The organism is Mangrovihabitans endophyticus (genome assembly GCF_014646155.1).
In the GTDB taxonomy this organism is placed as follows: domain Bacteria; phylum Actinomycetota; class Actinomycetes; order Mycobacteriales; family Micromonosporaceae; genus Actinoplanes; species Actinoplanes endophyticus.
Window position 1 is genome coordinate 1 of the sequence record NZ_BMMX01000003.1, and the last position, 57,671, is coordinate 57,671.

A 57,671-nucleotide genomic window follows, 5' to 3' on the forward strand; every position below is an offset into this window, starting at 1 on the left:
GTGGGCGCGTGGGCGCGGGGGCGCGTGGGCGCGCGGGCGGCGCGGGTCACCGGAGCGCGGGGGCGGGCGGGTGGGGCGGCGGCGGGGTGTGTGGCGGGCTTGGGGGCTGCCTGTCAGGACGCCGGTTCGCCCCGGGTGAACTGGAAGTAGTTGACGTTCACGAAGTCGTCCGGCTTGTCGTTGCCGAACGTCAAGAAGACCGTGTGCACGCCCGTCACCGCCGTCATCGGGGTCACGTCCGTGCGCCAGTTCTGCCAGCCGCCCGTGTTCGTCGTGTTCAGGGTTGCCAGCGGTGCGGCATCCAGCGCGTCCATCCGCACCTCGATCCGGCCCGGCGCCTGCGCCGCCACCGCCACCCGGGCGACGAACTGCACCGGCGGCTGATCGCCGAAGTTGATCTGGTCGTAGCGTAGCCAGTCGCCGTTGTTGATCCAACCCACGTTCTGGCCGCCGCCCGCGTCCTCGGTGTCCTGCACGTCGATGCCGTTCTTGTCGGCGAACGCCTCGGCCTGGATCGGCTGGTAGGCGTCCGTGCCCACCGGTGCCGCCGGCGGCGGGGGCGCGGACGGTGCCGCCGATGCGGACGGGGCCGCCACCGACGGCGGCGCGGACGCCGGGCCCGCCGAGACCGAGGTCTCCGGGGTCGCCGCCGCGGAGGACGGCTCGGACGCCATCCGGCCCACCACGAAGCCCGCCAACATCAACACGACCACGGCGCCGCCGATGAGCAGGCGCCGGCGCGTGGTGCGGGACCGGGATTGGTAGACCGTGGGCGGCATCAGCGCATCATGCTGCCAGACTCGTCATCGGCTCGGCGAAGTGGCAGGCGGCAACCTGGCCGGGAGCCTTCTCCTCCAGCGGCGGCGTCTTCTGTGCGCACACGTCCTGAGCCTTCCAGCATCGGGTGCGGAACCGGCAACCGGACGGCGGGTCGACCGGGCTCGGCACATCGCCCTCCAGGCGGATCCGGGACTTGGGCGGCATGCCACGGGCGACCGCGATGTCCGGCACCGCCGACAACAGCGCCTGAGTGTACGGGTGCTGCGGAGCGCCGTACAGCTCGTCCCGTGGTCCCTGCTCGACCACCCGGCCCAGATACATCACCGCGACACGGTCGCAGAAGTGCCGCACCACGCCCAGGTCGTGCGCGATGAACACGAACGCGATGCCCAGTTCCCGGCGCAGTTCTTCGAGCAGGTTCATCACCTGCGCCTGAATCGACACGTCCAGCGCGGAGACCGGCTCGTCCGCCACGATGATCTTCGGGCGGGCGGCCAGCGCGCGGGCGATGCCGATGCGCTGGCGCTGGCCGCCGGAGAACTCATGCGGATAGCGGTTGTCGTGCTCGGGGTTCAGCCCGACCATCTCCAACAGCTCCTGCACCCGGGCCGTCTCCCCACCGCGGGACACCATGCCGTGCGTGCGGAGCGCGGTGCCGACGATGGTGCCGACCGTGTGCCGAGGATTCAGCGACGAGTACGGGTCCTGGAAGATCAGTTGGATCTCCCTGCGGTACGGGCGGAGCTGCCGCTCGGACAGATGCGCGATGTCGTGCCCCTGATAGCGGATCTCGCCGTGGGTGGGCTCCAGCAGGCGGGTGATCAGCCGCGCGGTGGTCGACTTGCCGCAGCCCGACTCGCCGACCAGGCCGAGCGTCTCGCCCGCCCGCACGGTCAGGTCGACGCCGTCCACCGCCTGCACGCGCTTGTTCTTGCGCCCCAGCAGGCCGTCGCCGCGCACCTTGAAGTGCATGGCCAGGTCGTCGAGTTCGAGCAGGGGCGCGCCGTCCTTGATGGGTACGCCCGACGCGGACGTCGCGGTCGCTGTGGTCATCGTCGTCGTCCTTACGGCAGCCGGGGCGAGATGTCGGTCTGGAACACCTGGTCGGGCTCGTGCAGATGGCAGCGGGAGGTGTGTCCCGGGTCGGCGGTGCGCGCCAGCAGATCCGGCTTCAGCGTGCGGCACCGGTCCTGCGGCACCCGATCGCGGAACTCGCACCTCGGGTGGAAGGCGCAGCCGCTCGGCACGGCCAGGAGGCTGGGCGGCGTACCGGGAATGGGGTGCAGCGGCGCCGGTTCGCCGGTCAGCGCCGGCACGCTCTCCAGCAACCCCCAGCTATACGGGTGCAGCGGCGTACCCAGCACCTTCTCCACCGGGCCCTGCTCGATGGCGCTGCCCGCGTACATCACCAGGATGTCGTCCGCGATCTCCGCCACCACGCCCAGGTCATGGGTGATGAAGACGACCGCCGAACCGAAGTCGCGCTGCAGGTCGGTGATCAGGTCGAGGATCTGCGCCTGCACCGTGACGTCCAGGGCGGTGGTGGGCTCGTCGGCGATCAGCAACTTGGGGTCGTTGACCAGGGCCATCGCGATCATGGCGCGCTGGCGCATGCCGCCGGAGAATTCGTGCGGATAGTTGTCCACCCGCCGCCGCGGGTTCGGGATGCCGACCCGGTCCAGCATTTCGACCGCGCGCGCCTTCGCCGCGCGCTTGGAGACCCGGCGATGCGTCCGGTACGCCTCCATGATCTGGTCGCCCACGGTGAAGTACGGGTGCAGCGACGACTGCGGATCCTGGAAGATCATCGCCGCGTCCACCCCGCGGTAGCTCTCCAGGGCTCGTTCGCTCAGCCCGGTGATCTCCCGTCCGCCGACCTTGATCGAGCCGGAGATGCGGGCCGTCTTGGCGTCGTGCAGACCCAGCACCGCCATGCTGGACACGCTCTTGCCGGAGCCGGACTCGCCGACGATCGCCAGCGTGCGGCCCAGCGGCAGGGAATAGCTCAGGCCCTGCACCGCGCGCACCAGGCCGTCCGCGGTCGGGAACTGCACATGCAGGTCGCTGACCTCAAGGTACGGCTCCTCGTTCGCCCGCTTGGCCCGGGCGGCTCGGGCCACGGTCTGCGGCGCCCTGGTCGTCTGGTCGGTCATGCGGCAGCCTTCTTGGAGAGTCGACGGTGGTTCATCCGAGCCGGACCCGCGGGTCGAGGAACGTGTACGCGATGTCCACCAGCAGGTTCATCAGGACCAGCGCCACCGAGCCGACGAAGACGCTGCCCAGCAGGGTCGGCAGGTCGTACTGGGCGAAGGCGCGCAGGGTGAGCATCCCCAGGCCGGGCAGGCCGAAGATGCTCTCGGTGAAGATCGCGTTGGTGAGCTGGAACGCCAGGTCGATGCCGAAGATGGTGGCCACCGGGGTGAGCGCCGCGCGCAGGCCGTGGCGGTAGACGACGCGGCGGTGGGGGACCCCCTTGGAGCGGGCCGTCCGCACGAAGTCCTGGCCCAGCGACTCGATCATGGAGGCCCGGGAGTATCGGGTGTACGCCGCGGCGTTCGCCAGACCCAGGGTGAGCCATGCGGCGACCAGACCGGACGCCCACAACAGCGGATTGTCCAGGAACGAGTGGTACCCGGTCTGCGGCAGGAACGTGGCGTACAACGCGACAAGCAGCGCCAGCACGAAGTAGGGGAACGAGTTCACCACCAGCGTGGTGCCGACGGTCACCTTGTCCAGGGTGGTGCCGCGTCGCTGGGCGGCGATGGTGCCGGCCAGGATGCCCACCGACAGATACACCACGGCGCCGCCGAGGACGATCGACAGGGTCACCGGGAACGCCTGTTTGAGCAGCTTGGTGACCGGCTGGCCGAGGGTGTACGAGTAACCCATGCACGGCGCGTCGCAATGCTGCGTGACCCCGCCGCTGGTGAAGTCCCGGCCGACCACCAGACCCTTCATGTAGGAGCCGATCTGCTCCAACGGCGGCTCGTCGAGGTTGAGGCTCTGCTCGATGTCGGCCAGCCGCGTCGGCGTGCAGCGCGGACCGCAGATGACGCCGGCCGGGTCGGTCGGGGCGAGGAAGAACAGCGCGAAGCTGGCCACCAGGGTCACGATGACGACGGAGATCGCGCTCACGATGCGTTTCAGGATGTACAGCAGCACCGTTCGGCTCCTCGGTACAGACAGGGTGTGTGCGTGTGTACGTGCGACGACGGGTACGCCTGCGGTGGCCCGCCCGGCCGGATCAGGCCGGCCGAACGGACCACCGCGGGTGCGTCTGCGCGCTAGCTCTTCAGATACATGCTGGTCATCAGCGGCATGCCGACGGTCGGGTCACCGACGGTCTTGCCGATGTTGGTGCCCTGCACGTTCGCGAGCTTGTCGTAGTACCGGGGGAGGGCGATGTACATGCCCATGATCTTCTGGTCCAGCGCGGCCCACTTGCTGGTCGCCTCCTCTGCGGGGAGGTTGGCGACCGCGTCGATCTCCTTGTCCAGGGCCGGGTCGCTGAGCATGCCCCAGCTCTGACCGTCGGCGATCGAGTGGGTCTGGAACAGCACCGGAATCCACGAACCGCCGGTCGGCCAGTCCGAGCACCAGCCGGCCGGGCTCTGACCCATGTTCACCGGGGCGTCGTAGTCACCGGTCTTGGCCCGCAGGTCGGCGGTGGACACACCGATCGGCTTGACGGTGAAGCCCGCCTTGCGCAGCGCGTCCGCCCGTACCTGGCTCACCTGCTGGGTCTTCGGTTTGGTGTTGTCGAAGTACCAGCTCACTTCGAAGCCCAGCTTGCCCGCGTCCTGCAACATCTTCTTGGCGCCGGCCGGGTCGCCGTTGCCGGTGTCCGTCAGGTCGGTGATCGGCGGGTACTTCTGGTAGCCCTGCACGCTCGGCGGCATGACCGTGGTGGCCCGCTGGGCGACGTAGTCGTTGAGGCCCTCGGTCTTCCAGTTCGCGTCGTACGGCCATGCCTTGGCGATCGCCTTGCGGATCTCCAGCGGAATCTTGCGGGAGTCCATCTGCACGACGATCGTGCAGGTGCTCTCGCCCGTGACCAGTTGGTCCTGCTTGCCGTTCTGGATGGTCGGGATCACCGAGGCGTCGAGCACGTCGTAGTTGAGCGTGTTGGCGTCGTTGCCGTTGCTCTGCAGCACCGCGGCCTGGCTCTTGACCGCGTCCACACCCCACTGGAAGTTCCACGCGTCCGGGTAGTCGTGCCGCGCCGCGTCGGTGTTCGGGTCCCAGTTCGGGTTCCGCTTGAGCTTCAGCGACGTACCCGCCTGGTAGGAGTCGAACATGTACGGCCCGGTGGCCAGCGGGTGGTTCTTGTAATCCTGCTTGGTGTCCTTCGCCTTCGGGATCGGCGTGAACATCGGGAAGGTCATGAAGAACGGCAGGTCGGAGAACGGCTTCGCGAGGTGGATGATCAGAGTGTCGGTGCCCTGGGTCTGCACACCCGAGTAGGTGTCGCCGCTCTTGTAGGGGCCCTTGTACTTGTCGCCGTCTGTGAAGAACTGCGTCTGATACGCCGGGCCGTTGACGTAGATGTCGCGGGCGAACGAGCGCTTGATCGCGTACGCGAGATCCTCGACCTTGACCGGCGATCCGTCCTCGTACTTGATGCCCTGCTGCATCTTGAAGGTCCACGTCAGCTTGTCCGCCGACACGGTGCCCAGGTCGGTCAGGTCCGGCACCAGGGTGGGCTTGCCGTTGCGGATGTCGAACTGCGTCGGCGTACGGAACAGCAGCTTCCCGATCTCGTTCGCGTCGACGTAGTAGATGTCCGTCGGGTCGAAGGTGTTCGGCGTTACCTGCGCCTGGATGGTGATCGTGCCGCCCGGCTTAGCCCCGGCGACCGGCGTCGCCGGGCCCTTGGCGTTCGGGTCCAGCGCGTTCGACTGGGTCGAGATCTCCCCGGTGTCCGCGTCCGAGTTGCTGCCGTTGTTGGACGACGGGCTGCTGCAGCCGGTCACCCCCAGGGCCAGGGCGGCGGCTGCCGCGATGGCCACATTCAATCGCCGTGCCATGTCTCCTCTTCTCATCTCCGTGACGGACCGTCGTCCCCGGGGGCGGGGCGAGCGGCACGTCACCGCCGGGTGCGGGGATCGAAGGCGTCCCGGACCGAGTCGCCGAGCAGGCTCAGCGACAGCACCAGGACCGTGATCGCGCCGACGGGCAGCCACAAATACAGCGGGTCGGCCCGGTAGTAGTTCTGCGCGGAGGCGATGGTGACGCCCCATGACGGCGTCGGCTCGGTCAGGCCGACGCCGAGGAAGGTCAGCCCGGCCTCGGTCACGATGTACTGCGGGAGCGCCAGCGAGACCGAGATGACGATGGGCGCCACCAGGTTCGGCAGCAGCTCCTTGAACAGCACCCGGTGCGTCGGCACCCCCAGCACCTTCGCGGCGGCCACGAATTCGCGCTCGCGCAGCGAGAGCACCTCACCGCGGATGAGGCGGGCCAGGTTGGCCCAGCCGAAGAAGGACAGCACGATGATCAGCGAGAAGAACCGGGCTCGGGCCACGTCGTCCGGCGGCGCGCCCTCGGCCGACCCGACGAAGATGGACAGCAGCACGGCCGGAACCGCGATCGCGAACAGCAGGTACGGCAGGCTCAGCACGAAGTCGATGCACCAGGACAGCACGCGGTCGACCCAGCCGCCGGCGAACCCGGCGACCAGACCCACCACGACGCCGATGACAGTGGTCAGCGCGGTGACGGAACCGGCCACGATGAGCGACGGCCGGGCGCCGTAGACGAAGCGCGCGAACAAATCCCGGCCTAGCCGGGGCTCGATGCCCAGCCAGTGCTCGCCGTTCGGCGCGATGGTCGGGAAGCCGTAGTCGTCGAGCAGATCCTGGTGGTACGTGGTCGGATCCTGACCCTCCAACGTGGTCAGCAGCGGCGCGAAGATCGCGATCAGGATGAAGAGGCCGAAGATGGTCGCGCACACCATGGCCACCTTGTCGCGGCGCAGCCGCTCCAGCGCGATGGCGGTCGGCGACTTGCTCCGGGTACGTGCGTTCTGCCGGCCGGCCGGTGTGCGCTCGGTGGTCTCGGTGCGAGACTCCGCGCTCTCGGCCACGCCCGAGTCCTCGATCATGGGCTCCACGGGTAGTCACCTCCAACGGACACGCACCCCACAGGCGTCGTGCGTGAGAGGTATTCGGATGCTGCGAGTCGCAACGTAGCCCGGAAAACGTCCGTAGGAAATGAGTTGACGCATCGAATAAATAACACCTACCGATGTGTGTCGTATGACATGCGTCATATGCACGCGGCATTATGTCCACTTTGATGGTCTAAAGGGGATCTCCGCGACGGACCTATGTCCGAATAGCGGGATGCCTTGTGACTTCAGGGAATCGTTCCAATGCGCACAGTCGCCGCCCGGTCGGCACGGGCACGGTTTCCCGCGCGTTTCGACGGCGTGTCCACAGCCGAACGTGGCCCTCAAGGGGCATTTGTTTGGCCGAAATTTTTCAGTATTCGCTCAGCGGTCACCGTCCTCAGTGCCCAGGCGTCGGTCCGCCAGATGATCCTTTTCGGTCAGGAGCACCTGCGCCAGGCCATGGCCGCCGGCGCCTCCGGATTCGTCGTCAAGGACACCCCCGCCCGTGCGGCGTGGCGGGCTGGTGGGACTGGCGGGCTGTGGGTGTTGCCGGGTGCCGGCCGCCGCCGGTGAGGGTTATGTCCGAATAGCACCAAAGGGCAATGGCGTGGGGAACTACGGGCATTGGTCGGCGCGGTCGCCTGGGATGACGTTCCGTGTTCGCCGCGGGCCGTTGACATTTCGTGATCGTCTCGTGATCCTCCTGAGAGCGCTCTCATCGACGAGGCGGGCCGGGTATCCGGCCGTTGCGGCCGACGATGCCGCCGCCGAGTGTCGTCGTTGCGGAGCGTGACGACCAGGGCGCATCCCCCAACATCCCCTGTCCGCGCCCCCGATGCTCTGGTCGTACGACGTCGCCGCTCGGGCGACGCGGCGTCGTGGGGGCCGATTCTGGAGTGTTCATGCGTTTAAAACGGAAGGTCCTCACCGGTCTGGCCGTTGCCGCCGTCGCGGTGCCAGCGGCCGCCGCCGTCATCCCCAATGCGATGGCCGCCTCCGGACCCGACCTGCTCCCGCTGACCGTGACAAATGATTCCGGCCGGTCCGACGCCCTGCACCTGTACGTGCTCGGTGTCTCCGGCGACCAGCTCGGTTATGTGGACGAGGCCGGCGCGTTCACCCCGTGGACCGGGGGCGCCAACCCGCCGGTACCGGCCCCCGACGTCTCGATCGACGGGCCCGCGCAGGGTGCCAGCAAGACCATCTCGGTGCCCAAGGGCCTGTCCGGCCGGATGTACATGTCGTTCGGCGACAAGCTCGACTTCAAGCTCAGCCAGGACGGCCTGGTCCAGCCGGCGCCGTGGGCCGGCGGTGACGCCAACACGAACATTCTGTTCGACTGGAGCGAGTTCACCTACAACGATGCGGGCGTATGGCTGAACAGCTCGCAGGTGGACATGTTTGCGGTGCCGCACGCGGTGAGCGTCACCGGCTCCGACGGCGGCACGCTGACCACCGGCGAGCTCAAGCCGGGCGGCCGGCAGGCGGTCATCGACGGCATCGCGGCCGATCCGGCGTGGGCTGGCCTGGTGCAGCGCCGCGACGACGGCACGGTGCTGCGGGTTCTCGCCCCGGGCAAGGGCGCCGACGTGGGCAACTTCCCGAGCGACTACCTGGACGGTTTCATCGACTCGGCGTGGGCGGCGTACGCCAACGCCGACCTCACCGTGAAGCCGTTCGCCGAGCAGCCCGACACGGTCTTCACCGGCCGCACCTCGGGTGACGTGATGACCTTCACCGACGCCACCGGCGCGCAGGTGGCCACCTTCGACAAGCCGGCCACCGCCGACGTGTGGGGCTGCGACGGCGCTCTCGGCGCCCCGAACGACGCCGTGGTCGGGCCGATCGCGCGCAGCCTGTGCGCCGCCCTGCAACGCGGCACCCTGGGCAGCCAGCCGGTCGAGCCGAGCAGCGATCCGTCCACGTTCTACCAGAACGAACGGGTGAACCTGTACAACAAGCTCGTCCACGAGAACATGGTCGACGGCAAGGCGTACGCGTTCGCCTTCGACGACGTGGCCAACCAGGAGTCGCTGGTGCACAGCGGCGACCCGACGGCCATCGGCATCACCATCGGCGCGCTCTGAGTCGTCGGCTTGCTCTGAGCCGTTGGCTTGCTCTGAGCCGTCGGTGAGCGCCGAGCCATGATGGGGGCGGTCGCGGGGCCATGTCCCGCGACCGCCGCTTCAGCCCTTCGGGGCGAGCTCGGCGAGGATCTCCTCGGCCCGGTCGCGCGCCGCCAGCGGGTCCGCGTCCGGCGAGCCGACCTGGGGATCCCAGTTCAGGTCGTAGAACAACTCGGTCACCCCCGCCTCGGCGAGCCGATCGGCGCCGTCGCGGATCTGCGCCCAGCTCCCGGACAGCGGCATCGCTTCGTCGCGCCGGCCCGCCTGCACCACGCCCCGCACCACGATCCGCATCGCCGCCGGGTCGCGGCCCGCGTCCGCGGCGGCCTGCCGCACGATCTGCGCGCCGCGGGCGATGTCGGCGGCGGTGGCGCGGCTGCTGCTCACCCACCCGTCCGCCAGCCGTCCGGCGCGCCGCAGCGCCACGTCCGCGCTGCCGCCCAGCAGGATCGGCGGCCCGCCGGGCTGCACCGGCGCGGGCGCCATCACGCTCGGCGGCACGGTGTAGAACTCGCCGTCGAACGAGGCCGTTTCGCCGCTCCACAGCGTGCGCAGCACCGACAGGTACTCCTCGGTGCGCCGGCCGCGCGGCTTCGGGTCCGAGTTCGTGGCCGCGAACTCCACCTCCGACCACCCGGTGCCGAGGCCCAGGTCGGCCCGCCCGCCGGAGAGCACGTCCAGGGTGCCCGCCTGCTTGGCCAGGTACGCCGGGGACACGTACGGCAGATTGATCACCGCCACGCCGAGCCGGATCGTGGCGGTGTGCGCGGCCGCGTACGCGAGGGTGAGCAGCGGGTCGAGGACGCTGCGGTAGACCGGCGCCAGATCCTGGTCCGTGCCCACCATCAGGCGCTGGAACGACCACAGCGAGTGATATCCGAGCTGTTCGGCACGGGTGGCGACGCGGGTCACCGACGATGGTTCGGCCCACGCGCCGGAGACCGGGCACCCGAAACTGATTCTCATGACCGCACGGTACTGCCCGCAGCGGTGCGTGGCTCTAGGACGGCAGGTTGCGTTGCAGCTCGCCGATGCCGGCCGCCAGCACGGTCAGCAGCCGTCCCTCCGCGGACGCGGCGGGGGAGTGCGAACGCAGCCGGTAGATGCGCGAGGCCAGCGCCGACACGGAGGATCGCAGGTTGTCGTGGTTGAGCAGCGGGCTGTGCCGATTCGCGTGGTAGTGCTGCACGAAGGCCTCGTAGTCGACGAGGCACGCGCACGCCGCCGCCATCCGGGCGGTCGAGGAGCGCCGCGACATCAGCCGGGAGAGCTGGTTCTCGATCATCTCGCCCAGTACGCCGCTCTGGTCCCGCAGCCCCGGATCGGCGCCCGCCCGCGCGATGAGCGACACCGCCCGCCGCAGGTAGCGCTCGGCGCGTTGCAGGCTCCCGGTGTCCTCCGCCGGGGCGTGCAGACGGCGGTGCTCCGGTCCGGACGCGGTCCGGGCGGCGACCGCCTCACCTCGGCTGATGGTGCGCAGGGCGACCCGTTGCAACGCCTGGGCGTGCAGCAACGCCGCGCGGGTGCCGCGCGGATCGATGGTGTCCGCCGCGGCGAAGCATCGGGCGGCGGTCACCGGCCGTCCCTCGTCCAGCGCGCGCCGGCCGGCCGCCAGCTCTTCGCGGGTCACCCACCCGATGACCCGTTGCAGCACCTCGGGTTTCAGGCTGGTGGGGCCGTTGCCGGTGGTGCGGTCGTGCGCGTACGCGAGGCGTTCGGCCAGCTCCGCGTCGTCGATCTGATACTGCCGCAGCACACGCACGCACCGGTCGAGGAGCTCCGCGGCCTCCAGCCGTTCGCCGCGGCGCAACCGGTGCCGCGCGATCTCGACCGCGGTGCGCACCGACTCACGTCGGCGCTCGCTGAGGGACCGTTCGTCGGGGACCTGTGGCACCCCGGACGACGACGGCGCCAGCCGTGGCGCGTCCGGCTGCGGTGCGGCGGGGCCGGCCGACACGGTCCGGGAGGCGCGCGGTGTGTGCTCGCGCGAAGTCTTCCGCCGGGGAGGGTCGGCCACGCCTGCTGCCGACGGATGGGCGGCCCGGTGGTCGTGGGGGCGCGGAACGCTGGGGCGCACCCGGGTCGGCCACGGGCTGTCTCGGACCGGAGAAGCGAGAGGCACCGCGACAACGTAGCACCTAAAGTCACGTCGATGATACTGATCGTGATCATTGGCTGATTTTCGGCTCGTTAGTGTTATGACCTTGAGCGGCGGCGGTCTGCCTCACCGGAGCGTTGTCGTCGAGACGAACGGTGTGATCCGGCTGTGTATGTGAGTCAGATGCCGCGAGCCGAAGTGGTGGAGGCCGCGCGATCGGGAAACCGGGACGCGTTGGACGCCGTGGTGGCCGCCTATCTCCCGCTGGTCTACAACGTGCTGCGCCGCGCCGCGGAGCCCGACCTGGACGTGGACGACATCGTGCAGGAGACGATGATCCGGGTGATCGGAGGGCTGAGCGGCGTGCGCGACGGCGAACGACTGCGTTCATGGATGATCACCATCGCGTTGCGCCAACTGGCCGACGCCCGTCGGCGGGCCGGCCGGGAACGGATGCTGCGCGAGCCTCAGGTCCCGGACCGCCGGGACGACGCGGTGGACGTCGAGGAGGCGGTGACCACCCGGCAGCTCGTGGAGACCGAGCAGCGGGAGATGACACGGGCGGCGGCGTGGCTCGACGACGGCCATCGCGAGGTGCTCGCCCTGTGGTGGCTGGAGGTTCGCGGTGAGTTGAGCCGGGCGCAGATCGCCGACGTGCTGGACGAGTCCGCCGCGCACGTGGCGGTCCGGGTGCAGCGCATGCGCGAGCAGGTGAACGTGGCCCGCGCTGTGGTGCGGGCACTGGCCGCCGTTCCCGGGTGCCCGGACCTCGGCGAGGCGCTGGCCGGATGGGACGGCAAGCCGTCCCCGTTGTGGCGCAAGCGGATCGCGCGGCACCTGCGCGCCTGCCCAGGGTGCGCCCCGTTCGCCCCCGGCGCCCGCGGCCTGGAGCAGGTGCTCGCCGGTCTGCCCCTGCTGGTGCCGCCGCCGGACCTGGCGGCGGGCGTTGTCGCGCGATGGCACGCGGGCATGGCCGCCGGTGGCCTCGGCCAGGCGAGCGGAACCTCCGGCACGGCCGGACACGGGAGCATCGGGCACGGCCCGGCCGGGCACGGTGGCGGTGCGGCGCATGCCGGTGGGGCGGCGCATGCCGGTGGGGCCGCGCATGCCGGTGGGGCCGCGCATGCCGGTGGGGCCGCGCATGCCGGTGGGGCCGCGGGAGCCGGCAAGGGTGCGCTGCTCGGCACGCTCGGCGGCAAGATCGCCGGGGGTGTGCTCGCCGCCGTCCTGGTGACCGGCGGAGTCGCCGCCGTCGTGGCCGCCCGCCCGCACCACCAGCCGTCGCTGCACCCGGTGCTCGGCGCGCCCGCCGCCACCACGCTCGCCTCGACCGCGCCGTCCGGCACGCCGTCGCCCAGCACGAGCGCGGCGGCGCGTCCGCCGGCGTCACCGTCGTCGGCGTCACCGTCGGCCAACCCGACGCAGGCGGCCCTGGGAACCGGCACGTTTCGCGACACCGTGCCCGCCTTCCCGGCCACCGCCTCGGTCGCCGACGTCGGAGCGATCCGGCAGAACGCCCGGGTGGACGGACGCGACAACGGCCAGAGCACCCCCTACCAGGGACGTTCCGTGTGGATCTTCGACGACACCACGCTGCAAGACCCGTGGGGCTTCCTGTCCAACACCGCGGCGATCACCGCCGACCGGGACGCGTCCGACGGGATCGACCTGCGGTCGGGCAACGGCTTCACGGTGCGTAACGGGCAGACGCCGGTGGAGCTGATCCCGCGCACCGATGCCGAGCGCGCGTTCGAGAAGGCGAACTCCGGCGCGGGCTGCACCGGCCAGTACTGCGGCGCGGTCTTCGGCTTCTGGCCGGGCGCCGTGATCGCCGACGAGGCACGGCACCGGGTGCTCGTCACGTACGGGAAACTGTGCCGCGGCGGCACGGACGGCACGCCCTGCTCCGGCCCGCTCGGCAAGGGCCTGGGCACGGGCATCGCCGCGCTGGACATGACCACCCACAAGGTCACCCGGCTCACCCCGGCGAACGGCCCGTCGGTGTCCAGTGTCGAAGGCCGCGACCGGACCATGTTCGCCGCGGACGGGCAGGGCGCGTACAGCTCGGCGGCGCTCGTCGTCGGCGGCGACGCCTACCTGTACGGCGATTGCACCTACCTGGGATGCAAGCTGGCCCGGGTGCCGCTGGGTGACATCGCGGACAAGGCGGCGTGGCGGTACTACCACCACGGGGCGTGGGAACGCTCGGACGGCCACGCCGACCGCCTCATCGACGCGGGCGCCGCCGGGCAGACCGTGTTCTACGACCCGGCCATCCGGGCGTACGTCAACGTCTACATGCCGTACGGCAGCAACACGGTGCGTTACCAGGTCGGCGGCTCGCCGTTCGGTCCCTGGTCCGCCGGCCGCGACCTGATCACCACCAAGGCCGGCGCGTCGGCGAACTACGCCCTTTTCGGGCATGCCGAGTTCGCCGAGCGCGACGGCCTGGTGCAGTACCTCAGCTACTTTCGTCCGGACTCGGGGGACCAGCGTCTGATCCGCTGGGAGATGCGGACGAAGTGACGCCCTCCGCATCCTCGTCCCACGGGTCGGGCACCGGCTCGCCGGCGTAGTCCTCCGGCCGGCCGGGATCGTGCGGTCCGGCGTACTTCTCACCTGCGGCGCGGTCCTCCGCGCTCAGCGGCACTTCGTGTGGTCCGGTCATGTGGTCTGCTCCCTTGAACGAGTGCGACGGCACCGGTATCGGCGTGCGGATTTACCCCATCGGGGCGGCGGCCACACCCCTGGCGCATGACCCGGACACCGTACGGCTACCGCGTGCGCAGCCCGGCCAGCGCCTCGGTGATCGGGCTCTGCCCGGCGAACAGCTCGAAGGTGACGCCCACGGTGGACTCGGTGGCGATCACCGCGGCGAGCGTCGCCGCCACGTCGTCGCGTGGCACCGGCCCTCGCTCGCCCAGCGTCGCGGAGGCGGTGATCAGGCCGGTGCCCGGTTCGTCGGTGAGCGATCCCGGCCGCACGATCGTCCAGTCCAGGCCGCTGGCCCGGACGTAATCGTCGGCTTCGGCCTTGGCGTGCAGATACGGGCGCATCGCCTCGGGGCCGTCGTCCGGCCGGTGCGCGCCGATCGAGGAAACCATCACGTACCGGCGTACGCCGGTGGCGCGGGCCGCGTCGGCGAGCTTGACCGCGCCACCCAGATCGACCGTCTGCTTGCGCCGCGGCCCGCTGCCCGGCCCGGCACCGGCCGCGAAGACCACCGCGTCGGCGCCTTTGACGTGCGCGTCCAGTGACGGTTCGTGCTCCAGATCCGCGAGGACCGGCACCGCACCGGCGGCGGTGAGGCCGGCGGCCTGCGCCGGGTTGCGGATCAGCCCCCGGGCGGTGTGACCGTGCTCGGCCAGGATTCTCAGCAGGCGAAGTGCGACCTGACCATGGCCGCCGGCGACGAGGATGTCCATGGCCCTGTCTCTTACCCCGTTGCGGCGCCGCTCACCTGCGGCGCGCGCCACACGATGGGGGCTATGCGCTTTCCCGGACGACCAGGGTCGGCTGGAACGTCACCGACCGCGGCAGGCGGCCCGGCGAGGTGATGTGCGCCATCAGCATCTCGGCCATCTCCGCTGCCATCTCCTCCACCGGCTGGCGGACCGTGGTCAGCAGGGGCCGGCAGTCCAGCGCCGCGCTGCTGTCGTCGAAGCCGACCACCGCGACGTCCCGGGGCACACCGCGGCCCAGATCCTGCACCGCGCGCAGGGCGCCCTCGCTCATCAGGTCGCTCGCCACGAACAGGCCGTCCACGTCCGGGTGGGCGGCGAGCAACCGGCGGGCGCATTCCTCGCCGCCCGCTCGGGTGAAGTCGCCCTCCACCGCCGGCACGTCGGGGTGGCCGCGGTCGGCCAGGTAGGAGCGGAAGGCGTCCAGCCGGTCCTGCCCGGCCGGGATGTCCAGCGGCCCGCTGATGGTGGCCAGCCGCCGGCAGCCGCGGGCGAGCAGGTGCTCCGCGGCGAGCTGAGCGCCGAACCGCTGGTCCACGTCGACGAAGCTGGCCGCCAGCGGGGACGCCGGCCGGGCCGACACGACCGCCGGGATGCCCAGGTCGTGCACCAGGCGGGGGAGCGGGTCCCGTTCGTGGCTGCTGATCAGCAGCACGCCGTCGACGTGGCCCTGACGCAGGTATCGGATCACCCGATGATGGTCGGTGGAATCGGTCGGGATGATCACCAGGTGGATGTCGTGCGGGCGCAGCGCACCGGTCGCCCCGGCGGTGATCCGGCCGAAGTACGGATCGGTGAACACCCGGTTGAGAAACGAGGAGTCGTGCGGCCGGTCGGGTTCGCTGATCACCAGGGCGACCGAGTTGGAGCGCCGGGTGACCAGGCTGCGGGCCGCCACGTTGGGCACATAGCCGGTCTCCGCGATGGCGCGCTGCACGATCTCGCGGATCTTGGAGTCGACGCTCGGCACGCCGTTGATCACCCGGGAGACGGTGGCCCGTGACACGCCGGCCGCCTCCGCGACCTGATCCATCGTCGGGTTCTGTCCCCCGCCCCGGCTGCTCATGGCGTCTGTTATAGCACCGGGGAGAGCGCTTCCAGACCCGCGGCGCAGCGACGACGACCGGTGGCCGCCGGGGCCACGACAGGCCCCGGCGGCCGGCGAACTCATGTCGGTCGCGCGCCGGTGCTACCGAACCGCCTCACTGATAGACGCGCACATAGTCGACGAGCATCTGGGAGGGGAACGGGGTGCTGGCGTCGACCGGGCCGGGCCAGTCACCGCCGACTGCGAGGTTGAGGATCAGATAGAACGGGTGGTCGTAGATCCAGGCGCCGCGGGTGTTCTCCACGGTGTCCTTGCTCGCGGCGAACACCTGCTGGTTGTCCAGGAAGAACTTCATGCCCTTGCTGTCCCACTCGACGGCCCAGGTGTGGAAGTCGTTGGACAGGTCCGCGCCGTTCGGCAGCTTGTAGGACTGGCCGTACCCGCCGCCGCCGTTGTACATCGGGGCGTGCAGCGTGGAGTAGCTGGTGAAGGTGTCCTTGCCCAGCACCTCCATGATGTCGATCTCCCCGTTGTAGGGCCACGGGCGACCCTGCAGGAAGTCCGCGCCCATCATCCAGAACGCCGGCCAGAAGCCCTGGCCCTTCGGCACCTTGATGCGGGCCTCGATGCGGCCGTACTGCACGTGGAACTTGTTGCTGGTGTTCATCCGGTGCGACGTGTAGTCCCGGCCGCCGGCGCTCTCCTTGCGGGCGGTCATCACCAGGTGCCCGCTGCCGTCCATCGCCGCGTTGTTGTTGTTCGTGTAGTACTGCTGCTCACCGTTCTGGCCGGTGCCCGGATCGATGGTCCACTTGGCCGCGTCCGGCTTGCTGCCCGCGGCGCCGTTGAACTCGTCGGAGAAGACCAGCCGGGTGGCTGGGAACGTGGGGTCGGCGGGCTGCGCCGGCGGGGCCTGCGGGTTGCCGCCGGTGCCGTAGACGCTGAACTCCCATAGCGAGTACCCGTACGGGCCGCTGCGCGCGGTGCCGTACATCCGCACGTACCGGCCGGTGCCGGAGGCGTTGATGACATCCTTGAGGCCGTCGCCGTTGCTGGTGGACCAGATGGTCGACCAGTTGGCGGCGTCCGGCGAGACCTGGATCTGGTAGGCCTTGCCGTAGGCCGGATCCCACTGCAGCACCACCTGGCTGATCTGCGCGGTGGCGCCGAGGTCGACGTAGATCCATCCGGGGTCGACCCATCCGGTGTCCGGGTTGGTCGCCCAGCGGCTGGCCGGGTCGTTGTCGAAGGCCTTGTTCGCGGTGCACGGGTTGCACTGCGGGTCGTTCTGCTCGCTCGACGCGCGGGCCGGCTTGTTGTACGACAGCAGGCGGCTGCCACCCGGGCCGGTGGTCGGGGGTGTGGTGGGCGGTGTGGTGGGCGTCGAACCGCCACCGGCGAACACCTGGAACTCCCACAGCGAGTAGCCGTAGATCTCCAGCGCGCGCTGGGTCAGCACCAGCTTGACGTACCGGGCGTTGCCGGAGACCGCGATGTTCTGCTGGCCGCCGGGGCCGGTGGTGGTGCTGTAGGCGGTGGAGTAGCTGCTGCCGTTGGTGGAGAACTGGATGCTGAACGCGCGGGCGTAAGCGGCCTCCCAGTTCAGCGCCACCCGGCTGATCGACTGAGTGGAGCCGAGGTCGACCTGGATCCACTGGTTGGCCGCGAAGGCGCTGGACCAGCGGGTCCCGGTGTCGCCGTCCACGGCGGCGGCGGCCGGGGTGCCCTCCCACTCCACCGAGGAGGCGGTCACCGGCTTGCCCTGGGACACGATCACCTCGGCGGCGTCGGCCCGGGCGACCGTGGCCACCAGATAGGTGCCGAGCAGGCCGGCGATGCCCGCGGCGAGCGCGAGCCGTCGGCGGCCTCTGGCGAGGACTGCGGAACTCATGCGGGGGACTCCTCCTTGCGGGGTCAAGGGGCTGCGGGGATGTGACAGAGCGGTTACGTACGGGGGATCGACGCGGGAAAGCGCTCTTTGTGATGGCCACTGTGAACCGCCTGTTAACGGCTGTCAATCCCAGGTAGAGGCTCGGGAAGCGCTTTCTGAAAAGAGTTACCGGCATGTGTCTCCGGGTCGGCGAGGAATCGCCGCAGGTGGGGGCACGGATGCCTGGACGGGGGCGCGCGGGAAATTTCAAGTTCCGGAACTGCGCCCTGAATATCGGTAATGTAACTACCGTACGAAATAAGCGTTTTGTGGATTGCGACGATCAGTCGCGAGGAGACACCTGATGCGCGAGCACCGAGTCCACGAAACGGGTTACCAGGCGCGTCCAGAACAACGGACGCCGCAGCAACGCGTGGGTCTCACCGCGCACGCCGACGTATGACGCGCCGGTGCGCGCCGCGTACGCCTCCGACGCGCGAGGATCGGTCACCCGGTCGCCGTCACCATGCGCGATCACCACGGCAGCGGCCGTTTCCGGGCGCGGCTCACCGACCTCCACCCACGGCGCCAGCGCGCAGACCCCCACCACGTCCGGTTCGCCCGCCAGACGCAACGCCACCCGGCCGCCCATCGAGTGCCCGACCAGAACGATGCGGGCACCCGGGTGCCGGCGCCGCGCCTCGGCAAGAGCCCATCGGGCATCCACCACCGGGTCGCGGCGCGGTTCGTTCCACCCGCGCACCCGGTTGCGCAGTAGCCAAACGGCCGTCGCGCGGCCACGGGTCGACCGGGTCAGCGCCCAGGCGAACGGGACCATCCGCAGGTAGGCCGCGCCGCGCGGGGCCGGCTGCGAGCCGTGGGCCCGACCGCCGTGCAGGAGCAGGACGACCGTACGCGCATCCGTGCGGGCGCCCCGCACGGACAGCCGCGGGCGCGGAGGGGACTGGTTCGGCGCTGACATACCGGAAATTCGGCGCCGTCGCCGCATCGGACTGTCGCGCATCACCCTCCCATCCGCGCCATGGCGGGCGCCGAATCGTCTCCTGAGATCAACACTTACTTCGTCCGCCTGGGGGATGCACATGAGATCCGTGGCCGTCATCGGCGCCGGCGTGTCCGGGCTGACCGCCGCCTATGTGCTGCGCGACACCTGCGCGGTGACCCTGTACGAGGCCGACGACCGCCTCGGTGGGCACGCGCACACCCACGATGTGGCCGACGGGCCCGCCTCGGTCGCGGTCGACTCCGGGTTCATCGTGCACAACGACCGGACCTATCCGTTGCTGCGCCGGCTCTTCGCCGAACTGGGCGTGCCCACCCAGGCGACCGAGATGAGCATGTCGGTGCGCTGCGACGGCTGCGGTCTGGAGTACGCCGGCGCCAAGGGGCCGCGCGGTCTGTTCGCCGGGCCGCCCACGCCGCGCTACCTCGCCACCCTCGCGCAGGTGCCGCTGTTCCACCGCCGGGCCCGCCGGCTGCTGGACGGCGACGGCACCGGCTACCGCGGCGGGGCGCAGGTGACGCTCGGCGCCTTCCTCGCCGCCGGCGGCTACACCCGGCACTTCGTCCGGCACTTCGTCATCCCGCTGGTCAGCGCGGTCTGGTCGTGCGGGCCGGAGGTGGTCGCCGACTACCCGGCGCGATACCTGTTCCGGTTCCTCGCCCACCACGGGATGCTCAGCGTCACCGGCTCGCCCACGTGGCGCACCGTGACCGGCGGCTCGCGCACCTACGTCGAGCTGCTCGCCAAGCAGCTCGCCACGGTCCGCCCGGCCACGCCGGTGCGCTCGCTCACCCGGACGTCGCGCGGTGTGTCGGTGCGTGACGACGCCGACGGCGTCCGCGACTTCGACGCGGTCGTCGTCGCCACCCACGCCGACCAGGCGCTGCGCCTGCTCACCGACCCCACCGAGCGGGAGCGCCGGGTGCTCGGGGCGTTCGGCTATTCGCGCAACGACACCGTGCTGCACACCGATGACGCGGTCCTGCCGACGCGCGCCGGGGCGCATGCGAGCTGGAACTACCGGCTCCCCGGGTGCGCGCCCAGCTCCGGGCCGCCTTTGGTCAGCTACGACATGAACCGGTTGCAGCGGCTGCAGGCTCGCGGCCGGTACCTGGTCACCTTGAACGCCGGCGACCGTGTCCCGGCCGATCGGGTGATCGCCCGGATGCGCTACGACCACCCCGTCTACACCCCGGAATCGGTGGCCGCCCAGGACGACCTGCCGGGACTCAACGACGGGCGCACCGCGTTCGCCGGCGCGTACCACGGCTGGGGGTTCCACGAGGACGGCTGCCGCTCCGGCGTGGCCGCCGCCCGCTCGCTGGGGGTGGCATGGTGACCCCGCAGATCTTCGACTGCGAGGTGCGGCATGTGCGCACCGCGCCGCTGCGGCACGCCTTCGCCTATCGCACCTATCAGTGGCTCGTCGACCTGGACCATCTGCCGCGGCGCCGGTGGCTGGCCTCCTTCCAGGCCCGCGATCATCTCGGCGACCCGCGCCGGTCGATCCGGGCGAACGTGGAGGCGTACCTGGCCGGGCACGGCATCGATCTGGATGGCGGCCCGATCCGCATGCTCACCAACGCCCGCGTGCTCGGCCACGTGTTCAACCCGCTGAGCGTCTTCTGGTGCCACCACGCCGACGGCCGCCTGGCCGCGGTCGTCGCCGAGGTGCACAACACGTACGGCGGCCGGCACTGTTACCTGCTGCGGCCGGGCCAGGAGCGCACCGACAAGACGTTCTATGTCTCGCCCTTCTTCGCGGTCGACGGGTCGTACCGGCTCAGCCTGCCCGAACCCGGACCCGGACGGCCGCTGGCGCTCACCGTCGCGCTGGACCAGAACGGTCACCGTCCGTTCGTGGCCACGCTGCGCGGCGCGGGACGGCCGGCCACCACCCACAGCCTGCTGGCCGCCGCGGTGCGTCACCCGCTGGTGACGCTCGCGGTGTCCGCTCGCATCAAGATCCAGGGCATTCGCCTGTACGCCCGCGGGCTGCCCGTCCATCCTCGGGAGGTCCACTCGTGACTGACGTGCTCGTGCCCGCCGCCGGAATCGACCCGCAGCGCTGGCCCGGCGTCGCGGCCACCCCCGTCTACGGCATGCGTGGCCGGATCGCCGCGGCGCTGTTCCGGCGCGCCGCCGCATCGTTGCCGCTGCGCGTGGCGTACCCGGACGGCACGGTGACCGGGGAACGCGGGCCGGTGATGCGGCTGCACCGGCCGGAGGCGTTCGCCGCCCGGCTGGGCGACGCCGGACTGATCGGCTTCGGCGAGGCCTACCAGGCCGGCGACTGGGACTGCGACGACCTGGTGGCCCTGCTGACCGTGTTCGCGGGCCGGATGGCCACCCTGATCCCGCCCCGCCTGCAATGGCTGCGCCGCTTTCACGGCCTGCGCGCGCCGCGCTCCGAACGGAACACCCCGCACGGATCGCGGCGCAACATCCAGCGCCACTACGACCTGTCCAACGACCTGTTCGCGCTGTTCCTGGACGACTCGATGACGTACTCCAGCGCACTGTTCGACGATCCCGCCGAAGACCTGACCGTCGCGCAGCATCGCAAGATCGACCGGCTGCTGGACGGCGCCCGGGTGCGTGCCGGCAGCCGGGTCCTGGAGATCGGCACCGGCTGGGGAGAGCTCGCGATCCGCGCCGCCCGCCGCGGCGCCGACGTGGTCAGCGTGACCCTGTCGACCGAGCAGCGCGACCTCGCCCGGCGCCGCGCCGAGCAGGCCGGGGTGGCCGACCGGATCGAGGTGCGGCTGTGCGACTACCGGGAGATCGAACCGGTGACGCTCGGATTCGACGCCATCGTCAGCGTGGAGATGATCGAGGCGGTCGGCGAGGCGTACTGGCCCGTCTACGCCGACGTGCTGCACCGCCACCTGGCACCGGACGGCCGCGTCGCGTTGCAGATGATCACCATGGCGCACGACCGCATGCTTGCCACCCGCGACAGCTACACGTGGATTCACAAGTACGTGTTCCCCGGCGGGCTGATCCCGTCGGTGCCCGCCGTGCAGGCGGTCGCCGCGCGGGCCGGTCTGACGGTGACCGGCCGGCACGATTTCGGCGCGGACTACGCGCGGACCCTGCACCGGTGGCGTGCCGCCTTCCAGGAACGCCGCGACCAGGTCACCGCGCTCGGCTTCGATGCCACCTTCCTGCGCACCTGGAATTTCTACCTGGCGTACTGCGAGGCCGGCTTTGCCGCCGGCTACCTCGACGTGTGCCAGCTCACGATGGGACGTACCCGATGACTCTCCTGACCCGACGCCCGACCGTCGCCGACCGACTGGCCGGCCTCGCCGCCGGGGTGGCCGGCGGTTCGCTACCGGTGCGCCTGCGGGCCTGGGACGGCAGCGAAGCCGGCCCGTCCGACGGTCCCACCCTGGTGATCCGCGACCGTGCGGCGTTGCGGCGGCTGCTGTGGCACCCCGGCGAGCTGGGCCTCGCCCAGGCCTACATCGCCGGGGAGATCGACGTGGAGGGTGACCTCGCCGACGGGCTGCGCCGAGTGTGGCGGCAGGCGCGCGAGCGTGGCCTGACCGGTGCCCGGGTGTCGTGGCCGGACCGGATGCGGGCGGTGCGCACCGCCACCGGGCTGGGCGTGCTGGGCCCCCGCCCGGCAGCGCCCTCGGCCCAGGCCAGGCTGGACGGGCAGGTGCACACCAGGGAACGGGACCGGGCCGCGATCAGCTACCACTACGACCTGTCCAATGAGTTCTACCAGCTCATCCTGGACCCGGCGATGGCCTACTCGTGCGGCTACTGGACCGGTACCGGGCCGGAGTACGGGCTGGCCGAGGCGCAACGCGACAAGCTCGATCTGATCTGCCGCAAGCTAGGCCTGGCCCCGGGGATGCGGCTGCTCGACGTCGGCTGCGGCTGGGGCTCGCTGTCGCTGCACGCCGCCCGGCATTACGGGGTGACCGTCACCGGCGTGACGCTGTCCGCGCGGCAGCGCGCCTTCGCGGTCGCCCGCGCCGAGCGCGAAGGGTTGTCCGGCGCCGTCGACATCCGGCTGCAGGACTACCGCGACATCGCCGACGGCCCGTACGACGCGGTCGCCTCGGTGGAGATGGGCGAACACGTCGGCGCGGATCAGTACCCGACCTTCGCCGCGCGGCTGCACGACCTGCTCGCGCCGTGCGGCCGGTTGCTGATCCAGCAGATGTCGCGCGGCACCGATCAGCCCGGCGGCGGGGCGTTCATCGAGTCCTACGTCGCGCCGGACATGCACATGCGGCCGGTCGGCGAGACCGTGTCCCTGCTCGCCGCCGCCGGTCTGGAGATCCGCGACGTGCACGCGATGCGCGAGCACTACGTGCGTACCGTCGACGTCTGGGCCCGCACCCTGGAGGAGCGCTGGTCGTCGGTGGTGGAGCTGGTCGGCGAACCGGTCGCCCGGGTCTGGCGGCTCTACCTCGCCGGCGGCGCCCTCACCTTCGCCGAGGGCCGGATGGGCGTGGACCAGATCCTCGCCGTGCGCCGCACCGGTGACGGTGTCAGCGGCATGCCCCCGGTGCGGGTCTGACGGGTCCGGGTCTGAGGAGGGAGTCCGATGACGGTCCTGCTGATCGGCACCGCCGTGGCCGCGCTCGCGGTGATGCTCGCCGCCTTCGCGGTGGGCCGCGCCCGCGGCCGGCACGACGGTGTCGACGTGGCCTGGGGCGCCGGCTTCGCCGTGGTCGCCGCCGTCGGCGCGGTGCTGACCGCCGGGCACGGCGACCCCGGCATGCGCGTGCTGGCCACCGCGCTGACCGTGGTGTGGGGGCTGCGGCTGTCCGTGCACATCCTGCTGCGTCAGCGCGGGCACCCGGAGGACCGCCGATACGTCGACCTGCTGGCCGGCGCGCCCGGCAACCGGGACCGGTACGCGCTGCGCAAGGTGTACCTGACCCAGGCGGCGGTGCTGTGGTTCGTCTCGCTGCCGGTGCAGGCCGCCCAGTATGCGTCCGACCTGTCGCCGTGGGCTCTGGCCGGGGTCGCCGTCTGGCTGGTGGGCATGGTGTTCGAGACGGTCGGGGATGCCCAGTTGGCCCGGTTCCGCGCACGGGGCGGCGGCGGTGTGCTGCGCACCGGGCTGTGGCGGTACACCCGGCACCCGAACTACTTCGGCGACGCCTGCGTCTGGTGGGGGCTGTTCGCGCTGGCCGCGCTCGACCCGGCCGGGTGGCTCACGCTGCTCTCCCCGGTGCTGATGACCTATCTGCTCGCCCGGGGCACCGGGAAGCCGTTGATGGAGAAGCACATGGGGCAGCGGCCCGGCTACGCCGACTACGTGGCCCGGACCAGCGGGTTCGTGCCGTTGCCGCCGAAGCGCTCGCGCTGAGCGCCGGTCATCCGGTTACCGCTGGGCTGGCCGCGGCGGACTCCAGCAACAGCCGCCCGGCCTGCGCCGCGGGCAGCGGCCGGGAGAAATAGAAGCCCTGCGCCTGGTTGCATCCCATGACCCGCAGGGCGGCCAGTTGCCCGTATTCCTCGACGCCTTCGGCGACGGTGGACAGGCCCAGGCTCTGTCCGAGCTGGACGATGGTGTGCGCCAGCGCGGAGTCGTCGCCGGGCGTGCCGAGCCGCTCCACGAACGCACGGTCGATCTTGATGATGTCCACCGGGAACCGCCGCAGGTAGGCCAGCGACGAATAGCCGGTGCCGAAGTCGTCGATCGCCAGCCGCAGGCCGAGCGCCTTCAGCCGGACCAGCGCGGCCAGATTCTCCGCGCTGTCGCTCATCAGCACGCTCTCGGTCATCTCCAGGCACAGCCGGCTGGCCGGCATGCCCGTCTCGGCGAGCACCTCGCCCACCATGCCGGGCAGGTCGCCGCGGTCGAACTGGCGCACCGAGACGTTCACCGCCATGGTGAACGGCTGCTCGGCGCCCTGTGCGCGCCAGGCCATCGCCTGCCGGCACGCCTCGGTCAGCGCCCACCGGCCCAGCGGCACGATCAGGCCGCTCGCCTCGGCGATCGGGATGAAGTCCTGCGGCGGCACCACGCCGCGGGTGGGATGCCGCCACCGGATCAGCGCCTCGAACCCGGTCACCGCCGAGTCGGGCAGCGACACCGTGGGCTGGTAGTGCATCTCGAACTCGCCGCGTTCCAGCGCCAGCCGCAGGTCCGCCTCCAACTCCAGGCGGTTCACCAGGCCGGCCAGCATCTGCGGGTGGAAGTCCGTGTAACGGCCGCCGCCCGCCGCCTTGGCCCGGTACATGGCCAGGTCGGCGTTGCGCATCAACTGCTCGGCGCCCTCGGCGTCGGCGCCGGAGTCCGCGTCGGACAACCACATCGCGGCGGCGATGCCGATGCTGGCCGGTACGTGCACGTCCCGGCCGCCCAGCGGGAACGGCCGTTCCAGCGCCGTGACGATGCGCCGCGCCACGGCCTGCGGATCGACGCTGCGCAACGGCGCCGGGACCAGCACCGCGAACTCGTCCCCGCCGAACCGGGCCACCAGGTCGCCGGCCCGGACCGCCGCGCGCAGCCGGTCCGCGACCTGCACCAGCAACTGGTCGCCGGCCAGGTGACCGAGGCTGTCGTTGACCTCCTTGAAGCCGTCCAGGTCCAGGAACAACACCGTGACGTCGTCGTCCGGCCCGAGACCGTGCAGCGCCTCGGCCGTACGCTCGACGAAGCGGGCCCGGTTCGCGAGCTGCGTCAGCCCGTCGTGGTACGCCTCGTGCACCAGCCGTTCCTGCAGGGTCTTGCGCTCGCTGACGTCTCGCGTGTTGAGCACCAGACCGCCGACGTTCGGGTCGGACAACTGGTTGGTGATCGTCACCTCTGCCTGCCGCCACGAGCCGTCGCCGTGCCGCACCAGCGCCTCCACCACCGTGCTCGCATGCGGCGTGGCGGCGAGCTCGACCATCGCCCCGGAGAGCCGGTGTGCGCTGTCGGCATCCAGGAAGCCGTTCATGTGCTGCCCGACCACGTCCGGCGCGTGATATCCGAACACCCGCTTGATCGACTCGCTCTGATAGAGCACGTAGCCGTCCCGCCCGACCACCGTCACCACGTCGGTGCTCTGCTGCACCAGGGCGTGAAACCGGCGCTCGCTGGCGGACAGTTCGGCCGTGCGGTCGGCGACGCGGGCCTCCAGCCCTCGGGTGAGATCGCGGTTCTCCAGCAGGGTGAGCAGTTGGCGGCCGACGATCAGCAGGATCAGCACCGACCGGCTGGCGGTGACGAACGTGCTCGACTGCTCGTTGCGGGCCAGCCACACCATGCTGGTGCCGAGGGCGCCGACCACCGCCACGTACGGCAACAACACACCGATCGGCCGGCTCTCCGGTGCGCGCGTGCCGGACTGCCGTTCCGCCGTGCCGGTCGTGCGCGGCGACCGGGCCGCCAGCAGGATCAGTGCGAAGCCGGCGAACCAGCCGACGTCCGTCCCGCCGCCGGATTCGTATGCGCCGGTCAGCGTGAGGTACGCGTATCCCATGTCGGACAGCGCGAAGGCGATCGCGCCGGTCGCGACAAGCACCAGCGGGACGCGGGCGTGACCGTGCCGGCGATGCCGGGCCAGCATGTAGGCGACAAGGGTCAGGATCACCACGTCGCCGAGCGGGTAGGCCAGGCTGATGGCCAGGGCCAGCGAGGTGTCCGCACCCGCCTCGATCAGCGGGCCGAACACGAAGATCCACGCCACCAGCATCAGCGAGACCGCGATCATCAGGCCGTCCAGCAGGCTGCGCACCAGCACCGCCGGGCGCTGCCGGGTGCCGGAGACGATCAGTAGCCCGGTCGGCGTCAGCAGGACCATGCCGAGGTAGCCCACGTCCGCCACCGACGGGAACGGCACCTGCACGCCGCGCACCGACTCCAGGTACCACCAGCAGACGCCGCCCAGCCCCCAGGCCAGCACGCCCAGCCCGAGGAAGGTCCAGCCCAGGCCGATGCGGCCACGGATCGTGCGGGCGCGCCCGAGGCAGGCGACGGCCGCCGCCAGGGGAGCCAGTGCCAGGCCGACGTTGGACACGGTCTGCGTCACCCGGGGCCCGCCCAGGCCGAGGCTCAGGACGACCGCGAACGAGCCGGTGACCGCCGCGACGGCCAGACACCACAGCACCCACGCGCGCGGGCGGCGCGGCACTCGGCGCGATCGGGCCATCACGGTCATCCCTCGTCCGGTCGGCCGCCTCGGGTAGGGCAGCGTACGGATGTGATCGGTCGGCGGGCGGCCCGGTTGAGGATTCCCCCGGGAGCGGACGGCCGCGCGACGCATTGACTTGTGTCACTGGCATGTGACAACGTTGTCACCGATTGATGACGCCGCCGTCCGGAGGTCCCCGCCGATGCTCACCCGGCTCCTGGTGCTGTCCCTGATGACGCTTCCCGTCCCGGTCGCCGCGCTGAGCACGCAGGGCACGCCGGCGCTGGGCGCTCCCGCCCCGGACGCCGGCCCCGTCGTCGCCGGTGCCGAGGCCGTGGACCTGGTGCACCCGTTCGTCGGCACGCAGAACTTCGGCAACACCTTCCCCGGTGCCGCCGCCCCGTTCGGCATGGTCCAGGTCAGCCCGGACACCGGAGGCCAGGGCGGCTACGACTACGAGCAGCAGACGATGTACGGGTTCAGCCAGACGCACCTGTCCGGCGTCGGATGCGGGGTGGCCGGCGAACTGCCGATCATGCCGACCACCGGAGCCGTCGACAGCACCGACCCGAACACGTACCGCTCCGCCTACAGTCACGACGACGAGCAGGCCGAGCCCGGCTACTACCGCGTCGGGCTGCGCACGTACGGGATCCGGGCCGAACTGACCGCGACCGCGCGCACCGGATGGCAGCGCTACACCTTCCCGGACACCGGCGCGGCCAACGTGCTGTTCAACACCGGCAAGGCCAACCAGTCCGTGTTCGACTCCGAGATCCACGTGGTCGGCGACCGCACCGTGGAGGGCCGGGTGCACGCGGGCAACTTCTGCGCCGGGCACGACGACCACACCGTGTACTTCACCGCCTCCTTCGATCGGCCGTTCGCCGGGCACGGCATCTGGCGCGGCGCCACCATCAGCCCCGGCGGGCGGGACGCCTCCGGATCCGGCGGCAACGGCGCGTACGTCACCTTCGACGCCTCCACCGACCGTGACGTGGTGGTGAAGGTCGGCCTGTCCTACACCGGGATCGCCGGCGCCCGCGCCAACCTGGCCGCGGAGACCGGCGACGGCTTCGACTTCGACGGCGTCCGCGCCGCGCTGCACGACACCTGGGCGGACTACCTCGGCAAGATCGGCATCGGCGGCGGCACTCAGCAGCGGCGCAGCGTGTTCTACACCGCGCTCTACCACGCGCTGCTGCATCCCAACCTGGCCGGCGACGTGGACGGGAGATACGTCGGCTTCGACCGCGCCGTGCACGCCTCGCACGGATGGACGCCATATCAGAACTTCTCCCTGTGGGACACCTATCGCCCGCAGAACCAGCTCCTCGAAATGCTGGTGCCCGACGTGGCGCGGGACGTCGCGCTGTCCGTGGTCGCCATCGGGCGCGACGGCGGATGGCTGCCACGGTGGGCCCTCGCGGACAGCGAGACCAACATCATGACCGGCGACCCGGTCACCCCGTTCCTGGTCGAGGCGTGGTCCAAGGGCCTGCTCGCGGGGCACGAGGACGAGGCGTACGCGCTCCTGCGGGCCAATGCGCTCGCCTCGCCGCCGGCCGGCTCGCCGTACAACGGGCGCACCGGCCAGGACTACTACGCGCAGCGCGGATACATCCCGTCCGGCCTGGACCTGGGCACCGACTGCGTGCACAAGGGCGGCGACAACGACTGTCGGCATCCGGCCTCGGCGACGCTGGAATACGCCGCGGCGGACGCCGCGCTGGCGCTGATGGCCGACGGGCTCGGGCACACCGCCGACGCCCAGCTCTTCGCCGGGCGCGGTCAGTGGTACCGCAACCTGTGGGACTCCGGCATCAAGCAGTTCCGCCCGCGTACCACCGACGGCACGTGGCTCACCCCGTACGATCCGGTCGCCGCGGACGAGCAGTTCCACGAGGGCGGCGCGTACCAGTACCAGTGGCTGGTGCCGCAGGACCCGGCCGGGCTGGTCGACCTGATGGGCGGCCGGGGCAAGACCGAGCGGCGGCTGGACGACTTCTTCGCGTACGACAAGCTGCTCGCCGACCCGGCCGGGACCGCGCGCACCGATTGGATCGCCTCGCCGTACGACTACTACGCCAAGGCCACGTACAACCCGAACAACGAGCCGGACCTGCTCGCGCCGTACCTGTACCACTGGGCCGGCAACCCGGCCAAGACGGCCACCGTGGTGCGCGCCGCGATGACCTTGTTCACCACCGGGCCGGACGGCATGACCGGCAACGACGACCTGGGCACCATGAGCGCCTGGTACGTGTTCTCCTCGCTCGGGCTGTACCCGACCATGAGCGGCGCCAACTTCTTCGCGTTGTCCAGCCCGCAGTTCCCGTCCGCGGTGGTGGACCTCGGCGGTCGCGGTGACCTGCGCGTCGAGGCGCCCGGCGTGTCCGACGACGAGCGCTACATCCAGCGGGTCAAGCTGGACGGCGGGAACCTGACCCATAGCTGGGTGGCGTGGCGGGACATCGAGCACGGCGCCACCATCACGCAGGCCGTCGGCGGGCAGCCGTCCGGCTGGGCCCGCGGCGTGCCGGCCCAGCCGCCGTCGGTCAACCACGCGCCGCCGGACGGGCGCACCCACGTCGACGCCACCGTCCGCCCGGCCTCCGCCGCGCTGCCCACCGGCGGCGGGAAGGTGCGCTTCGACGTGGACATCGTGGCGCAGGCCCCGGGCGGGATCACGCTGACCACCACCGCGAGCGTGCCGTCCGGATGGCGGGCGTCCGCGTCCCTGCCGAAGAGCGTGGTCTCCCAGCACCTGCCGGTGTCCGCCGCCACCCGGGTCACGGTCACCGCTCCGTCCGGCGTCGCCGCGGGCACGTACCCGGTGCGGATCGCCGTCGGCGGGGTCACCCGCACGGTCACCGTGGTGGTGCGGGCGCCGCTGTCGTGCATCGGTGACTGCGCCGTCGACCTGGCGCCGGAACGCGACGTGGACGGCACCGCCACCGTCGCCGCGCCGGACTCGGGGGACTTCGACGGCGGCGGGTGGAGCTACGACGCCGACCTGATGCCCCCGGTCGGCCCGGTCACCTGGGACGGCGTCACTTACGACGCGCCCGACCCGGAGGGCTCCGCGGTCAACTTCGTGCGGGCCGCCGGACAGTCGCTGTTGCTGCCGCCCGGCGACCACGCGTCCGCGGCGCTGGTGGTCACCACCCACAACGGGCCGGTCTCCGGGGTGGTCAGCCTCGGATACACCGACGGCACCTCGGCGCGGGTGCCGCTGACGGTGGCGGACTGGTGCGGATCGCCCGCTCCGGGAACGTCCACGGTGCTCGCCATGCCGCATCGGATCAAGGCGGGGAAGGGCGTGGACGGGCCGCCGGTCAGCCTGTTCGGCGTGCGGGTGCCGCTGGCTGCGGGCAAGCAGCTCCGCTCGCTCACCCTGCCGGATGATGCGCGCCTGCACCTGTACGCGCTGACCCTGCACTGAACCTTTCACCGTGGCGGGGCCGGCCGATGCCGCCGCTGGTCGACGGCGCGCAACCGACGGGCTCGATGCCAGGGTGACAAGGGTTCACTGACCGGGCCGCCGCGGGTGGCTATCGGCGGGTGAAACTCAGGTGGGTCACGCCGCTGGGTGACGTCACCGGCTCGATCGCGAAGCGCTGCTCCAGCCCCTCCAGCCCGTCCCAGAGCCGCACGCCGCGGCCCAGGAACAGCGGTGCCACCGCGATGTGCATCCGGTCGACCAGGTCGGCAGCCAGGAACTGGCGGACCGTCGTGGGTCCGCCGCCGATCCGGACGTCCCGGCCGTCGGCCGCCTCGGTCGCCATCGCCAGCGCCCGCGCCGGACTCGCGTCGACGAAGTGGAACGTCGTGCCGCCCTTCATCTCGATCGACGGCCGCGGGTGGTGCGTCAGCACGAACACCGGCGTGTGGAACGGCGGGTTGTCGCCCCACCAGCCCTGCCACTGCTCGTCCGTCCACGGGCCGCGCTGCGGGCCGAACTTGTGCCGCCCCATGATCTCGGCGCCGACGTCGGCGTTCCAGTCGCACGCGAAGCGCTCGTCCACGCCCGTGCCGCCGCCCTCGCCGTGCATCTCGCGAAAGGTGCGCGTGCCGAAGAACCATTCCATCAGGCGGCCTCCGGCGTGCCCGAAGGGCGATTCCAGGCTCTGGCCCTCGCCGGTGGCATAGCCGTCCAGCGAGACCGTGAAATTGTGCACGCGGACCTCGGACATCGGGACTCCCCTCAGTGGTTTTAAACTGCAACTACCCTAGAGTGGGAGGGGCGCCGAGGCAACGCCGAACGAAGGGGGTGGCCGTGCGCGACCGTCCCCGCTCCGGTTGCGCGATCAACGCCGCGCTGGAGGCACTCGGCGATCCGTGGAGCCTGTTGGTGTTGCGCGACATCATCTTCGGCGGGCGACGGCACTTCCGCGAACTGCTCACCCGATCCGACGAGGGCATCGCCTCCAACATCCTGAGCAGCCGGCTCAAGGAACTCGCCGCCGCCGGACTGGTGACGCGCGGGCCGGGAACGCGCGGCCAGCGCGCGACCTACAGCCTGACCGAGGCGGGGATCCAAACCCTGCCGGTGATGGCGGCCCTGGGCACCTGGGGGCTGGCGCATCGCGGCGGCACGCGGGAGTTGCGCGTCCGTGCCGAGCTGCTGCGCGACGGCGGCCCGGCGCTGTGGGCAGACCTGATGGACGAACTGCGCGAGCAGCATCTCGGCGTGCCACGGCCGCACCCCGACCGGCCCCGGGCGTTCGAACTGCTCCAGCAGGCATATCTGGAGGCGTGCCGGGATGAGCCGGCGGGCTGACCGGATCCGGGCGAGGCGGGACGGCCGGGCACTGCGGCCCGGCCGTCCCGCCGGATCGTGGACGTCGCCGGTGGGTTATCTGCCCGCGCCCACCAACTCCGGCTCGGTCGTGGGCGCCACCGGCTCCGGCGTCAGCCGGTCGCCCTCCACGTCCACGTGCGGGAGGATGCGGTTCAGCCAGGCCGGCAGCGCCCACGCCCGGCGGCCCACCAGCGTCATGATCGCCGGCACGATGGTCATCCGTACCACGAACGCATCGAACAAGATCGCCACCGCCAGCGCGAACCCTATCGATTTGATCATCGACTCGGGGGACAGCACGAAGCCCGCGAACACGCTGATCATGATGATCGCCGCCGCGGTCACCACCCGAGCGCCGTGCCCGAATCCGTTCACCACAGCCTGGGTGGGCGCCGCGCCGTGCACGTGTTCCTCGCGCATCCGGCTGACCAGGAACACCTCGTAGTCCATCGCCAGGCCGAACACGATGCCGATGAGAATGACCGGCATCAGGCTCACCACCGGCCCGGTCTGGTCCACCCCGACCAGATCCGCCAGCCAGCCCCACTGGAAGACCGCGACCACCGCGCCGAACGTCGCCGCCACGCTCAGCAGGAACCCGCCGATCGCCTTCAACGGCACCAGAATCGACCGGAACAGCACGGTGAGCAGCAGCAACGCCAGCACCACGATCACCGCCAGGTACGGTACGAGCGCCGCGCCCAGCTTTGCCGAGATGTCGATGTTCACCGCGGTGGTTCCGGTGACCGCCAGGTCCGCCCCGGTGCGTGCCTGCACGGCGGCGCTCCGATCGCGGATGGCATGCACCAGGTCGGTGGTCTCCGGGCTGTCCGGCGCGCTCGCCGGGATCACCTGCAGGACGGCGGTGTCCCCGGCCGGATTCATCGACGGCGGGCTGACCGCCAGCACGCCGGGCAGGTCCCGCACGGTCTGGGCGGCCGTCGTGGCGGCTGCCGCCGGGTCCGCGCTGTGCGCGGCGTCCACCACCACCATCAGCGGCCCGTTGAAGCCCGGCCCGAAGCCGTCGGTGATCAGGTCGTAGGCCTTGCGTTGCGTGGTGTCCGGCGCAGCCATGTTGTCGCCCGGCAGGCCCAGCCGCAGATCCAGCGCCGGAAGCGCGATCGTCAGCAGGCCCAGGGTCGCGGCGATCAGGGTCAGCACCGGACGCCGGGTCACCAGGGTGGCCCACCGGCGGCCCATCGTCGGCCGGTCGCCCGCCTCCGGATCACGGGATCCACGCCGATGCGCGGACCGGCCGCCGCGGTGCCGGCTGCCGGCCAGCCGTGATCCGGCGAAGCCCAGCAGTGCCGGCAACAGGGTCAGCGCGATGACCACCGCGGTCGCCACCGCACCCGCCGCCGCCAGGCCCATCTGGGTCAGCACCGGAATGTCCACCACCGCCAGCGCGGCCAGCGCGATCAGCACCGTCAGCCCGGCGAACGTGACCGCCGAGCCCGCCGTTCCCACCGCCCGTCCGGCCGCTTCCGCGCCGGTCCGGCCCTGCGCCACCTCGTGCCGGTAGCGGGAGACGATGAACAGCGCGTAGTCGATGGACACGGCGATGCCCAGCATCAGCGCCAGGGTCGGGGTGTTGCTGCTCAAGTCGACGAAGCCGGAGGCTATCCGGATGCCGGACATCGCCGCCGCCACGCCCAGCAGAGCGGTGATCAATGGCAGCCCGGCGGCCACCAGCGAGCCGAAGGTGATCGTCAGCACCACCGCCGCGACGGCGAAGCCGATCACCTCGCCCGCCCCCTGCTCCATCTGCGGCTGCAACGCGTCACCGCCGGCTTCGACCGTCAGCCCGCCGCCGCGGCCCGCGTCCATGGCCGCGCGCAGCGCGTCCCGGTCCTGCTCGGTCAGCGCCACCGCCTGCACGCGGTACGTCACCTGCGCGTACGCGACGGTGCCGGCCTGGTTGATCGAGCCGGTCAGCGGATCGGTCACGGTCGTCACCCCGTCCAGTCCGCGCAGCGCGGCGACGGTGCGTGCCACCTCGGCACGGTGCGCCGGGTCGGTGAGCTTCTGGCCGTCCGGCGCAGCGAACACCACCCGTGCCTGGGCGCCGCCCGCGCCGGCCTGGGGGAAGCGCTGGGCCAGCAGGTCCTGCGCCTGCTGCGCCTCGGTGCCGGGGATGGAGAACGTGTCGGCGGTCGGCCCGGACAGCGTCGCGGCGCCCACGCCGGCCGCGGCGATCAGCGCCAGCCATATCGCCACCACGAGTCTGCGGCGCCGGAAACTGAGTTTGCCGAGCCGGTAAAGGTAGGTAGCCATCAACCACTCCCGTGAGCTTCGTTCGCAGACTCGTTCACGGTCCTGGCTGCCGCGCCGGAAATCGTCGTCCCAGCGCAGGCGGTGCCTACCATGCCCGCGGTATTTCCCGGTACGCGCGGCTACTGCGCGGAGACGACGTGCGGGCGCGCCGCACCGCGTACCGTCGGCGGGTGATGGACGCCAGACACCTCGCCCGGCTCAAGGCATGGAAGAAGGCGGCCGAGAGGCCGCTGCTGCTCGACGTGGTGCTCGCGCTGGTGCTGGCCTACGCCGTGCTGAAGGACGCGGTCGCGGACGCCGCCACGATCGGCGACGTGCTCGTCGCGCTCGTCGCCTTCGTCGCCGTGCTGATGCGCCGGCTGCGCCCGTTCGTCGCGCTCGGCATCGCCACCGCCGCCACCGCCGGTGCGGTGCTGCAGCAGGTGAGCAATCCCGGCCTGATCGTGGCGCTGGGTGTCATCACCTATTCCATCGCCGCGCACGCCGGCCGGCGTCCCGGCTGGATCTGCGCCGTCACCGCGTCCTCGCTGGTCTATCTGACCGGGCTGATCGTCGCGGTGGACGACTGGTGGCGGATCGAGACGCTGGGCATCTTCGCGTGGATCTTCATGGCCGCCGCGGCCGGAGACGCCGCCCGCTCGCACCGGGCGTACATCGCGGCGATCGAGGAACGTGCGGTGCGCGCCGAGCGGACCCGCGAGGAGGAGGCCCGGCGGCGGGTGATGGACGAACGGCTGCGCATCGCGCGTGAGCTGCACGACGTGGTGGCCCACCACATCGCGGTGATCAGCGTGCAGGCCGGCGCGGCCACGCATGTCCTGGAGCGCCGGCCGGACCAGGTCGGACCGGTGCTGGGCCGGATCCGGGAGGCCTCCGACACCGTGTTGAAGGAGATCCAGTCGGTGGTCGGGGTGTTGCGCGATCGCGACCCGGGAGCCGATCCCGGTGTGGACGGCGCGGGAGAGCGCACCACGCCCGCGCCCGGCCTGTCCGGGCTGCCGGATCTGATCGCGCGGCTGGAGGCGGCCGGTTTCCGGGTGCAGCACCGGCGCCGCGGCGAGCCTCGGGACCTGCCCGCGGTCACCGACCTGGCGGCCTACCGGATCGCCCAGGAGGCCCTGACCAACGCCCATCGCTACGGCGACGGGGTGGCCGATCTGCTGGTCGAGTACGCGCCGGGCGGCGTGGTGCTGGACGTCACCAACGCGGTGCCGACGCCGGTGACCGGCGATGCCGGGTCCGGCTACGGGCTGCTCGGCATGCGCGAACGCGCCGCCTCCGCGGGAGGCACGGTGACCGCCGGGCCGGACGGCGCGGGGCGGTTCCGGGTGCACGCGGTGCTGCCGGTCGCCGCAGCGGTGGCGGAGACGGCCGCAACCGAGCCGACCGCGGCAGACCCGTCGGCGGCAGACCCGGCGGCGGCACGCCCGGCGCCCGCGTCGCGTCCGTCGTGGGTGCGGCCGTGCGCCTCACCCGCGCCGCCCGCCGTCGCGGAGGGGGGCGCCCCGTGAGCATCCGCGTGCTGCTCGCCGACGATCAGGTGCTGATCCGGGCGGGGTTCAAGATGATCATCGATTCGGAGCCCGGATTCGAGGTCGTCGCCGAGGCGCAGGACGGCAAGGAGGCCGTCGAACTCGCCCGCGCCGCGCGCGCCGACGTGGTGCTGATGGACATCCGGATGCCGCGCATGGACGGCCTGGAGGCCACCCGGCGCATCGCCGCCGACGACGACCTCGCCGGGGTGCGCGTGCTGGTGCTGACCACGTTCGAGAACGATGACAACGTGGTGCTCGCCCTGCAGGCCGGCGCCAGTGGTTTCCTGGGCAAGAGCGTGGAGCCGAAGGACCTGCTGCACGCGATCCGGGTGGTGGCCGGGGGTGAGGCGCTGCTGTCGCCGAAGGCCACCCGCGGCCTGGTCGGCCGGTTTCTGGGCAACCTGCCCACCGAACCCGCCGGGACACCGCCCGCCCTGGACGCGCTCACCGAGCGGGAGCGGCAGATCCTGGCGCTCGTCGCGCACGGGCTGTCCAACGACGACATCGCCGAACGGCTGTTCGTGTCCCCGCTGACCGTCAAGACCCACGTGAACCGGGCGATGACCAAGCTGAACGTGCGGGACCGGGCGCAACTGGTGGTCACCGCCTATCGCAGCGGCCTGGTCCGGCCGGGTGACTCGCTCCCGACGACGTGACGGCACCGGCGCCGTGGGTGTGACGACGGCGGTGTGACGGTGCCGGCGGTGCCGGCGGTGTGACGGCGGCGGCGTGTGACGGTCCGGCGTGGACGCACATGATCGCACATTGGGCTCGGTCGGCAAACGGTCCGCGAAGGGAGCCTATGGTGCGCGTACGTCCGAGAGCAAGAGTTTCTGACATCGATGTCAACTGTGGGCGATCATGTTCGGTTCGGGTCTTGTGCATTGACGGCGGTGAGCGCGAACATGTGTCGCGAGTGTTACGCCACCCACCCGTACGTCCGCAGAGGAGCCCGCATGCATCGGCCCCGCACCGGCGCCGCCCTGGCCTGTCTGGCCGTCGCCGCCGCCATGCTGGTCGCCGGCCCGGCCCGCGCGGCGGAGGCGTCCTTCGCCTCGTCGTTCGAGCCGGATGATCCGCAGCCCACCTGGACCGACCAGGTCGACGGCGACCGCAGCAGCGGCGTCGACGGCAACGTCACCGTGGGCATGCCGGGCAGCCTGCGCGATCACGTCGTCGACATCGCCGCCAACGCCCAGCCCAACAGCAACGAGGGCGTCACCAACCTCAACGACGGCGACCCGGAGACCAAGTGGCTGGTGGACACGCCGACCAGTTGGGCGCGGTACACCCTGGACGCCCCCGCCGAGGTGGTGCGCTACTCGGTCACCTCGGCCAACGACGCGCCCGACCGGGACCCGGCGGACTGGACGGTGCAGGGCTCCACCGACGGGGAGACCTGGACCACCGTGGACACCCGCGAGGATCAGAGCTTCGACAGCCGGTTCCAGACCAAGACGTACGACGTGGCCGACCCCGGCTCGTTCCCGATCTACCGGCTGAGCATCACCGCGCACGCCGGGTCCACCAACCTCACCCAGCTCGCCGACTGGGAGCTGTCCGACGGCGACAGCACGCCGCCCGCGCAGAGCGACATGCAGAGCCACATCGGCGCCGGGCCGGCGAGCTCGCCCACCGCCAAGGCCGGCGTCGGCTACACCGGTGTGCGGGCGTTCCAGATGGCCGGCCGGCACGTCAGCGCGGGCCGGGCGTACTCGTACAACAAGGTCTTCGACGTCGACATCGCGGTCACCGATGACACCGAGCTGTCCTACCTGGTGTTCCCCGAGTTCAACCGGGACGACCTGAGCAACCCGGCGACGTACGCGGCGGTCGACCTGGCCTTCACCGACGGCACCTACCTGTCCGGCCTGCACGCGGTCGACCAGCACGGCATCCGGGTGAGCCCGAGCGCGCAGGGCGCTTCGAAGACGCTGTACACCCAGCAGTGGAACAAGCGGGTGTCCCGGATCGGCGCGGTCGCGGCGGGCAAGACCGTGGACCGCATCCTGGTCGGGTACGACAAGACCGGCGAGCCCACCGACTTCCGTGCCTGGTTCGACGACATCGCGCTGACCGACGTCGCGCCGGCGCAGCCGAAGGCCAGCCTCGCGGACTACGCCGACACCCGGCGTGGCACCCAGTCGTCCGGCTCGTTCTCCCGCGGCAACAACTACCCGGCCACCGCGGTGCCGCACGGCTTCAACTTCTGGACCCCGGTCACCGACGCCGGATCCACGAGCTGGCTGTACGAATACCATCGGGACAACAACGCGGACAACCGCCCGACCGTCGAGGCGTTCTCCGCCAGCCACGAGCCCAGCCCGTGGATGGGCGACCGGCAGACCTTCCAGGTGATGCCCTCGGGCGCGGCCGGCGTGCCGGACGCCTCCCGGTCCGCCCGGAAGCTGGCCTTCGGGCATGAGAACGAGACGGCCAAGCCGTACTACTACGGGGTCACCTTCGACAACGGGATGAAGACCGAAATCGCGCCCACCGACCACGCGGCGATGTTCCGGTTCACGTTCACCGGTGACAGCTCCAACCTGATCCTGGACAACGTGAACGCCAACGCCGGCCTCACCCTCGACGCCGACAACCGCAGCTTCTCCGGCTGGTCGGACGTGAACAGCGGCAGCCTGTCCGCGGGCTGGACCCGGATGTTCATGTACGCCACGGTGGACACGCCGGTGGCCTCCAGCGGAATGCTGACCAGCGGCAACCGGCCGTCCACCGGATACCTGAAGTTCGACACGTCGTCCCGCAAGACGGTGACGATGCGCATCGCCACCTCGCTGATCAGCGTGGCGCAGGCCAAGCACAACCTGGACTTGGAGATCGCCGCGGACGCCACGCTGGCCAGCGTGCGGGACCGGGCGCAAGCCGCGTGGGACGCCAAGATGCACGTGATCGAGGTGGAGGGCGCGTCCGAGGATCAACTGGTCACCCTGTACTCCAACCTCTACCGGCTGTTCCTCTACCCGAACTCCGGATTCGAGAACACCGGCACCGCCGCCGACCCGGTTTACCGGCACACCGTGCAGTCCGCGGTGAACAGCCCGGCCAGCAGCCCGACGCAGACCGGGGCGCCGGTCAAGGACGGCAAGGTCTACGTCAACAACGGGTTCTGGGACACCTATCGCACCACCTGGCCGGCCTACTCGCTGTTCACGCCGTCCGAGGCCGGTGAGATGGTGGACGGGTTCGTGCAGCAGTACCAAGACGGCGGGTGGATCTCCCGCTGGTCCTCGCCGGGCTACGCCAACCTGATGGTCGGCACCAGCTCCGACGTGGCGTTCGCGGACGCCTATCTGAAGGGCGTCAAGGGTTTCGACCCGGCCACCGCCTACGCCGCCGCGGTGAAGAACGCCACCGTGGCGCCGCCCAACGCCAACGTCGGGCGCAAGGGCCTGACCACGTCGATCTTCAAGGGCTATACGCCGAGCGACGCCACCGGCGAAGCCATGTCGTGGGCGATGGACGGCTACATCAACGACTTCGGCATCGCCAACATGGCCGCCGAACTGGCGAAGAAGGGCGGCGCGCAGGCGCAGCAGTACGCCGAGGAGGCGGAGTACTTCCGCAACCGGGCGCTCAACTACGTCAACATGTTCGACCCGTCGGTGGACTTCTTCCAGGGCAAGGACTCCGCGGGCAACTGGCGGCGCTCGCCCGCCGACTACGACCCGCGGGTCTGGGGCTACGACTACACCGAGACCAACGGCTGGAACATGGCCTTCCACGTGCCGCAGGACGGTCAGGGCCTGGCCAACCTGTACGGCGGGAAGGACGCCCTGGCCAAGAAGCTGGACACGTTCTTCGCCACGCCGGAGACGGCCGGATTCCCCGGATCGTACGGCGGCATCATCCACGAGATGCTGGAGGCCCGCGACGTGCGGATGGGCCAGTACGGCCACAGCAACCAGCCGTCGCACCACATCATCTACATGTACGACTACGCCGGGCAGCCGTGGAAGACCCAGGCGCTGGTGCGGGAGGCGCTGTCCCGGCTCTACCTGGGCAGCGAGATCGGCCAGGGCTACCCGGGTGACGAGGACAACGGCGAGATGAGCGCCTGGCAGGTGTTCGGCGCGCTGGGCTTCTACCCGTTGCAGATGGGCAGCCCGGCGTACGCGATCGGATCGCCGCTGTTCACCAAGGCGACGGTCAACCTGGAGAACGGCAAGACGATCGTCGTCAACGCGCCGGACAACAGCGCCACCAACGTCTACGTGCAGTCGCTGAAGGTGAACGGCAAGGCGTACGACTCGACGTCCCTGCCGCACTCGCTGCTCGCCGGCGGGGCCACGCTGGACTTCGAGATGGGCTCGCAGCCGTCGCAGTGGGGCGCCGCCGCGCCGCCGCCGTCGATCACCACCGGCTCGGCACCGGCCGATCCGCTGAGCGACCTCACCGGGCCGGGCAAGGGCACCGCGTCCGCGCCGGAGCTGGTGGACGACACCAGCGCCACCCGGGCATCCGGCGACGCCTGGCAGTACCAGTTCGCCAGCGGCGGTGAGCAGGCGACGTTCTACACCCTCACGTCCGGACCGAGCGCCGGTGCGGATCCGTCGTCGTGGCGGCTGCTCGGCTCGTACGACGGAGACAAGTGGACGACCATCGACGAGCGCAGCGCGCAGAGCTTCGCGTGGCGGTCACAGACCCGGCCGTTCAAGATCGCCAAGCCGGGGCGGTACGCGTATTACCGGTTCGAGTTCGGCGGCACCACCACGCTGTCCGAGGTGGAGCTGCTCGGACACCCGACGCCGGCGTGCACCACGACCATCGCCGACGAGGTGCGTGGCGACCTGACCGTGCGGTCCGGCGTCACCTGCCTGACCTCCGGAGCCTCGGTCGCCGGCGCGGTCACCGTGCGCAACGGTGCCTCCCTGTACGCGACGGGGGCGACGCTGCGCGCCGAACTGCTCGCCAACGGGGCCGGCACGGTGGCGCTGTTGAACACCACGGTGACCAAGTCGGTGAAGGCGGTGGACTCCGGGCCGGTGCGCCTGGAGGGCTCGGTGGTGCGCGGGCCGGTGCTGGTGCGCCGCAACGACACCGCCACGGTGATCGCGGGCAACCGGATCACCGGCTCGCTGACCTGCTCCGGCAACGATCCGGCGCCGGTGGACAACGGCCTGCGTAACCAGATCGTCGGCGAACGCAAGGGGCAGTGCTCCGGGTTCTGACGACGAAACCGGCGGCGGTGTGCGGCGAGGCTTGCGGGCCCCGTCGCACACCGCCGTCGCTAGTGTTGTCTCATGTCTGATCAACTCTGGGCGGTCATCGCCGCGGCCAACCTCGGCACCCTGGCCACCATCAAGCGGGACGGCCGGCCGCAGCTCTCCGACGTCAGCTACACCGCCGCCGGGGCGACCGTGGAGGGCGTGGCCCGGGTGCTGCGGGTCTCCACCCGCACAAGCCTCGCCAAGGTGCACAACCTGCGCCGTGACCCGCGGGCGAGCATGAAGGTGACCGCACCCGGCGGCGCGGGTTACGCGGTGGCCGAGGGTGTGGTGTCGCTGTCGGACGTCGCGGCCGACGAGCACGACGCGGTGGTCGAGGAGCTCATCGAGGTCTACCGCCTGGTGGGCGGCGAGGAACACCCCGACTGGGCGGACTATCGGCGGGCCATGGTGGCCGACCGGCGGCTGGTGCTGAGCCTGCACGTGGAGCGGGTCTACGGATGGGTCATGGGCTGAGCGCCGACTTGTCGGGCTTGCCGCTGCGCGCGACCGGCACGTCGTCGATGAATGTGACGGTCTGCGGCGCCGCGGCCGGGCCCAGTTCCGCGGCGACGTGGGCGCACAGGATTCCCGCGTCCGGGGTGCAACCGCGGGCGGGCACCACGAAGGCGTGCACGGCCTCGCCGGTGTCGTCGTCCGGACGGCCCACCACGTAGGCCTCCGCCACGTCCGGCGCGGCGGTCAGCACGCGTTCCACCGCGCCGGCGTAGACCAGTTGCGCCTGCACGATGATCACGTCGCGGGCGCGGCCGACCAGGCGCAGCCGTCCCCGCTCGTCCAGCTCGGCCAGGTCGCGGGTGCGCACCCAGCCGTCGTCCACGAAGACGTCCGCCGACTCGGCCGGGTCGTCGAGGTACAGGCTCGCCTGCGCGGGCGTGCGGACGTACAGCTCCCCGTCGCGGATCGACACGTCGACCCCGGGTGGTGGGTGTCCCACCGTGAACAGGGCGGCGGGGGAGTCCCGCATCTCCTGCGGCGTGAGCATGGCGATCATGCCGGTCTCGGTCTGGCCGTACCCGTGGAAGACCACCGGCCCGAGCACGTCGAGCGCCTCCGCCAGCCGCGCCGCAGGCAACGGCGAACCGGACACCATCAGCGCCTGCAGGCTGCTCAGGTCGGCCGGCAGCGCGCGCTGGCCGCGGACCAGCTTGTTCAGCTTGCCCACCGTGATCACGCTCGCGCTCGCCCGGTGGCGCACGATCGCGTCCGGGAATCCGGGCGGATCCGCCACCACCAGGGTGCCGCCCGCGGCCAGGCTGAGCGTCGCGTATTCCAGCATCACCTGACTGCTCAGCGACCCGAACACCAAGAACCGGTGCAGGCGAGAGGCCAGTTCCCGGATGGCCGGCGGCCACCGGTCCGGGTGCGCGGCCCAGGCCGCCGACATCGCCGCGTACGTCTGGGCGCAGCCCTTGGGCCGGCCGGTGCTGCCGCTGGTGTGAATCACCCTGGCCATGTCGTCGAGCCGGCCGGCCGCGATCAGCGGCTCGTCCGGCGGTGCGGGGGTCGCCACCAGCGCGGCCAGACGGGCCTCATCCACGACCAGTCCGCCGTGCCCGGCGAGCCCGCCGCCCCCGGACACGCACGCGCCGACCGCGAACGCGGCGACGATGACCGCGAACGCCTCCGGCGTGACACCGAGCCGCAGCTCCACGCCGTCGCCCGGCCGCACGCCCGACGCACGCAGCCCGGCCGCGCAGCGCCCGATCAGCGCCGACATCTGCGCCGCCGACAGCACCCGTGCGCCGTGTTCGAAGACCGGCCGATCACCGCCCTTGGCCAGCAGGTCCAGGACCGGTTGCGGCCACACGCCACCGGCGCCCGGCGCATCAGCGCGCATCGGCCGGGATCTCCTTCGCGTCGGCCAGGATCTCCTTGAGGAAGACCGCGAGCGGCTGCTGGTGCACGTCCGGCAGATGCCACTCGTTCTCCAGGTTCTCCGCCAGATGGTGCTCGGCGCACGGTTCGCCGTCCCGGTACGCCCGCACCACCGGATGCAGGTACTCCGCCCGGTGCGCCGCCGCGGCGTCGTTCTCCGCGACGCGGGTCACCGCGATGTCGAACGGGTCCACCGCGTCGTGGCTCGGGCCGTATTCCAGGGTCACCACCAGGGTCACCGGCGCCGGCTCGCCCAGGCCGCCGTCCGCGGCGTACGCCACCGGCACCTCCTGCGCGTACCAGGCCGTGCCGCCCCGTACGGTGATCACGTCGCCCAGCACGGAGAACTGCTGCCACAGCGCCGACGTGCGGTTGATCCGGGCGATGATCGCGTCGGTGATCGCCTCCGGGGTCGCGCTCATCGTGGTGGCCGGCCACGGGCGGTCGTGGTAACGGCTGTCCAGGATGCGGTGCAGCGCCCGGACGCCGTACCGGAAACCGTGGATGAAGCCGTTTGTCGACTTCTTGAAGTCGCGTTGCTGGGTGAGGGTGCCCGCGAAGTACAGCCCCGGCACGGTCGCCGACTCGAACGCCGGCGTCTGCTCCGGGAAACGGTCGTTGATCACCAGGCGCGGGCGGGCCGAGGCGTCGAAGGGCGCCGCGTCGAACCGGAACCCGGTGCACAGGATCACCCGGTCGTAGTGCAGGACGCGGATCGCCTCGACGGTCCGCGCGTACCGGAATTCGACCCGGTATCCGCCGTCGTCGCGCCGCTCGATGCGTTCCACGGTGCCGTCCAGGATCGCGTTCTGCGATTTCAACTGGTAGGTGTCGAGGAAGTTGTTGTTCACCGCGCGCAGGTGCCCGACGTAGTGCGACTGCCAGGCCAACCGGACCGAGTGCGGCCCGGCCACGTGGATCACCGCCGCGGTTGCGATGAGAGCGTCCGCCGTCTCGAAGGCCGAGTTGCCCTTGCCGACGATCAGCACCCGCTGGCCGGTGAAGTCGTCCGGATCGACGCTCACCGTGTCGTAGCGTTCGGCCAGATCGGCGCCCGGGATGGGCGGCACGTACGGCCGGGACACGCCGGTCGCCACCACCACGCGCCGGGCGTGCAGCACATCGTCGCCGGTCCGCACCGCGAAGGTCCCGTCCGAGCCGCGGGACACGCGGCTGACCGGGCTGTCGTATCGCACCCGCAGCCCGGCCGCGAAGTCGTCGAGGTAGCGCACGAGATCGTCGGCCGCCGGGAAGTATCGCCGGCTGTAGTTGCCGAAACGCAGCGCCGGATCGTCGCTGAGCAGCGAGTTCCAGTCGGCTCGCAGGTTGAACTCGGGATCGTCGGACCCGGTGTGCACCTTGTTGATCGAGATGAGCTGGCGGTGGCGCGGATAGGTCCGGAAGAAGGCGCCCGGCGTGGCGGCGGCCTCCAGGACCAGGTAGTCGCGGTCGTCGCGCTCCATCAGCGCGGCGAGCTGCAGCCCCGCAGGCCCGGCCCCGATGATCAAGTAGTCGTGCGTCATGCGCGCACGCTAGACAGGCGATTTCAGAGGCTTCTGAGAATCCGTCCCTAACGTCCGGGCTATGACGACACCACCGACCGTGGACCTGGCCGCCGCGCTGACCCCCGCCGACCTGGAGGCCGCCCGCGACCCGGTCGCCGTCTCGGCCGACGCCGCGGTGCGGGAACGGGTGGCCGCGTCCCGCACGCTGCTCGACGGCGTGCTCGGCGGCGGCCAGGCGGTGTACGGCAGCACCACCGGTTTCGGCGCGCTGGTCGGCTACGCCGGGCGCGCCGACCAGCGTGATCAGGCGGACAACACACTCGCGCATCTGGGCGCCGGGCACGGTCCGGACATCGACCCGCATCTGGCCCGCGCCACCATGCTGGTGCGGACGTGGTCGCTGGCCCAGGGCGTCTCGGGGGTGTCCGCACCGGTGGTGGACGCGCTGGTGGCCATGCTCGGCACGTCGTTCGCGCCCGCCATGCCCCGCCTCGGCTCGGTCGGCGCCAGCGGCGATCTCATCCCGCTCGGTGCTGCGGCGCAGGCGTTGCGCGGACGCGGTCACGCCTATGTGGACGGTGTCCGGATGCCCGCCGCCGACGCGCTGACCAAGGCCGGGCTGGATCCGCTGCGGCTGGACGGCCGGGACGCCCTGGCGCTGGTGAACGGCACCTCCCTGACCACCGCCGCGCTGGCGCTCGCCGCGCGTCGCGTCCGGACCGCGCACCGCGTCGTGCAACTGCTCACCTGCCTGCTCGCCGACCTGCTCGGCTGCGATCCGCAGTTCCTCGACGAGCGCCTGATCGCCCGGTTCCGGCACGACGGGGCGGTGCACGTGGCCGGCGTGATGCGCGCCGCGCTGTCCGGCGCGACGCCGTCCGGGACGCGGCCGTTGCAGGAGCCGTACAGCATCCGCTGCGCACCACAACTGCTCGGCGCGGCGGAGGACGCCCTGCGGCACGTGGACGGCGTGGTCGCCGCCGACCTCGGGGCGGTCAGCGACAACCCGCTGTTCTTCCCGCGTGCCGACGCCGGCGACGTGGTGCACGGCGGCAACTTCTTCGGTCAGCCCGCCGCGTTCGCCGCGGACGTGCTCACCATGGTCACCGCTCAGGTCGGCAACCTCGCCGAGCGGCAGCTCGACCTGCTCGTCGATCCCGCCCGCAACGGCGGTCTGCCGCCGATGCTCGCCGCCGGTCCCGGGCAGCAGCACGGGCTGCAGGGGGTGCAGTTGGCCGCCACCGCCCTGATCGCGGACATTCGCCGGGACGCCATGCCGGCCAGCATCCAGAGCCTGCCCACCAATCTGCACAACCAGGACGTCGTCCCGTTCGGCACTCAGGCGGCGCTGCGCGCCCTGGACCAGGCGGCCTCGTTGCGCCTGATCACCGGTTCACTCGCGCTGGGGTTGCGGCAGGCCGCGCATGTGGGGACGCGACTGCCGGGCGCGCCGGGCTGCGCCCGGATCCTCGACGCGTTGGCCGCCGCGATCGAACCGATCGATCCGGACCGGCCGCTGGAACGGGACGTGCGGGTCGCCGCGGACACTGTTGAAAATTCTCTGAATTTCGGCTTTTAACGTGCTTTCCGTGACGCTCGATTATCTGATCATCGGGGCCGGGCCGGCCGGTCTCCAGCTCGCCGCGCTGCTGGAGGCCGACGGCCAACGCGACTACCTGGTGCTGGAGGCGGCCGACCGGCCGGGCGCGTTCTTCGCCCACTACCCGCGGCATCGGCAACTGATCTCCATCAACAAGCCGCACACCGGCTCCGACGACCCGGAACTCAACCTGCGGCTGGACTGGAACTCGCTGCTCAGCGACGACCCGCGACTGCGGTTCACCGAGTACACGCAGCGGTACTTCCCGGACGCCGACGTGATGCTGCGCTATCTCGCCGACTTCGCCGAGGCCACCGGCGCGCGCGTGCGATATGGCACCCGCGTCGACCGGGTGTCGCGCCGCGGCGACGGGGTCTTCGAGATCCGGGCCGGCGCCGAGGTGTTCCGTGCCCGGCGTGTCGTGGTCGCCACCGGCGTGTCCACCACGTACCGGCCGGACATCCCGGGTTTCGAGCTCGCCGAAGGCTATGACGCCATGTCCGTCGACCCGAGCGAGTACCTCGACCAGCGGGTGCTGATCATCGGCAAGGGCAACTCGGCCTTCGAGACCGCCGACAACCTGCTGGAGACCACCGCGCTCATCCACGTCGCCGGGCGCAGCTCGGTGCGGATGGCCTGGCGGACCCATTACGTCGGGCATCTGCGGGCGGTGAACAACAACTTCCTCGACACCTACCAGTTGAAGTCCGCCAACGCGATCCTGGACGGGAACGTACGGCGCATCGAACGCGACGGCGACGGCTTCCTGGTGACGTTCTCCTTCTCCCGCGCCGACGAGGTGATCAAACAGCTACGGTACGACCGCGTGCTGGCCTGCACCGGTTTCGCCTTCGACGCGTCGCCGTTCGACGAGACGTGCCGCCCGGAACTGGCCATCGACGACCGCTTCCCGGCGCAGACCGACGCGTGGGAGTCGGTCAACGTGCCCGGCCTCTACTTCGCCGGCACGCTCTCCCAGCAGCGCGACTTCAAGAAGTCCACCTGCGGCTTCATCCACGGTTTCCGGTACGCCGTGCGCGCCCTGCACCACATCCTGGAACGGCGGCACGAGGGCGTGCCGTGGCCCACCACCGAGCTGGTGTGCACCCCGCAGGCCATCACCGACGCGATCATCGCGCGGGTGAACCGCACCTCCGCGCTGTGGCAGGTGTTCGGTTTCCTCGCCGACGTGGTCACCGTGCAGGCCGGCGTCGCGTCGTACGCGCAGGAGGTGCCGGTCGACTACTTCGCCCGCGCCGGGCTGGTCGGCGAGCAGGGTCACCACGAGCACGCGTTCGCGGTGACCCTGGAATACGGTCCCGACCACGACCAGGTGGATCCGTTCGACATCACCGTGTCCCGGATCGCCCAGGACAACGTGGGGCGTGCGCACGACGCCGCCTACCTGCATCCGGTGGTGCGCTACCACCGGGACGGCCATCCGGTCGCCGTGCACCACCTTGCGGAAAACCTGGAGAACCGGTGGGACCGCCCCGAGGTGCACGTCAAACCGTTGGCTGCATTCGTCGAGCGGTGCCTGGCCGGTGCCGAGGGCGCGCACGCTCCGGCCGTCGAGGCGCACCACGATGCCCGGGTCTGAGGAACCCGAGCGCTCCGGCGGCCTGCCGGCGCTCGCCGAGGCCGCGGCGAAGGCGCACGCCGCACTCGATCCGGCGCACTGGGACTTCTTCGCCGGCGGGGCGGGTGAGGAACGCACGCTGCGCGCCAACGAGGACGCCTTCGCCTGCCGCCGGCTCGTGCCCCGGGTGCTGCGCGAGGTGGGCGAGCCCGACCTGGCCGTCGACCTGCTCGGGGAGCCGCTGTCCATGCCGGTGCTGATCGCGCCGACCGCGTTTCACCGCCTGGCGCATCCGGGTGGTGAGGCCGCGACCGCGGTCGCCGCCGCGGCGGCGGCGACGGTGATGGTGGTCAGCATGGCCGCCACTCAGCCCGTCGAGGAGATCGCCGCCACCGGGGCCGCGCTGTGGTTCCAGCTTTATCCCCAGCCCGACCGGGAGTTCTCCGACGCCGTGGTGCGCCGGGCCGAGGCGGCCGGGTGCCGGGCGCTGGTGGTCACCGTGGACTCGCCGGTGTTCGGGCGGCGGGAACGGGACCGGCGCAACGGGTTCCTCGATCTGCCGCCCGGCCTGGCGTGCGAGAACATGCGTGACGGCACCGGCCGGGTGCGCGACGTGGTGATGGACCCGGCGCTCGGCTGGGCGCAGGTCGACCGGCTGCGCGCGGTGACCGGGCTGCCGATCCTGCTCAAGGGGGTGCTGCACCCCGCCGATGCGCGTCTCGCCGTGGAACACGGTGCCGACGCCCTGATCGTGTCCAACCACGGTGGCCGCCAGCTCGACGGGGCGGTGTCCACCCTCGACGCGTTGCCCGCCGTCGCCGCCGCGGTCGGCGGGCGCATCCCGGTGCTGGTGGACGGCGGGATCCGGCGGGGAAGCGACGTCGCGATCGCGCTCGCGCTGGGGGCGAGTGCGGTGCTGGTGGGCCGCCCGGTGGTGTGGGGACTGGCGGCGGGCGGGACCGACGGGGTGCGAGCGGTGCTGGAGGCGCTGCGCGCCGACCTGCGCGACGTGCTCACGCTGGCCGGTGCGCCCCGACCGGGCGCCCTGACCCCGGACATGGTCGCATGATCACCGCGATCGGCGTGGCGGCCGGCCTGCTCGCCGCGATCAGCGTGCCACGATGGCTGCCGCCCCGGGTGATCCGGCTCCGCGAGTGGATCTTCACGAAGGTCAACGGGGAGGAGGGCGTCGCGGTGCCCGGCCCGATGGTCGGCGCCGAGCACTTCGAGCGGGTCTACGGCGATCCGGCCGCGGACGGGCGCAGCCGCGGCGCCGGCCTGTCCGACCTGTTCTGGTACTGGCTGGCGCCCGGCCCGCACATGCACCAGGAACACCTGGAGCCCGGCCCGGCGTACCAGACTGTGGCCCGGACCACCCGGCGGGTGCTCGCCGTTGCGCACCATCGCTCGGACGCCCTGGCCACCGCGGCCACCCGGCGCGTCCTGGACGCGCTGCCCGACGGCCGGGTCAGCCACGTCCGGTTGCGCGACCTGATGCTGCCGGTGTGGGCGGAGGTCTACTACGAGATGGTGTTCGCCGAGCCGTGCCCGGCCCCGGCGCGGGACCTCATCGTCGCCAACGCCCACGATGTGATCACCGCGCTGAAGGCCACCGGCCTGCGCCACATGGACCGGCGGGACGCGCTCACCCGATACCTTCTGGACCGGCTCGCCGCCGGCACCTGCCCGGTGTCGCTCCCCGAGCCGTTCACCGCGCGGGAGACGGCCTGGTATCTGCAGGGCGCCTTCTTCAACACCGCGGTGGTGCAGATGTCCGAGGCGATGGCACACGTGCTGCTGGCCGTGGCGCAGCACCCCCAGGTGCAGCAGCGGCTGCGCGCCGAGCTGGACTCCGACGCGGCGATCGACCGCGTGGTCGACGAGGCGCTGCGGGTGCATCCGCTGTTCGGCATCGCGCACCGGATCAGTTCGGCGGACATCGTGGTCGACGAGCACGTGACGCTCCCCGCCGGTTCGGTGCTGCTCTTCAACTACCTCGCCTTCCACCGCACCGGTCCGGCCGCGGACGGCGACTTCGACCCGGATCGTTGGCGCACGCTGCGCCGCCGGGAGGCCCATTTCATCCCGTACGGCGTGACGGCGAACCGGGCCTGCCCGGCGCGGGGTATCGCGCCGGTCATGATGCGCGCCGCGACCCGCGAGATGCTGCGCCGGTTCACGCTCGCCTCGTCGGTGTCGCACAGCCGTTCGCTGCCCAGCCGCGGCCCGGTCTATCTGACCCCGGCCGGACTGCCCGGGCCGGGCCGGACGCGGCTGCGGGCGATGCGCCTGCGCGACCGGTGGGCGGACGTGAGCCGGTCGTTGCGGCAACTCGTGCTGGGCACCTGGATGGTGCTGGAGGCGCGTCGGCTGCGGCTGTGCGGCACGCACTTCGAGCAGGTCCACGAGTGACGCCCGCGCAGTTGGCGCCGCGGTTCTTCCTGGCGGTCGCGGTGATCCTGGTGTTCTGCAAGGCGCTCGCGTGGCTGCTCGGCCGGGTCGGCCAGCCCGCGGTGGTCAGCGAGATGCTCGCCGGGGTGCTGCTCGGCCCGTCGCTGTTCGGGCTGGTGTTGCCGGACGCGCAGGCGGCGTTGTTCCCGGAGGCGCTGCACCCGGTGCTGTACGTGGTCGGCCAGGTGGGTCTGGTGCTGTTCATGTTCCAGGCCGGGTACGCGTTCACCGCGCACCCGGTGCGCGTCGGCGCCGGCACCGCGGGCGTGGTGTCGCTGGCCGGCGTCGCGGCGCCGCTGGTGCTGGGCGCGTTGCTGGTGTTCGGCACCGCGCGGCTGGTGCCGGTGCGCTCGCCGGGCACGCCGGTCGCGGTGTCCGCGGCGTTTGTCGGCGTGGCGCTGGCCATCACCGCGTTCCCGATGCTGGCCCGGATCATCACCGAGCGCGGCCAGGCGGGCACCCGGCACGGCGTGCTCGCCCTGGCCAGCGGCGCTGTGGACGACATGGTGGCGTGGATCCTGCTGGCCGTGGTGCTGGCGTTCGCCTCCGGCCGCCCCGGCCCGGCGTACGTGACCGCGGGTGGTGCGGTGCTGCTCGCCCTGGTTCTGATGGTTGCCGGGCGCCGGGCGGCCGCGCGGTTGATGAGCTCGCCGCGGTTCGGCGATCACGGCCGGTTGCTCGGCGCGGTGGCGTTGCTGTTCGTGGTGGCCTGGTACACCGACGAGATCGGGCTCTACGCGGTGTTCGGCGCGTTTGCGGTGGGCGCGGTGATGCCGCGGAGCGCCGCCACGGACCGCGTGGTGGACACCCTGACGCCCCTGGCCGCGACGGTGTTCCTGCCGCTGTTCTTCACCTATTCCGGGCTGCGCACCGAGTTCGGCCTGCTGGGCGATCCGGCGGTGCTGCTGTTCGCGGTCGCGTGCGTGGTGGTGGCGATCGCCGGCAAGTTCGGGGCGTGCTGGGCGGCGGCCCGGTTGCGGGGCGAACGCAACGACGTGGCGATGCGGGTCGGCGCGCTGATGAACGCGCGCGGGCTGATGCAGCTCATCGCGCTCAACGTCGGTCTGGAGGCGGGCATCGTGACGCCCGCCCTGTTCACCGTCCTGGTGCTTGTCGCGCTGATTACCACGCTGATGGCCACGCCCCTGCTGGACCGGATCGAGCGTCGCTCGCCGGTCGAAAATCCGGCGGAGATGCTCGCATGTTAAATAATTGACGAGACAACAAACACCCTTCCATTGCATTGATGTGTATGCAATTGTCGGGGCCATGCACGGTACCGGAGCGCACCGGCTTCTGGTGGTCGAGGATGACCCGGAACTCAGCGAACTGCTGGCCGAGACGCTGGTCGACGAGGGATATCAGGTGGACCGCGCGCCGGACGGACACCGCGGCCTCCACCTTGGACTCACCCGGGCGTACGACGTGATGGTGATCGACCGGGTGCTGCCTGCCCTGGACGGGCTGGACCTCGTCACGCGCCTGCGTTCCCGGGCAGTCCCCGCCCGCACGCTCATGCTGACCGCGCTGGCCGGCGTGGACGACCGCATCGCCGGCCTGGACGCGGGCGCCGACGACTACCTGACCAAGCCGTTCGACCTGGACGAGCTGAGCGCCCGGATCCGCGCGCTGTGCCGCCGGTCGGCCGACTCCACCGAGGCGTTACGCGTCGGCAAGGGCCTGCTCGACCTGTCCGTGCGTGACGCGGTGCTGCCGGACGGCACCCACGTCGCCCTGTCGGCCCGGGAGTTCGAACTGCTCCGCGCGCTCGCCGCCCGGCCCAACGCCGTGCATCCGCGCGCCGATCTGCGCCGACGTGTCTTCGACGAGGCCGCCGCGCCCTCCATCGTGGACACCTATGTCTACTACCTGCGTCGCAAGCTCGGGCGTACCGTGGTGCGCACGGTGCACGGCCTCGGTTACCGGCTGGGCACGCTGTGACCGTCGCCGACGCCGCCGAACGCGGCATCGTCCGGCGCGCGCGCTGGCGGATGGGTCTGGGCGTCGGGCTCGCCGTCGGCGCGCTGCTCGCCCTCCTCGGCGGCATCGCGTACGCCGCACTGGCGCACAGCCAGGAACGGCAGATCCACCGGGAGCTCGCCTGGGCCGCGCAGCACGGCAGGCTGGCCGGCCCGCCCGGCTGCACGTGGATCGTGATCGTCGACGGACCGGCCGTGCGGTACGGCTTGGCGCCGCCGCCGTCCGGGTTCCCGCTGCGCCCACCGGTGGCGCGAGTGTCCGCCGGGGCGACCGGCGAGACCTCGACGGTGCGGCGCGACGGAACCGTCTACTACGTGCGTACCCAGCCGCGGGGCGACGCGGTCGTGCAAGTGATCTTCGACGCCCGGTTCCAGATGGCCGACCGGCGGCACCTGCTGGCCGCCTTCGCGCTGGCCGCCGGCGTCGGCCTGCTGGCCGCGCTGATCACCGGGCTGATCGTGGGTGACCGGGCAGTCGCGCCGCTGGTGGAGGCGCTGGGCAAGCAGCGCCGGTTCGTCGCCGACGCGAGCCATGAGCTGCGCACCCCGATCGCCCAGTTGCACACCCGGGCGCAACTGCTCGCCCGGCGCGCCCGCGGCGACGTGTCGGAGCGGGACGGCCGGGACTTCGACCGGCTGATCGCCTCCACCCGGCGGCTCGCGGAGATCGTCGACGAGCTGCTGCTGTCGGCGCGGCTGGCCGCCGTGCCGGCCGATCACGCGGGCAGCGTGGTGGACCTGGCCGCCCTGGCCCGGTCCGCGGTCGCCGCGGAAGCCGAACGGGCCACGTCCCGCGGCGTGTCGGTGACGCTGGTGTCCGCCGGCGAGCCGGTCGCCGTGCCGGGCATCGAGTCGGCGCTGCGCCGGGTGGTTTCCGAGCTGCTCAGCAACGCGCTCACCCACACGCCGGCCGGTGGTGGCGTCACGGTCGAGGTCGGGGTGCGCAACGCCGGCGCGGAACTCGTGGTGGCGGACACCGGCGCGGGGTTCCCTCCGTCCGATGCGGACCGCCTGTTCGATCGTTTCCACCGCGGCGCGGGCGCCGGCGAACGACGTTTCGGGCTGGGCCTGGCCCTGCTGCACGAGGTGGTCACCAGCCACCGCGGCCGGATCACCGCGGACGGGGAACCGGGCCGGGGCGCGCGGTTCACGGTGCGCCTGCCGCTGGCCGCGCCGATGACGCCCGCGTCGCCGGCGCCGCCGCAGCGGTCCCTCCGCCGGCTCGGCGTCTAGCCCGTCCGGCCGCCGCGGAGCGCGGTGGGTTCAGCCCGTGCGGCGGGCGCGGGCGCGCCGCTTGCCCTCGTGCATCGCCTGCACCCGGGCCACCGGGATGGTGCGGCCCTCGGTCACCAGGCCGGCGTCCAGCGGTTGCGGGGCCGGCATCGCCGCCGCCCACGGATCACCGTCGCCGAGCAGGCCGGGCACGCGGGCCATGGTGAAGTCTGCAGGGCGCGCGTCGTCCAAGGCGTCCCACCCCACCGGGAAGGAGACCGGGGTGCCGGGGCGGACCCGCGGGCTGTAGGCGGCCACCACCGTCGCCCCGCCGGCCCGGGTGGCGTCCAGGAAGACCTTGCCGTGCCGATCCTCGCGGATGAACGCGGTGGTGGTCAGGTCCGGGTCGAGCCGCTCGGCGCGGGCGGCCACGGCGCGGGTCGCGGCGGCCACGTCATCCACGCCTGCCGCACCGTCCAGCGGCACGAACACGTGCACGCCCTTGGCGCCGCTGGTCTTCACCGCGCCCGCCATGCCCACGTCGGCCAGCACCTGCCGGACCAGCCGCGCGGCGGCCACCGCCAGGCCGAAGCCGCCGCCCTCGGGTGGGTCCAGATCCATGATCAGGTGAGTGGGGGAGCGCCGTCCGGCCTGCATCAGCGCGGGGTGGTACTCGACCGCACGCTGGTTGCCGAACCACAACAACGTCCGGCGGTCGTTGCACAGCCCGTACGTGACCTCGCGGTGTGAGGCCTCCGCCCACACGCGGGTGCGCGGCACCCAGGACGGGGTGTATTTCGGCAGGTTCTTCTGCATGAACTGGTCCTGGCCGCGGAGCACCCGCACCACCGACAACGGCCGGTCGGCCAGCACCGGCACCAGGCGATCGCGCACCGCCTCCAGGTAGTCGATCAGGTCGCGCTTGCTCACCCCGGAGCCCGGGAACAGCTCCTGGTCCAGGTTTGTCAGCCGCACCCCGTCGCGTTCCTCGTCCCCGGCTGCCATGTCGTCAGCCTAGGCCGAGAAACCCGACCGCGGGCAGCAGCATCGCCAGGGTGAGCACCATGTAGGTGCCGCCGAGCCACGGCCGGCCGTGCCGGGTGGCGATGATCGCGGCCAGGAAGGGCAGCAGCACCGCGACCCCGGCGGCGAGCGCGAAGGCCGCGGACCGGTCACCGAAATGATGGCCGTCGGCGACGCCGAGACCCAGCAGCAGGGACACGGACACCAGCCACAGCAGGGTGATGGCGGCGATCCAGAGCGCTATCTCGGCGCGCCGCAATGTCTCTTGCGGGTCCGCGGTCCGGGCGAACCGCATCCGCATCGCGAAGTCGTCGCGCTTTTCCTCCCCGAGCACGACAGCACTCTATTCGGTTCGCGTGCGGTCCGCCCGTTGCGTGATCAGCTCTTCACCGAACCGGCCATCAGGCCGCCGATGAACCACCTGCCGAGCAGGATGTAGACCAGCAACGTGGGCAGCGAGGTGATCAGCGCGCCGGCCATCGACGCGGCGTAGTCCGGCGACTGCGCGCCGGCCAGCGCGTTCAGCGCGATGGTGATCGGGCCGTTGCGGGTGTTGGACAGGAAGATCGCGAACAGATAGTCGTTCCAGGCCGAGGTGAACTGCCAGATGATGGTGACCACGAAGCCCGGGATGGAGATCGGCAGGATGATCGACCAGAAGGTGCGCAGCAGCCCGGCGCCGTCCACCCGGCCGGCCTCGATCAGCTCCTCGGGAACCGTGGTGGCGTAGTAGTTGCGGAAGATCAGCGTGCAGATCGGGATGCCGTAGATGCAGTGCACGAAGACCAGCGTGGGGATGCCGGGCGGAATGCCGACGGTGGTCACGATCTCGCGCAGCGGGATCATCACCGCCTGGTAGGGGATGAACATTCCGAACAGGATCAGCGTGAACACCACGTCGGCACCGGGGAAGCGCCAGCGCGACAGCACGAAGCCGTTGGCCGCGCCGATCAGCGAGGAGATCAGCGCCACCGGGATGGCCAACTGGAACGTCCGCAGGAAGGCGGGCTGCAACGCGTCCCAGGCCTTGGCCCAGGAGGAGAAGGTCCATTCCTTCGGCAGGTTCCACTGGCCGGTCACACCGATTTCGGAACCGGACTTGAAGCTGGTCACGATCAGCACGTACGCGGGCATCAGCACGACCAGCAGGAAGAAGATCGCCAGGGCGTACTTGACGATCGTGCCGGCCGTGACGCTGCGGGGGCTGCGCGGCTTCTGCGGTTCCGGGGTGACCGGGGTCGGCGGCGCTTCGACGGAGGTGCTGGTCATCGGTTCTTCTCCGCCCGGTTGGTGTAGATCAGGTAGGGCACGATGACGACGGCGACGAGCAGCAACAGGATCACCGAGATCGCTGCGGCCTTGGAGTAGTCACTGGTCAGCAGCGCCTGCCAGACGTAGACGGCGGGCACCTCGGTCAGCCACTGCGCACCCGAGACGCTCATGATCAGGTCGAACATCTTCATCGACATGTGGCCGATGATGATCAGCGCGGACAGGGCCACCGGCGTGAGCTGCGGGAAGATGACGTTGCGGTAGAGGCGGTAGGTGCTCGCGCCGTCCACCGCGGCGGCCTCACGCAGCTCCTTGGGGATGCCCCGGAAGCCGGCCAGGAACAGTGCCATCACATATCCGGAGAGCTGCCAGACCGCGGGCATCGCCATCGCGGCCATCCCCCAGTCCGCGTTCGTCCACCAGGTGTTCTGCAGGAAGTCCAGATGCAATCCGGTGAAGACGGCGTTGATGCCGCCGGCGTTGGCGTCCTTGCCGGGGTTCATCAGCCAGCGCCACACGACGCCGGAGGCGACGAACGAGACGGCCATCGGGAAGAGGTAGATGGTGCGGAAGAAGCCCTCGCCGCGGACACCACGCTCCAGGATGAACGCCCAGAGCAGGCCGAGCAGCATGGCGCCGCCCAGGAACACCACGGTGAAGATCAGCAGGTTCTTCAGCGAGTGCGTGAACCGGCCGTTGATGTCGTTGGTGAACAGGTCGATGTAGTTCTGCAGCCCGACGAATCCCTCGGAGCCGCGGGCGGTGTGCTCATCCGAGACGGAGACCTTCATGGTCCAGGCGATCAGCCCGTACACGAAGACGGCGAGCAGAATCAGCGAGGGGGACAGCAGCAACAGGCCCGGTCCCCAGTGCCGCATGCGGCGCATCGGGCTCCCTTTCCGTGACCCAGGCGGGACGGCCGGAGCCGCCCCGCCTGCGGTGCGTTACTTCGAGGCGAACTGCTGCGCCGCGGCCGCGAGGGCCTTCTGCAGCGCCGCGTCGTCCTGGTTGGTGCTGTACGCGCCGAGCGCCGAGTTCGCGGCACCCTGCCAGCCCTGCGAGCAGGCCGAGCCGTGGGCGCACGACGGCACCTGGGTCGCGCTCTTCCAGTCGGCCATCGCGGACTGCTGGTACTTCGGGTAGTCCGCCGGGTCGGCGTCGGTGCGCGCCGGGATCGAGCCCTTCTTGGTGTTGAACGCCTTCTGACCGTCGGCCGAGCCGACCGTCTTCAGCCAGCACTTGGTGCCGTCCGGGTTGTTGGCGCCCTTGGGCAGCACGAACGAGTCGGCCAGCCACTGGAAGGTGTCGTTGTTGCCGGGGAAGGTGAACCAGCCGTAGTCGGAGAAGCCCTTGGCGTCCAGGTCGGCGGCCTCCCAGTCACCCATGAGCTGGAAACCGGCCTTGCCGTCCATGACCATCTTCTCCGCGTCGGTCCAGTCGAGCGCGTCGCGGTCGGAGTTGGTGTAGGTGAGCAGCTTCTTGAAGTCGCCGATCGCCTTGGTGACGGTCGGGTCGTTCCAGTCGGTGCCGCCGTTCCAGAGGCCGGTGAACTTCTGCGGGCCGAGGTCGGTGATGAGCACCGACTCGAACAGCATCAACTGGGTCCAGTCCTTGCCGATGGCCAGCGGCGAGGCGATGCCCTTGGCCTTCACCTTGTCCAGCGCGGCGAAGAAGTCGTCAAGCGTCGCCGGGTCGGCGGTGACGCCCGCGTCGGCCAGGACCTTCTTGTTGGTCCACACCACGTTGGCGCGGTGGATGTTCGCCGGCACCGAGTAGATCTTGCCGTCGACCGTGAGGTTGTCGATCAGGCCCTGCGGGAACGCCTGCTTGAGGCCCCACGAGTCGTAGTCCGAGCTGATGTCCTCGACCTGTCCGGCGTCGATGTAGTCGAGCAGCTCAGCACCCGCGTGCGCCTGGAACGTGTCCGGCGGGTCACCCTGCTGCAGCCGGGAGGCGAGTACCTGCTTCGCGTTCGAGCCCGCGCCGCCGGCCACCGCGCCGTTGACGAATTCCTGCCCGGAGCAGTCGGTCTTGAACTGGTTGACCAGGCCGTCCAGGCCGGCCTTCTCACCGCCGTCCGCCCACCAGGTGAATACCTCTACCTTGGAGGATCCGGAGCCGCCGTCGTCGCTGCCGCCGCAGGCAGATGCGGTCAGCAGGGCGGCGACACCGACGACCGCTACCGCGGCCCGTCGCGTGAAGCCCATGGTTCTCCCCATTTCCTTTTGACATCGTTGTCACGAGACAACTGGAGTACGGTGCGCTCTCGCCCGCCGATGTGTCAACGTGTCGCACTTTGTTGTTTCCGTGTCGTAACGTGAGCGCCGTTTTCGTTATCTAGGTGGTCGCTCTCCGCTGCCCCTCGCGACGACGGACGTCGAGACGACGATGGTGCGGGCAGGCCCCCGGTGACCGGCGACCCGTTCATATGCCAGCCGCGCGGCCTCGCGGCCCAGCGCCATCGGATCGTGCGCGACGACCGTCGTTCCGAGCACGTCGGCGAGGTCGAAGTCGTCGAAGCCTATCAACGCCGGTGGATCCGCCAACCCGCGCAGTGCCCGCAACGCGCCGGTGGTCAGACGGTTGTTCGCGGTGAACACCGCGGTGGGCGGTAACCGCAGGTCAAGCAGTTCCCGCACGGTCTGCTCGGCCCGCCGCGCGTCATGCACCTCGGTGCGCAGATAGGGCTCCCAGGCGGCAT

General features: G+C 71.3%; 44 protein-coding genes (1 of these 44 running past the window's edge). 21 read left to right on the forward strand and 23 right to left on the reverse strand.

All coding sequences use genetic code 11. The annotated features are described in order from the left end of the window. Positions 1-113: 113 nt before the first annotated feature. The 6 genes from IEY73_RS06285 to IEY73_RS06310 all read right to left on the reverse strand — a co-directional run bounded on the left by IEY73_RS06285 (position 114) and on the right by IEY73_RS06310 (position 6,883). Positions 114-779, reverse strand: coding sequence for a carbohydrate-binding protein (locus IEY73_RS06285; RefSeq protein ID WP_189078129.1), 666 nt, complete (start codon positions 777-779; stop codon positions 114-116). A 7-nt stretch (positions 780-786) separates the two neighbouring features. Beyond that, positions 787-1,833 (reverse strand): ABC transporter ATP-binding protein, encoded by a 1,047-nt coding sequence (locus tag IEY73_RS06290; RefSeq protein WP_189078130.1) that lies wholly within the window; start codon positions 1,831-1,833, stop codon positions 787-789. Positions 1,834-1,844: 11 nt separating this feature from the next. Beyond that, the gene (locus tag IEY73_RS06295) at positions 1,845-2,933 is read right to left on the reverse strand and encodes an ABC transporter ATP-binding protein (protein ID WP_189078131.1); all 1,089 of its coding nucleotides are present in this window, start codon (positions 2,931-2,933) and stop codon (positions 1,845-1,847) included. A 31-nt stretch (positions 2,934-2,964) separates the two neighbouring features. Next, complete coding sequence (locus tag IEY73_RS06300) at positions 2,965-3,942, reverse strand: ABC transporter permease (RefSeq protein WP_189078132.1); 978 nt, start codon at positions 3,940-3,942, stop codon at positions 2,965-2,967. A 122-nt stretch (positions 3,943-4,064) separates the two neighbouring features. Then, positions 4,065-5,807, reverse strand: a complete 1,743-nt coding sequence (locus IEY73_RS06305) for an ABC transporter substrate-binding protein (RefSeq protein ID WP_189078133.1) — start codon at positions 5,805-5,807, stop codon at positions 4,065-4,067. A gap of 59 nt (positions 5,808-5,866) precedes the next feature. Further along, positions 5,867-6,883 carry an ABC transporter permease gene (locus IEY73_RS06310; protein ID WP_189078366.1) on the reverse strand — a complete coding sequence of 339 codons (1,017 nt, stop codon included), beginning with the start codon at positions 6,881-6,883 and terminating at the stop codon, positions 5,867-5,869. A 432-nt stretch (positions 6,884-7,315) separates the two neighbouring features. On the opposite strand from IEY73_RS06310, the gene IEY73_RS06315 reads away from it, so the two are divergent. Then, a complete protein-coding gene (locus IEY73_RS06315; protein WP_189078397.1) occupies positions 7,316-7,465 on the forward strand; it encodes a hypothetical protein in 150 nt (49 codons plus the stop codon). Between the two features lie 329 nt (positions 7,466-7,794). Beyond that, entirely contained in the window at positions 7,795-8,979 is a 1,185-nt protein-coding gene (locus tag IEY73_RS06320) for a beta-1,3-glucanase family protein (protein WP_189078134.1), read from the forward strand. 99 nt (positions 8,980-9,078) lie between these two features. On the opposite strand, the gene IEY73_RS06325 is transcribed toward IEY73_RS06320, so the two are convergent. Both IEY73_RS06325 and IEY73_RS06330 read right to left on the reverse strand, forming a co-directional pair. Continuing rightward, entirely contained in the window at positions 9,079-9,984 is a 906-nt protein-coding gene (locus tag IEY73_RS06325; RefSeq protein WP_189078135.1) for a TIGR03619 family F420-dependent LLM class oxidoreductase, read from the reverse strand. Between the two features lie 34 nt (positions 9,985-10,018). Further along, complete coding sequence (locus IEY73_RS06330) at positions 10,019-10,975, reverse strand: coiled-coil domain-containing protein (RefSeq protein ID WP_189078136.1); 957 nt, start codon at positions 10,973-10,975, stop codon at positions 10,019-10,021. Between the two features lie 324 nt (positions 10,976-11,299). Here IEY73_RS06330 and IEY73_RS06335 point away from each other — a divergent pair, with 324 nt between their 5' ends. Further along, positions 11,300-13,642 (forward strand): DUF5005 domain-containing protein, encoded by a 2,343-nt coding sequence (locus IEY73_RS06335; protein WP_189078137.1) that lies wholly within the window; start codon positions 11,300-11,302, stop codon positions 13,640-13,642. Between the two features lie 248 nt (positions 13,643-13,890). On the opposite strand, the gene IEY73_RS06340 is transcribed toward IEY73_RS06335, so the two are convergent. The 4 genes from IEY73_RS06340 to IEY73_RS06355 form a co-directional block, all read right to left on the reverse strand. After that, the gene (locus tag IEY73_RS06340; RefSeq protein ID WP_189078138.1) at positions 13,891-14,541 is read right to left on the reverse strand and encodes an SDR family oxidoreductase; all 651 of its coding nucleotides are present in this window, start codon (positions 14,539-14,541) and stop codon (positions 13,891-13,893) included. A gap of 61 nt (positions 14,542-14,602) precedes the next feature. Beyond that, positions 14,603-15,643, reverse strand: coding sequence for a LacI family DNA-binding transcriptional regulator (locus tag IEY73_RS06345; RefSeq protein ID WP_229715617.1), 1,041 nt, complete (start codon positions 15,641-15,643; stop codon positions 14,603-14,605). Positions 15,644-15,779: 136 nt separating this feature from the next. Then, positions 15,780-17,516, reverse strand: a complete 1,737-nt coding sequence (locus IEY73_RS06350; RefSeq protein WP_189078139.1) for a galactose-binding domain-containing protein — start codon at positions 17,514-17,516, stop codon at positions 15,780-15,782. A 322-nt stretch (positions 17,517-17,838) separates the two neighbouring features. After that, complete coding sequence (locus IEY73_RS06355) at positions 17,839-18,477, reverse strand: alpha/beta hydrolase (RefSeq protein WP_189078140.1); 639 nt, start codon at positions 18,475-18,477, stop codon at positions 17,839-17,841. Positions 18,478-18,598: 121 nt separating this feature from the next. Between IEY73_RS06355 and IEY73_RS06360 the strand changes: the two genes are divergently transcribed. Genes IEY73_RS06360 through IEY73_RS06380 form a run of 5 tightly spaced genes read left to right on the forward strand, consistent with a single transcriptional unit; the run spans position 18,599 to position 23,857 of the window. Beyond that, entirely contained in the window at positions 18,599-19,858 is a 1,260-nt protein-coding gene (locus IEY73_RS06360) for an NAD(P)/FAD-dependent oxidoreductase (RefSeq protein WP_306661471.1), read from the forward strand. Continuing rightward, positions 19,855-20,547, forward strand: a complete 693-nt coding sequence (locus IEY73_RS06365) for a DUF1365 domain-containing protein (RefSeq protein ID WP_229715618.1) — start codon at positions 19,855-19,857, stop codon at positions 20,545-20,547. Before IEY73_RS06360 ends, IEY73_RS06365 begins: the two co-directional genes overlap by 4 nt. Next, on the forward strand, positions 20,544-21,782 hold the full coding sequence (locus tag IEY73_RS06370; protein WP_229715619.1) for an SAM-dependent methyltransferase: 1,239 nt from the start codon (positions 20,544-20,546) through the stop codon (positions 21,780-21,782). Before IEY73_RS06365 ends, IEY73_RS06370 begins: the two co-directional genes overlap by 4 nt. Then, positions 21,779-23,059, forward strand: a complete 1,281-nt coding sequence (locus IEY73_RS06375; RefSeq protein ID WP_189078143.1) for a class I SAM-dependent methyltransferase — start codon at positions 21,779-21,781, stop codon at positions 23,057-23,059. The genes IEY73_RS06370 and IEY73_RS06375 overlap by 4 nt, the downstream gene beginning before the upstream one ends. A 27-nt stretch (positions 23,060-23,086) precedes the next feature. Beyond that, entirely contained in the window at positions 23,087-23,857 is a 771-nt protein-coding gene (locus tag IEY73_RS06380; protein ID WP_189078144.1) for a DUF1295 domain-containing protein, read from the forward strand. Between the two features lie 7 nt (positions 23,858-23,864). On the opposite strand, the gene IEY73_RS06385 is transcribed toward IEY73_RS06380, so the two are convergent. After that, entirely contained in the window at positions 23,865-26,630 is a 2,766-nt protein-coding gene (locus tag IEY73_RS06385; RefSeq protein ID WP_189078145.1) for a putative bifunctional diguanylate cyclase/phosphodiesterase, read from the reverse strand. Between the two features lie 184 nt (positions 26,631-26,814). On the opposite strand from IEY73_RS06385, the gene IEY73_RS06390 reads away from it, so the two are divergent. Beyond that, the gene (locus IEY73_RS06390) at positions 26,815-30,057 is read left to right on the forward strand and encodes a GH92 family glycosyl hydrolase (RefSeq protein WP_229715620.1); all 3,243 of its coding nucleotides are present in this window, start codon (positions 26,815-26,817) and stop codon (positions 30,055-30,057) included. A 109-nt stretch (positions 30,058-30,166) separates the two neighbouring features. On the opposite strand, the gene IEY73_RS06395 is transcribed toward IEY73_RS06390, so the two are convergent. Further along, a complete protein-coding gene (locus IEY73_RS06395) occupies positions 30,167-30,808 on the reverse strand; it encodes a dihydrofolate reductase family protein (RefSeq protein WP_189078146.1) in 642 nt (213 codons plus the stop codon). A gap of 83 nt (positions 30,809-30,891) precedes the next feature. On the opposite strand from IEY73_RS06395, the gene IEY73_RS06400 reads away from it, so the two are divergent. Next, positions 30,892-31,395, forward strand: a complete 504-nt coding sequence (locus tag IEY73_RS06400; RefSeq protein WP_189078147.1) for a winged helix-turn-helix transcriptional regulator — start codon at positions 30,892-30,894, stop codon at positions 31,393-31,395. A 75-nt stretch (positions 31,396-31,470) separates the two neighbouring features. Here IEY73_RS06400 and IEY73_RS06405 read toward each other — a convergent pair whose 3' ends face one another. Then, positions 31,471-33,690, reverse strand: a complete 2,220-nt coding sequence (locus IEY73_RS06405; RefSeq protein ID WP_189078148.1) for an MMPL family transporter — start codon at positions 33,688-33,690, stop codon at positions 31,471-31,473. 173 nt (positions 33,691-33,863) lie between these two features. Here IEY73_RS06405 and IEY73_RS06410 point away from each other — a divergent pair, with 173 nt between their 5' ends. The 4 genes from IEY73_RS06410 (at position 33,864) to IEY73_RS06425 (ending at position 40,927) form a co-directional block, all read left to right on the forward strand. Then, positions 33,864-35,201: a sensor histidine kinase gene (locus tag IEY73_RS06410; protein ID WP_229715649.1), complete on the forward strand. Its 1,338-nt coding sequence runs from the start codon at positions 33,864-33,866 to the stop codon at positions 35,199-35,201. After that, the gene (locus IEY73_RS06415) at positions 35,198-35,881 is read left to right on the forward strand and encodes a response regulator (protein ID WP_189078150.1); all 684 of its coding nucleotides are present in this window, start codon (positions 35,198-35,200) and stop codon (positions 35,879-35,881) included. Before IEY73_RS06410 ends, IEY73_RS06415 begins: the two co-directional genes overlap by 4 nt. A 300-nt stretch (positions 35,882-36,181) precedes the next feature. Beyond that, entirely contained in the window at positions 36,182-40,414 is a 4,233-nt protein-coding gene (locus IEY73_RS06420; protein ID WP_373292748.1) for a GH92 family glycosyl hydrolase, read from the forward strand. A gap of 72 nt (positions 40,415-40,486) precedes the next feature. Further along, positions 40,487-40,927 carry a PPOX class F420-dependent oxidoreductase gene (locus tag IEY73_RS06425; protein ID WP_189078151.1) on the forward strand — a complete coding sequence of 147 codons (441 nt, stop codon included), beginning with the start codon at positions 40,487-40,489 and terminating at the stop codon, positions 40,925-40,927. On the opposite strand, the gene IEY73_RS06430 is transcribed toward IEY73_RS06425, so the two are convergent. Together IEY73_RS06430 and IEY73_RS06435 are read right to left on the reverse strand one after the other, a co-directional pair. Beyond that, positions 40,917-42,311, reverse strand: a complete 1,395-nt coding sequence (locus tag IEY73_RS06430) for a class I adenylate-forming enzyme family protein (protein ID WP_189078152.1) — start codon at positions 42,309-42,311, stop codon at positions 40,917-40,919. The two genes, IEY73_RS06425 and IEY73_RS06430, sit on opposite strands and share 11 nt — an antisense overlap. Beyond that, a complete protein-coding gene (locus tag IEY73_RS06435; protein ID WP_189078153.1) occupies positions 42,301-43,872 on the reverse strand; it encodes an NAD(P)-binding domain-containing protein in 1,572 nt (523 codons plus the stop codon). The genes IEY73_RS06430 and IEY73_RS06435 overlap by 11 nt, the downstream gene beginning before the upstream one ends. 61 nt (positions 43,873-43,933) lie before the next feature. Between IEY73_RS06435 and IEY73_RS06440 the strand changes: the two genes are divergently transcribed. The 7 genes from IEY73_RS06440 to IEY73_RS06470 all read left to right on the forward strand — a co-directional run bounded on the left by IEY73_RS06440 (position 43,934) and on the right by IEY73_RS06470 (position 52,696). Beyond that, the gene (locus IEY73_RS06440; protein ID WP_189078154.1) at positions 43,934-45,433 is read left to right on the forward strand and encodes an aromatic amino acid ammonia-lyase; all 1,500 of its coding nucleotides are present in this window, start codon (positions 43,934-43,936) and stop codon (positions 45,431-45,433) included. 10 nt (positions 45,434-45,443) lie between these two features. After that, the gene (locus IEY73_RS06445; RefSeq protein WP_189078155.1) at positions 45,444-47,054 is read left to right on the forward strand and encodes an NAD(P)-binding domain-containing protein; all 1,611 of its coding nucleotides are present in this window, start codon (positions 45,444-45,446) and stop codon (positions 47,052-47,054) included. Continuing rightward, positions 47,041-48,102, forward strand: coding sequence for an alpha-hydroxy acid oxidase (locus IEY73_RS06450; protein WP_189078156.1), 1,062 nt, complete (start codon positions 47,041-47,043; stop codon positions 48,100-48,102). The genes IEY73_RS06445 and IEY73_RS06450 overlap by 14 nt, the downstream gene beginning before the upstream one ends. After that, entirely contained in the window at positions 48,099-49,445 is a 1,347-nt protein-coding gene (locus IEY73_RS06455) for a cytochrome P450 (RefSeq protein WP_189078157.1), read from the forward strand. Before IEY73_RS06450 ends, IEY73_RS06455 begins: the two co-directional genes overlap by 4 nt. Next, a complete protein-coding gene (locus IEY73_RS06460) occupies positions 49,442-50,692 on the forward strand; it encodes a cation:proton antiporter (protein ID WP_189078158.1) in 1,251 nt (416 codons plus the stop codon). The genes IEY73_RS06455 and IEY73_RS06460 overlap by 4 nt, the downstream gene beginning before the upstream one ends. 61 nt (positions 50,693-50,753) lie before the next feature. Beyond that, complete coding sequence (locus IEY73_RS06465; protein WP_189078159.1) at positions 50,754-51,425, forward strand: response regulator transcription factor; 672 nt, start codon at positions 50,754-50,756, stop codon at positions 51,423-51,425. Continuing rightward, positions 51,422-52,696: a sensor histidine kinase gene (locus IEY73_RS06470; protein WP_229715621.1), complete on the forward strand. Its 1,275-nt coding sequence runs from the start codon at positions 51,422-51,424 to the stop codon at positions 52,694-52,696. The genes IEY73_RS06465 and IEY73_RS06470 overlap by 4 nt, the downstream gene beginning before the upstream one ends. Before the next feature lie 30 nt (positions 52,697-52,726). Here the strand turns inward: IEY73_RS06470 and IEY73_RS06475 are convergent, their stop codons facing one another. The 6 genes from IEY73_RS06475 to IEY73_RS06500 all read right to left on the reverse strand — a co-directional run. Continuing rightward, positions 52,727-53,680 (reverse strand): DNA polymerase domain-containing protein, encoded by a 954-nt coding sequence (locus IEY73_RS06475; protein ID WP_189078160.1) that lies wholly within the window; start codon positions 53,678-53,680, stop codon positions 52,727-52,729. 4 nt (positions 53,681-53,684) lie between these two features. Then, positions 53,685-54,032, reverse strand: coding sequence for a hypothetical protein (locus tag IEY73_RS06480; protein WP_189078161.1), 348 nt, complete (start codon positions 54,030-54,032; stop codon positions 53,685-53,687). Between the two features lie 44 nt (positions 54,033-54,076). Further along, positions 54,077-54,967 (reverse strand): carbohydrate ABC transporter permease, encoded by an 891-nt coding sequence (locus IEY73_RS06485; RefSeq protein ID WP_189078162.1) that lies wholly within the window; start codon positions 54,965-54,967, stop codon positions 54,077-54,079. Then, on the reverse strand, positions 54,964-55,848 hold the full coding sequence (locus IEY73_RS06490) for a carbohydrate ABC transporter permease (RefSeq protein ID WP_229715650.1): 885 nt from the start codon (positions 55,846-55,848) through the stop codon (positions 54,964-54,966). Before IEY73_RS06490 ends, IEY73_RS06485 begins: the two co-directional genes overlap by 4 nt. A 66-nt stretch (positions 55,849-55,914) precedes the next feature. Then, positions 55,915-57,177, reverse strand: coding sequence for an ABC transporter substrate-binding protein (locus IEY73_RS06495; protein WP_189078164.1), 1,263 nt, complete (start codon positions 57,175-57,177; stop codon positions 55,915-55,917). A gap of 126 nt (positions 57,178-57,303) precedes the next feature. After that, on the reverse strand, positions 57,304-57,671 hold the end of the coding sequence (locus IEY73_RS06500; protein WP_189078165.1) for a LacI family DNA-binding transcriptional regulator. The gene runs 649 nt beyond the window's last position; the window shows 368 of its 1,017 coding nt (coding positions 650-1,017); its start codon lies beyond the right edge, outside the window — the gene reads right to left on this strand; its stop codon occupies positions 57,304-57,306.

What these genes read in the sequence shown, in the direction of transcription:
- IEY73_RS06285 (WP_189078129.1), bottom strand. Translation starts at nt 779, where the DNA reads ATGCCGCCCACGGTCTACCAATCCCGGTCCCGCACCACGCGCCGGCGC.
- IEY73_RS06290 (WP_189078130.1), bottom strand. Translation starts at nt 1,833, where the DNA reads ATGACCACAGCGACCGCGACGTCCGCGTCGGGCGTACCCATCAAGGAC.
- IEY73_RS06295 (WP_189078131.1), bottom strand. Translation starts at nt 2,933, where the DNA reads ATGACCGACCAGACGACCAGGGCGCCGCAGACCGTGGCCCGAGCCGCC.
- IEY73_RS06305 (WP_189078133.1), bottom strand. Translation starts at nt 5,807, where the DNA reads ATGGCACGGCGATTGAATGTGGCCATCGCGGCAGCCGCCGCCCTGGCC.
- IEY73_RS06310 (WP_189078366.1), bottom strand. Translation starts at nt 6,883, where the DNA reads ATGATCGAGGACTCGGGCGTGGCCGAGAGCGCGGAGTCTCGCACCGAG.
- IEY73_RS06315 (WP_189078397.1), top strand. Translation starts at nt 7,316, where the DNA reads ATGATCCTTTTCGGTCAGGAGCACCTGCGCCAGGCCATGGCCGCCGGC.
- IEY73_RS06320 (WP_189078134.1), top strand. Translation starts at nt 7,795, where the DNA reads ATGCGTTTAAAACGGAAGGTCCTCACCGGTCTGGCCGTTGCCGCCGTC.
- IEY73_RS06325 (WP_189078135.1), bottom strand. Translation starts at nt 9,984, where the DNA reads ATGAGAATCAGTTTCGGGTGCCCGGTCTCCGGCGCGTGGGCCGAACCA.
- IEY73_RS06335 (WP_189078137.1), top strand. Translation starts at nt 11,300, where the DNA reads ATGCCGCGAGCCGAAGTGGTGGAGGCCGCGCGATCGGGAAACCGGGAC.
- IEY73_RS06340 (WP_189078138.1), bottom strand. Translation starts at nt 14,541, where the DNA reads ATGGACATCCTCGTCGCCGGCGGCCATGGTCAGGTCGCACTTCGCCTG.
- IEY73_RS06345 (WP_229715617.1), bottom strand. Translation starts at nt 15,643, where the DNA reads ATGAGCAGCCGGGGCGGGGGACAGAACCCGACGATGGATCAGGTCGCG.
- IEY73_RS06350 (WP_189078139.1), bottom strand. Translation starts at nt 17,516, where the DNA reads ATGAGTTCCGCAGTCCTCGCCAGAGGCCGCCGACGGCTCGCGCTCGCC.
- IEY73_RS06355 (WP_189078140.1), bottom strand. Translation starts at nt 18,477, where the DNA reads ATGTCAGCGCCGAACCAGTCCCCTCCGCGCCCGCGGCTGTCCGTGCGG.
- IEY73_RS06360 (WP_306661471.1), top strand. Translation starts at nt 18,599, where the DNA reads ATGAGATCCGTGGCCGTCATCGGCGCCGGCGTGTCCGGGCTGACCGCC.
- IEY73_RS06375 (WP_189078143.1), top strand. Translation starts at nt 21,779, where the DNA reads ATGACTCTCCTGACCCGACGCCCGACCGTCGCCGACCGACTGGCCGGC.
- IEY73_RS06380 (WP_189078144.1), top strand. Translation starts at nt 23,087, where the DNA reads ATGACGGTCCTGCTGATCGGCACCGCCGTGGCCGCGCTCGCGGTGATG.
- IEY73_RS06385 (WP_189078145.1), bottom strand. Translation starts at nt 26,630, where the DNA reads ATGGCCCGATCGCGCCGAGTGCCGCGCCGCCCGCGCGCGTGGGTGCTG.
- IEY73_RS06390 (WP_229715620.1), top strand. Translation starts at nt 26,815, where the DNA reads ATGCTCACCCGGCTCCTGGTGCTGTCCCTGATGACGCTTCCCGTCCCG.
- IEY73_RS06395 (WP_189078146.1), bottom strand. Translation starts at nt 30,808, where the DNA reads ATGTCCGAGGTCCGCGTGCACAATTTCACGGTCTCGCTGGACGGCTAT.
- IEY73_RS06405 (WP_189078148.1), bottom strand. Translation starts at nt 33,690, where the DNA reads ATGGCTACCTACCTTTACCGGCTCGGCAAACTCAGTTTCCGGCGCCGC.
- IEY73_RS06410 (WP_229715649.1), top strand. Translation starts at nt 33,864, where the DNA reads ATGGACGCCAGACACCTCGCCCGGCTCAAGGCATGGAAGAAGGCGGCC.
- IEY73_RS06420 (WP_373292748.1), top strand. Translation starts at nt 36,182, where the DNA reads ATGCATCGGCCCCGCACCGGCGCCGCCCTGGCCTGTCTGGCCGTCGCC.
- IEY73_RS06425 (WP_189078151.1), top strand. Translation starts at nt 40,487, where the DNA reads ATGTCTGATCAACTCTGGGCGGTCATCGCCGCGGCCAACCTCGGCACC.
- IEY73_RS06430 (WP_189078152.1), bottom strand. Translation starts at nt 42,311, where the DNA reads ATGCGCGCTGATGCGCCGGGCGCCGGTGGCGTGTGGCCGCAACCGGTC.
- IEY73_RS06435 (WP_189078153.1), bottom strand. Translation starts at nt 43,872, where the DNA reads ATGACGCACGACTACTTGATCATCGGGGCCGGGCCTGCGGGGCTGCAG.
- IEY73_RS06440 (WP_189078154.1), top strand. Translation starts at nt 43,934, where the DNA reads ATGACGACACCACCGACCGTGGACCTGGCCGCCGCGCTGACCCCCGCC.
- IEY73_RS06450 (WP_189078156.1), top strand. Translation starts at nt 47,041, where the DNA reads ATGCCCGGGTCTGAGGAACCCGAGCGCTCCGGCGGCCTGCCGGCGCTC.
- IEY73_RS06455 (WP_189078157.1), top strand. Translation starts at nt 48,099, where the DNA reads ATGATCACCGCGATCGGCGTGGCGGCCGGCCTGCTCGCCGCGATCAGC.
- IEY73_RS06465 (WP_189078159.1), top strand. Translation starts at nt 50,754, where the DNA reads ATGCACGGTACCGGAGCGCACCGGCTTCTGGTGGTCGAGGATGACCCG.
- IEY73_RS06475 (WP_189078160.1), bottom strand. Translation starts at nt 53,680, where the DNA reads ATGGCAGCCGGGGACGAGGAACGCGACGGGGTGCGGCTGACAAACCTG.
- IEY73_RS06485 (WP_189078162.1), bottom strand. Translation starts at nt 54,967, where the DNA reads ATGACCAGCACCTCCGTCGAAGCGCCGCCGACCCCGGTCACCCCGGAA.
- IEY73_RS06490 (WP_229715650.1), bottom strand. Translation starts at nt 55,848, where the DNA reads ATGCGGCACTGGGGACCGGGCCTGTTGCTGCTGTCCCCCTCGCTGATT.
- IEY73_RS06495 (WP_189078164.1), bottom strand. Translation starts at nt 57,177, where the DNA reads ATGGGCTTCACGCGACGGGCCGCGGTAGCGGTCGTCGGTGTCGCCGCC.